Raw genomic sequence first — 57,671 nt, forward strand, 5'->3', positions numbered from 1 at the left:
TTCGTTATAGTCGAAATTGGGTAATTCACCATAAACTTTCATTTCCTGTTCTACGATTTTTTTTACTTTTTCGAAATACTCACTAAACAGTTCGTCGCTGCTGGGATCGTGTAAAACGAAACGTACATTTTTACCATCAATTTCAAAACTTTTCATTCTGAAATCACTAATCTCGGTTGGGCTATCCATAAAGTACTGAAGATTTGGAGCGGTAAAGGTATTTCCTTCAATATGCTTTAACTGGGTTGCGACTTTCCAGTTGGGCATAGCTTCAGTTTGGTAAGTGATTTCTATAGGTCTTTCCTGTAGATCTTCAGCAAACATAAATGTCGCCGGCATATTTAAATGCGCATGAGTGGGATCGATCTGAGCGTAAGTCCCATCGCCGCGATTCGCAAATAAAGTGTATTCAACGTTTACACTTCCATTGTGACCAGTAATTGCCCACGAATATGGGTTTGGTCGAGTAACTTTTAATTCTTTTCCATTGCCGTCTGTAGCTCTAAAGCCGTAAACATTTTTAGCAAATTCGTGGATGGCATAACGACCGGGAGAGGATCTACTCATTCTTACCGTAAAAGTATCGGTTTCTATTTCAGGAAATTCGATGTTGATCTTAGCTTCGTGATGAACAGCATTTTCGAATGAAATACTGTATTTATTTTGCTGAGCAAAACTTATCGTGCTAACGAAAAGAAAAATGAGTAGTAATCGCATGAGGTATATTTTAGTGTTAAAGTTAATTATTTATTGGTGCCGCCAAAGGCTAAAATTACCCGAAGTTTGCCCGAGATTAAAAATTTGTTTCCAACGAATGCCCCCTTGGGCTTGCCAGGAGGTAGTTTACTTTTCATCCAAATATTCAAGAATATCGCCTGGCTGGCAATTTAAAATTTTACAAATCGCTTCTAAAGTAGAGAATCTTATAGCTTTCGCTTTTCCGGTTTTTAAAATAGAAAGGTTGGCGGTGGTAATACCAATTTTTTCGGCGAGTTCATTACTTTTCATGCCTTCACGCTCCAAAATCTTATCTAAATTTATGATTATCCCCATCGTTTAGATCGTAAGTTCGTTTTCTTGCTTTATCAATTCACCCTTTTCTACAATTTTACTGAAAAGAATCAAAACCTTACCTAAAATGTATAATATCAAAAATGAGGGAATAAAACCTAGAACATTAAATGGAGCCATTAGGAAGAATGCGCCAACGCATAATATGAGTAAAAATTTAATTTTCGCGTAAACAATGATAGCGCTGGATATTTTTCTTATTTCTATTGCCTGATGCTGGTAAAATAAATTTTCCTTTGATGTTTCACTAATTAATTTAGGTGTAGTTCTTAGGCCATAAGCAAGGTAAAGAAACAGTAAAGCATTTATGGCATAGAAAATAATTTGCCCGCTTAAAGAATATTCGAAACTCCTTTTTGGGAAGTAGCTTTTAAAATAAAAAGAATCGGCTAGATCGTTGAAAAATTCAAATTGTTGTATTGCGCCGAATATATTTAGTGCAGCTGATAAGATTAATACGATAATTAGAGCTATGCTTATAAGTTTAAGAATGCTGAGATGCCATTTCATAATGATCGATTTTATATGGTTAATTCATTTTCTTGTTTTAATTGGCGTGCGTTCGTAAATACTTTGCTTAGGAAGATTAGGAAAATACCGAAGGCAAGAATGATCCAAAATGAGCTAAAGGAAAATTCTAAACCAAAGTTCAATTCGATACGACTATCCACGATCATTTTTTTAAAAAATTCAGAAACAGCACCAAGAATTACCGATAGGCAAATCAATCTTCCGCTAAGGTTTAAAGAAGCTATTTGCAATTTTGTGTAGAGTTTATTTCCGAAGAAACTTCTAATTAATTTGCGTAGCACGTAGAGACCATATACGAAAGCAAATGTTTTTATTACTTCAATCAGTATTAATCCCCATAAGGCGAAATTATTAAGATCCTCTGGTGGTTTTTCGATAGAAACAAAAAGATCTGTTCCCGTGGAGAAAGTGATTATAAGGCTTATAAGAAAAACCACTAAAGAAAAGGCCGAAAAAATAAAGCAAATATCAAGAATCGTCTTGAGAAGAATTGGTGGTCGCATAGTAGAATTAATTATCGTTTATCGATAACAATATTAAATAAAATTATTGTTTTTCGATAATTTTTTGAGTAATTATTTTTCGCTGTGTTATTAAGAAGACTTCTAAACTACTATATCTCACTAAGAAACATTAAGAAATTGCAAAGTCTGCAGAAGTCCTTATATTTAACGCTTATAATTCGCATAGAACTTAAATAATAACTATTATATTTGCGAGGAACGGATTTTTAGTCAATTATGATATCAGCAATACTTTTAGGATTTTTATTTGCAATACTCTTAGTCTTCGCAGGAAAGTTTTTTAAAGGGAAGTTTGCTGTTTTATCGTCGCTGATCCCTTTGGGATTGTTCGTTTACTTTCTTCAGTTTATTCCTGAAATTATGGAAGGGAATGTTGTGAAGGAAAGTTATAACTGGGTACCTTCTTTTGGGGTGAATCTTGGGTTTACTTTAGACGGACTTTCACTTTTATTCTGCCTTATGATTACCGGGATTGGTTTCCTGGTTTTTGCTTATACTTCTGTTTATTTACATCATCATAAATATTTAGATCGCTTTTATGGATATTTAAGTGTGTTTATGGCAGCAATGCTGGGATTGGTGCTTTCTGATAATGTTATAAGTTTATTTACTTTTTGGGAGCTAACCAGTATTAGTTCGTTCTTCTTGATTGGTTTTAATAATACACAGGAAGCTTCAAGAAAATCGGCTTTAACCGCGCTTGGAATTACAGGTTTAGGCGGAATGTTCCTGTTAGCGGGAGTTATTGTTTTAGGAAATATAACAGGGACTTTTAGTATTGCTGAAATGCTAAATATGTCTCCTGAATTAATAAAAGGTCACGAATATTATACTGTTGCAGTGATCTTACTATTTGGTGCGGCTTTTACTAAATCTGCCCAGTTTCCTTTTCATTTTTGGTTACCGGGAGCGATGAAGGCGCCAACACCAGTTTCTACTTATTTGCATTCTGCAACCATGGTAAAAGCAGGGATTTATCTTGTAATGCGTTTTACTCCGGTTCTTGGAGGTGAAGAAATCTGGAATACAACTCTAATTGTTGTTGGAGCTGTTACCATGCTTTATTCGGCATTTCATTCGCTTTTTAGAACAGATCTTAAAGGAGTGCTGGCGTATTCAACAATATCGGCTTTAGGGATTTTGATGTTCTTAATTGGTATGGGAACTACAGAATCATTTACCGCTGCGGCTGTTTTTATAATAGTACACGCACTTTATAAAGCAACACTTTTCTTAACTACGGGAATCATAGATCATCAAACCGGTACTCGTGATGTAACCGTACTTTCTGGTTTGCGTAAGGTTTTAATGCCGGTGGGTATTGCAGCGATTATTGCGGCAATTTCTAGTGCAGGTATTCCGCCAACCATTGGTTTCTTAGGAAAAGAGTTAACTTACGAAGCTACCATGCATGCGCCAATCATAGCGACCTTATTGGTTGTTGGTATTGTGATCACAAAAATATTATTGCTTTGGGCAGGTTTCGTGGCTGGTATTAAACCATTTCAGGGAAGTTTACCAGAAAGTTTAAAAGATACTAAAATGCCTGGCCCATTTATGTGGGTGCCACCAATACTTTTAGCGGTATTGAGTTTGGTTTTCGGGATAATGCCTTTTATCATAGAAGGCTCTTTAATTAAACCAGTAGTTTCAGCTTTAGGCGGAGAATCTGGTGAAATTCATTTGGCCTTATGGCATGGGTTTAATACGGTGTTTATTTTAAGTTTAGTAACTATAGCTGTAGGGACTACACTTTATTTTGTGCTAAAACCTTCAGCTAAATTAGAAACCGCCGTAGGAAAGTTAGAAGCGGCCAGTCCTAAAAGTTTAATGGAGAAATTTAATGTTGGATTTACTTATCTTTCTTCATTTTGGACCCGAGTTTTTCAGAATGGTTATTTAAGAAATTACGTGTTTATTATCATCTTTTTCTTGATCGGGATGGTTGGTTATACGATGATTGGTAATACGAAATTCAATATCGATCCTTCTATACTATCTAATGTGAGTTTTTACGAGTTGGTAGTATTTATCATTATGTGTATTGCTATATTATTCACGGTATTTACAAGTAGTCGTTTGTCTGCCGTTGTAGCAATGGGTGTTGTAGGTTTAACGATCTGTCTTGTATTCGTATTTTATAGTGCGCCAGATCTGGCGATGACACAGTTTTCTATTGATACCTTAACAGTGATCTTATTTGTATTGGTATTGTATCGTTTACCAAGATATCTTAAGATCCAGGATCATAAAATGCGTATTCGAGATGGTATTTTGTCTTTAATGTTCGGCGGACTTATCGCTGTTTTGGCATTAGAAGTACTTTCTGAACCTGTAAATACCGAGATTGGTGATTTCTACGCAGAAAATTCGTATATCATGGCTCATGGTAAAAATGTAGTGAATGTGATCTTGGTAGATTTCAGAGGGGCAGATACAATGATAGAAATTTCAGTATTAACCATTGCCGCTATTGGAGTATTTGGATTATTGAAATTAAGATTAAAAAGAACAGACAGAGTTCAGTAATTAAGAGTTTATGAAAACCATAATATTAAGAACAGCATCTAATTACCTTTTACCGGTATTATTACTGTTCTCCATTTTTATTCTTTTAAGAGGGCACTACCTTCCGGGAGGCGGTTTTGTTGGTGGATTAATTGCTGCCATTGCTTTCGTGTTTCATTCTTTTGCAAACGGATTAAAAAACACAAAATCACTTTTGAGATTCCATCCGGGCTTTTTAATGCCTGCTGGATTAGCTTTGTCGTTCTTTAGTGGTTTATCACCTATAATTTTTGCGGGCGATCCCTTTATGACCGGACTATGGTATCATGGTCATGTTCCTGTACTGGGCAGTGTTGGTTCTGCATTATTTTTTGATATGGGTGTTTATCTTGTTGTGGTAGGGGTAACGCTAACGATCATTTTTACAATTTCTGAAGCGCCTTAAATTATGGAGATATTATTAGCAATTTTAGTAGGTTTACTATATGCGTCTGGGATCTATATGATTTTACGCCGTAGTTTGGTAAAGCTTATTATCGGAATAATCTTATTAGGAAACGGTGCTAACCTTTTAATTTTTCTGTTGGGAAGAATTACAAAAGGTCTGCCACCTATAATTCCTGAAAATTCTAAAGTTTTTTTAGAAGCATATGCAGATCCTGTTCCGCAGGCGCTTATACTAACTGCTATTGTAATTAGTTTTGGATTGCAGTCTTTTGCCATTATTCTTGTAAAAAGAGCCCATAAGGTGGTAAGAACAGACGATCTGGACGAAATGAACGCAACCGACGAAGATTCATGATGCAACAATTAATCATATATCCATTATTATTTCAATTATTCCTAAGCATCGTGTTGATGTTTTTTTGGAATAAGATTAATGCTCAAAAAGTAATTAGTATTGCCGGAAGTATTATTGCTGTAATACTTTCTAGCTATGTTTTTTATTATGTTTGGGAAAACGGAACTCAAAAAGTAAATGCCGGTAACTGGGATGCACCTTTTGGGATCGTTTTTGTGGCAGATACCTTGGCGGTTACTTTGGTGTTGTTAACGGCGCTTTCAGGGCTGGCGGTTTCAATATTTTCAGCTGGTTCAGTCATAAAAGATCGATTGCGTTTTGGTTATTTTCCGATATTTCACTTTTTACTGCTTGGTTTAACTGGGGCATTTTTAACAGGAGACTTATTCAACCTCTACGTTTGGTTCGAGATCATTATCATTAGTTCGTTTGTATTGATCACTATTGGTGGTGAGAAGGCGCAGTTAGAAGGAGCTGTGAAATATTTTACGCTGAACATTTTAGCTTCAACAATTTTCTTAACCGCTATTGCAGTATTGTACGGTTTAACTGGTTCTTTAAACATGGCCGATCTTGCAGGTAAAGTAGCTGCGGTAGAAAATCGAGGCTTGGTAGAAGTTGCAGCTATTTTATTCCTAATTGGATTTGGTACAAAAGCATCAATATTTCCATTGTATTTCTGGCTGCCTGCTTCATATCATACGCCTCCGGCAGCAGTTTCTGCAATCTTTGGGGGATTACTAACCAAGGTTGGTGTTTATGCTTTAATTAGAGTGTTTACGCTCATTTTTGTAGGAGACGTTTTTCTAGGTGAGATTCTAATGGTGCTGGCGATCCTAACTATTTTTAGTGGTGGAGTTGGTGCATTGGTTCAAAATAATGTTCGTAAGGTATTTTCCTATTTAATTATTTGTCATATAGGATATATGATCGCCGGTTTAGGGATGTTTACTGAAATCGCTATTACCGGAGTGATCTTTTACCTGATTCATGATATCATGGTAAAGACCAATTTATTTATGGTAAGTGGGATTATATTTAAAATAAAGTCGTCTAACAGTATGCGAGCTTTAGGAGGTTTCTATGCAAATTATCCTAAGCTGAGTTTGTTGATTTTTATCCCATTATTTTCTTTAGTTGGAATTCCTCCATTATCAGGATTCTGGCCAAAAATATCATTGATTGGTGAAGGTTTTGCAACCGAAAATTACTGGACGGTTGCAGCCATAATTTTTGCCAGCTTTATTACTTTGGTGATCATTGCGAAATTATGGGCAGAAGTATTCTGGAAAGATGCAAAAGAAATTCCAGAGAAACCTAAATTCGAATATTTTAGTGATATTAGTAAAGCAAGGAAAACGCAGTTTATTCTTCCTATTGTATTTTTAAGTTTAATATCATTATACATTGGTTTTGGAGCCGAGCATATTCAATTGTTATCTTCAAGGATTGCAAACGAGTTAATGAATAGTCAGCAGTATATCGATACAGTTTTAAACAATAGTTAAGCGAGGGAAAATGAAAAACAGGTTTGTATCTAATATTCTTCTAACATTTGTGTGGGTGGTGCTCACAGGAGATTTTCATTTCTCTAACTATTTATTTGGCTTTGTATTAAGTTATGTGATCTTGATGGTAATTACCAAGGGATCCAGAAAAGCAAAGTACTTTACCATTGTTCCTAAACTTATATTTTTTGTGCTATATTTTGTAAAGGAGCTGGTGAAAGCAAATTTAGAAGTAGCCTGGGAAGTTATGACGCCAAAACTAAATATGACGCCGGGAATTGTAAAAGTTCCATTAACGGTGCAGAGTGATGTTGGGATTACGCTATTGGCAAACTTAATCACGCTAACTCCTGGAACATTAAGTTTAGATGTTTCTAACGATAAGAAGGTGCTTTATGTACACGCGATGTATATAAAAGATAAAGAAGAATTCATTGCCGGAATTAAAAACGGTTTTGAAAAACGAATATTAGAGATTTTAAAATAATGACTTTAGTAGAATATTGTAGAATAGTAATCCTGCCAGTTTTGGCATTTTCTGTAATTCTTATTCTAATAAGATTCTTCAGAGGGCCAAGTATTGCAGATCGAATCGTTGCGTTAGATCTTTTAATTACTACCGGAATTGGGATTATTGGTGTTTATACCATTACCTCTGGTAGTTCTACATTGTTAGATACAGGAATGATTTTAGCACTTATTGCCTTTTTAAGTACTGTAGCCCTAAGTTATTATTTAGAACGAAGAAGCAAGAAGAAATGAACATTTTTATAGGCGTTATAATCACATTAGGAACTTTATTCGTTTTATTGGCGGCAGTAGGTCTTATACGTATGCCAGATACGTATTTACGAATATCTGTAAACACTAAAGCAGCAACACTTGGTGTAGGTTTGCTCTTGGGCGGTGTGGCTTTTTATTTCTATGATCTTAGTACCACTTCAAGAACTTTTGTAATTGTACTTTTCTTGTTTTTAACTGCTCCAGTTGGTGCGCATTTAATTGGTAGAGCTTCTTACTTTATTGGGAATAAACTCTGGGATAAATCCAAAATGGACGATTTACAGGGTAAATATCAAAAAAACTCTCACGTACTAAAAAGTGAAATCGACGATACTCCAGAGGATAATGTAGATCACACCAAAATGTAATTCATTTATTGGCACCGCCGAAGGGTATAATATCCCGAGGTATTTTACTTATTTAGAGTTAGGTGCTTTTACAATAATCATAACTTTCTGCTTCAAAACTCAATTTTCGTCAATCTGTAAGGGCATATTCAGGTAAACTTGTAATTTTGCCTGCATGAATAGATTCCCTTCCAAGCTTCAAAAAAGCCTAGATAAACGATCGCAGGATAATTCTTTAAGGGAATTAAAAATTGCTGCGGAAGGTGTCGATTTTTACTCCAATGATTACCTGGGATTTGCGAATTCTGAAGCTATTTTTACTGAAGCACAAAGGCTTTGCGAAAAGTATAATCTGAAGCAGAACGGCGCAACCGGCAGCCGACTCATCTCTGGGAACCACAAATTATACGAAATTGCAGAAGATTTTTTAGCCGAATTTCACAAGGCTGAAGCTGCTTTGCTTTTTAATTCAGGTTATGATGCTAATATTGGTTTCTTCTCTTCAGTGCCGCAAAAGGGTGATCTTATTTTTTATGATGAATTGATTCATGCCAGTGTTCGGGATGGAATTTCAATAAGCAATGCTAAAGCTTATAAATTTCAGCATAACGATATTGGTGATTTACAACATAAAATTTTAAGACAGGAAATTTCAGAAAACACTTCAGTTTATATAGTTACAGAAGCTGTCTTTTCGATGGATGGCAATCTTGCTCCTTTGCAGGATTTGGCTCATTTTTCCGAAGAAAATAATTTCTTTCTCATCGTAGACGAAGCACATAGCACAGGCGTTTTTGGCAAGCATGGAGAAGGTTTAGTTTATGAGCTTGAATTACAAAATAAAGTTTTTGCCCGTATTCATACGTTTGGGAAGGCCATTGGTGCGCATGGAGCCGTGATTTTGGGAAATTCAGCACTTAAAACTTACCTTTTCAACTTTGCACGAAGCTTTATTTATACCACGGGATTGCCGCCGCATGCAGTTGCGACAGTATTGGCGGTTTTTAAAGAATTAGCCCGTGATAATTCAGTTTTAGAGATCCTAAAAGCCAATATTCGATGTTTTAAAAGCGAATTAAAATTGGCTAAAATCAATCATTATTTTATCGAAAGTGAGTCGGCTATTCAATGTGCGATAATTCCTGGAAACGATGTGGTAAAAAAAATTGCTTCAAAATTTCAACAAAATCAATATCTGGTAAAACCAATTCTTTCACCCACGGTTCCCAAGGGAAAAGAAAGACTTCGTTTTTGCCTGCATAGTTTTAATTCCGAAGAAGAAATAAAAGGAATCGTGCAATTACTTGCGCAGCTAATCAATCAAGATCATCATGCATAATAGTTTTAAAATAGTAGCGACTTTTCAGTACCCCGCAGAAGCTCAGATCGTGAAATCTCGGTTAGAAGCAGAGGGTATAAATGTGATCCTTAATAACGAGCATACGATAAATACAGATCCCTTAATTAGCACGGCAATAGGCGGTGTTCAATTAATGGTAAATGTAGAAGATGGGGTAAAAGCCAAGGAGGTTTTAGACGATATTTCAAAATATTCTTTGGATGATAGTGGGCGTGCTATCCATTGCCCTAATTGTAATAGCAAAAAAGTGGCGTATTATACCACGATAACAGATTTTAAATCCTTTATTTACTTTTTTGTAGGTTTTATTTTTTCGGTTTTACCAATGTACACCAAGTATTCTTATCGCTGCGAGAACTGCAAACACAAATTTAATTTAAAATGAAACAATCTTATTTTATCACTGGTATCGATACTGAAGTTGGTAAAACCATGATCTCGGCAATTGTGACCGAGGCCTTGGAAGCCGATTACTGGAAACCGATTCAGGCGGGTGATCTGGATAATTCAGATACACATAAAGTGGAGCGTTTAATTAGTAATAAAAAGACCAAATTCCATAAAAACGCCTTTGCTTTGAAGACGCCTATGAGTCCACATGCAGCGGCAGAAATTGATGGATTTACAGTTTCTTCAAAAACTATAATTCGGCCAGAAACCGATAATGATCTGGTTGTAGAAGGCGCCGGTGGTTTGCTGGTTCCAATAAGCGATTCTGAAACTATTGCCGATTTAATTGCTCCAACCGATAAAGTTATTCTGGTTTCACGTCATTATCTTGGAAGCATTAATCATACGTTGTTAAGCATTGAAGCTTTACGAAGTCGCGGTTTTGGTTGCTTCGGAATTATTTACAGCGGAAATGAGACAAAAACCACTGAAGATATTATCCAAAAAATGAGTGGCGTGCCGGTGATTGGTCGAGTAGAAGAAGAGGAAGAATTTACTGCGGAAGTGATTAAAAAATACGCAGATAAATTTCGTGAGAATCTGAAAAAGTAAGGAATGCAAGAGAATTTAAGTTTAGCTGAAAGAGATAAAAAACATTTATGGCATCCGCTTACGCAACACAAAATTGCGAGTGATGCTCTGGGGATTGTTAAAGCGAATGGAGTAAAGCTGTACGACGAAAACGGCAAAGAATATATCGACGGAATTTCTTCCTGGTATACTTGCGTTTATGGGCATTGTAACGAGTTTATTACAGATCGTGTAGCCACACAAATGAAGAATTTAGATCAGGTGGTTTTTAGCGGATTTACCCACAAACCTGCAGTAGAACTTTCTGAAGCTTTAATGAAGATTTTACCTGAAGGGCAGCAAAAACTGTTCTTTAACGATAATGGTTCTACGGCTACCGAGATCGGGATAAAAATGGCCTTGCAGTATCATCACAATCTTGGGAACGATCGTAAAGTGATGCTAGCTTTTGAGGAAGGTTTTCATGGCGATACTTTTGGAGCGATGTCTGTTTCTGGATTATCGGTTTATAATGGTGCTTTTGAAGATCATTTTATTTCCGTAGAAAGAATTCCGGTGCCAAACGGAGATAATAATCAGGCAGTTTTAGATCAGCTAAAACAACTGATCAAAACGCATAATGTCGCCGGATTTATTTACGAACCTTTAGTTCAGGGAGCAGCTGCGATGAAAATGCACGATGCCGATGGACTGAATGAAATCTTGAAAGTTTGTAAAGAAAATGATATTGTTTGCGTTGCTGACGAGGTGATGACGGGCTTTGGAAAAACCGGGAAATATTTTGCTTCAGATTATATCGAAACCAAACCAGATATTGTTTGTATGTCGAAGGCGCTAACCGCCGGATTGTTGCCAATGGGTTTAACCAGTTGTTCGCAAAAGATCTACGATGCTTTTTATTCTGATGAGATTGCTAAAGGGCTTTTTCACGGGCACACGTATAGCGCAAATCCATTAGCCTGTGCTGCTGCTTTAGCCGGAATAGAATTACTGACTTCAGAAGAGATGCAAAGCAATATTAAGCGAATCGAGAATTTACATCAGGCTTTTGCAGAGAAAATAAAAGATCATCCAAAAGTGATCAATATTAGACATTTAGGGATCATTTTTGCATTCGATCTAAATGTAAAAATGGAGCGCTACGGAAATATTCGGAATCAGCTTTTTAGTTATTTTATGGAAAATGGCGTCTATCTTCGTCCGCTTGGAAGTACCATTTATATCACAGCTCCTTTTATAACTTCAGATGAGGAAATGCAGAAGATCTACGATACGATTGAAGGCGTGTTTGACAAGTTTTAAATTTAGACCGCTTTGCTGTTAGAGTTTAGATGGTAGACAATAGATATTTTGATGTATTGAGTTGATAATTTGAAATTGCTGTTGAAAAAATAAATTAAAAACTTTTCTTACAATCAGTTTCATCAAGCTTTTGCCTTTTAAATTCGTAAACCGTAAACCGTAAACCGTAAACATGAAAAATCCAATTTATATCACTTCCATGGCTTCGGTTTCTCCTTTGGGAGAAGATCCTAAGGCGATTTGGGAGGCTTATAAAAACGATCATCATTTTATACAAAAGCACGATTTTGAAGGTGAAGAAGGTTTTGCTGCTTTTTTACCAGAAAAATTACGGGCAGAAATCGACAATTTAAGAACCGAAAGTTCAAATTATCGTAGGCTCGATCTTTCGGTGTTGTTGGCAATTTATACCTCTCGGCAGGCAATAAAGCGCGCTGGTTGGGAAAATGAAAAGAATATTGGAATTAACATTGGGAGCTCTCGTGGTGCCACTGGATTGTTTGAAAAATTTCATGCTGAATTTATCGAAAATCGACAGGCGTCTACGCAGGCTTCGCCTTCAACAACTTTGGGCAATATTTCTTCCTGGGTTGGGCAGGATCTGGAAAACAACGGAGTCCATTTTTCGCATAGCGTAACCTGTTCTACTGGTTTACATTCGGTTTTAAATGCGGTAGCCTGGTTACAATCTGGTTTGGCTGATAAATTTATCGCCGGCGGAAGTGAAGCAGCGCTTACGCCCTTTACAATTGCCCAGATGAAGGCGATTAAAACCTATGCTTCAGAAGACCTAAAATATCCCTGCCAGGCATTGAATCTTGATAAAATCCGAAATTCGATGGTTTTAGGAGAAGGTGCCGGATTACTGTGTTTAGAGAATTCAGCTTCAGAAAAAGCATTAGCTAAAATTACCGGAATTGGTTATTCCGCAGAAAAATTAAAACATAGCGTATCGATTTCTGAAGACGGAAAGTGTATGCAAAATTCAATGAAAATGGCCATTGGAGATCTGGATCCTGCTGAAATTGATGCGGTTGTGATGCATGCGCCAGGAACAATAAAAGGTGATTTGGGTGAGGTAAATGCGATAAAAGCCGTTTTTGGCGAAAATTTACCGGCAATGACTTCCAATAAGTGGAAAATTGGACATACGTTTGCAACATCGGGAATCCTGAATCTGGAATTAGCGATGTTAATGCTGAAACATCAGGAGTTTATTTCGGTTCCTTTTTCCGATATTAGTAAAAAACCTGCACGATTACAGAATATTTTGGTGAACGCGGTTGGTTTTGGCGGTAATGCCGTTTCTATTTTAATTAATAAAGTTTAATATGTTTTTGCTCTAATGAGCGAAAAAGCCTCGCTGCTCTTTTAGCGAAGTTTTGATTATTTTTGAATAAATCTATTTTCATGGCGACAAGACATAACTGGACCAAAGAAGAAATTTTAGAGATTTACAATAAACCTTTAATGGAACTGCTTTACGAAGCAGCTACGGTTCATAGAAAACATCATGATCCTAATACTGTACAGGTTTCAACTTTACTTTCTATAAAAACAGGCGGTTGCCCGGAAGATTGTGGTTATTGCCCACAGGCAGCTCGTTATCATACCGATATCGAAGGTAACGATCTAATGAGTGTAAATCATGTAAAAGCACAGGCTTTACGTGCAAAATCTGCCGGAAGTTCTCGTGTTTGTATGGGAGCAGCCTGGAGAAACGTAAAAGATGGGCCAGAATTTGACAATGTTTTAGAAATGGTGCGCACCATTAATAAGCTTGATATGGAGGTTTGCTGTACGCTGGGAATGCTTACTGAGAACCAGGCGCAGCGTTTAGCTGAAGCAGGTTTGTATGCATACAACCATAATTTAGATACTTCTGAAGAATATTATAAAGAGGTAATTTCTACTCGTGGTTTTGAAGATCGTTTAGAAACCATTGACAATGTTAGAAAAACCAATGTTACGGTTTGTAGCGGAGGTATTATTGGAATGGGAGAAAAGGAAGAAGATCGTGCCGGGATGTTAGTGGCACTTTCAACTTTAAATCCGCAACCAGAATCTGTGCCTATTAACGCTTTAGTTCCTGTTGAAGGAACACCAATGGAAGAGCAGGCTCCGGTTTCAATTTGGGAGATGGTAAGAATGGTGGCTACAACCAGAATTATAATGCCAGAAACTCAGGTTAGATTATCTGCCGGGCGTACACAAATGAGTAGAGAAGGGCAGGCAATGTGTTTCTTTGCCGGAGCAAATTCAATTTTTGCCGGGGATAAATTGTTAACTACGCCAAATCCAGATGTAAGTGAAGACATGCAAATGTTTAAAGCTTTAGGATTGAATCCACAAAAGCCATTCACTAAAAAGTCGAAACCAGAAACGGTAGAAGCTTCAGAATCTAAATATAATTCGCTTGGTGAAAAGCCAAAATGGTCTAGACCTGGGCATACGATCGAGCGAAATGTAATAACAGAAGAAAAACAAAAAGCTAAAGCGAAAGCTTAAATCTGAATATGCAGCTGGATCTTCAGGAAGTACCAAGAGTTAAAGGAATTTCTAAAGAGGAATTTCAGAGGGAATTTTTTATTCCGCAGCGACCGGTAGTTTTTGAAGATCTTGCTAAAAACTGGCCGGCTTATCAAAATTGGAGTTTTGATTATTTTAAAGAGAAAGCCGGTGATGTTGTAGTGCCACTTTATGATAGTACTCCGGCAAAAGGGAGGCAAAATTCTCATGGTGCTGCCATGAAATTACCAATTAAAGAATATTTTGATATCCTTGAAAAAGGACCTTCAGATTTAAGAATGTTCTTTTTTAATCTTCTGCAAAACTGTCCAGAGCTTTTAAATGATATAGAATATCCAGATTTAGGGGTAAAATTCTTTAAAAAACTGCCGGTTTTATTTGTAGGAGGTGAGGGGTCTAGTGTCGTGATGCATTACGATATGGATCTAGCAAATAATTTTCATTTTAATTTTGCTGGCAAAAAGCGTGTATTGCTATATCCACCAGATCAAACAAAGTATCTGTATAAAGTTCCGCACTCTATTGTGAGCATGGAAATTATAAATATGGATAATCCAGATTTTAAAACCTATCCTGCGCTCGCAAAAGCCAAAGGTTTTGAAGCAAATCTTGGTCACGGGGAAGGTTTATTTATGCCAAGTAAATGGTGGCATTTTATAAAATATGAAACTGCCAGTTTATCACTTACATTAAGATCGTTTCCCAGGTCACCGGGAAAGGTGTTGGAGGTTTTAAATAATCTTTTATTTATGCGGAATTACGATAACCTAATGCGTAAAATAAAAGGGCAGGACTGGATAGATTACAAAAACAAACAAGCTATAAAAAAGACCCATAAATGGGCTAATATCGACTAATGAAGTACGGAGGTTTGCAGTTGGCAGAAATTCCCAGAGTAAAAAGAATTTCGAAAGAAGATTTTGTGAAGAATTATGTGCAGCCACAAAAGCCAGTTGTAATAGAAAATTTGATTGAAGACTGGCCAGCGTTTAAGAAATGGGATCTGGATTATATAAAAGAGCTTGCCGGTGATAAAGTAGTGCCTTTATACGACGACAGGCCAATTACTTCAGAATATAAATTTAATCAGCCGCATGCTGAGATGAAAATGGCAGATTATATCGATCTGCTAAAATCTAAACCTACAGATTACAGGATATTTCTCTATCATTTAATGAAAGAAGTTCCTGCTTTACAAAAGGATTTTAAATTCCCTAAAATTGGATTGCGTATCATAAAGCAGTTGCCAATGTTATTTTTTGGTGGTGAAAACTCTAAAGTTTTTATGCATTATGATATCGATTTTGCAAATATTCTTCATTTTCATTTTCATGGAAAAAAGCAATGTATTATTTATCCACCTTCAGAAAGTAAATATCTTTATAAAGTTCCCCATGCTTTAATTTCCAGAGAAGACATCGATTATAGAAGTCCGGATTTGGAAAAATTTCCGGCTTTAAAGAAAGCTAAAGGTTATGTGACTGAATTAAATCATGGTGAAACCCTTTATATGCCAGAGGGTTATTGGCATCAAATGACCTATCTAACCCCTGGATTCTCTATGAGTTTAAGAGCAACGCCGCGTACAGTTCTTAATTTGTCTAAAGCGGTTTATAATCTTGTGGTTATGCGTAATTTTGACAATTATATGCGTAAATGGCGTGGCCAAAAGTGGATAGATTATAAAAACGCAAAAGCCATAGAGAATACCCAAAAGCATATTTAAAGATATCTGGATATTTGGCAATATTAGAGATTTTTGGGATGTGTTTTTTATAACTCAACTATCCTGGTTAATATTCTTAATTTTAGTTTGAAAAAATTTCGGTTTTGAAAATCCCTCTAAATCATCGAATTTCAACTTCAGAAATCATTTACCTTATAAAATGCGTGTTAGGAACTATCGCCTGCTATGCATTGTATGTTTCGTTTCCAGAATATCCGTTTTATTGGAGTGTTATTTCCTGTTTATTGGTGTTCTCTCAGGAAAACGACCGTGAATTAGCTTTAAATAGGATTAGAGCCAATTTTTTAGGCAGTTTTGTAGGTTTGGCGGTCTATTTTTTGCCAATCTCCCACCTACTTATATTTTGTTTAGGTGTGGCTTTTACTATTTTGCTAGGGATTTTATTAAAAATTGAGCCTACTATACGATCTGCATTAGCAGCAGTGATAATTGTAATTATTAATGAGGATAAAGCAGATACTGCCTGGGTTGTGAGTTTGCATAGGGCAGGTTGTGTGCTGTTAGGTTGTTTAATAGCACTGTTTATTTCGATGTTTTTTAATAGACTTTATAATGCTTTTTTTAATCGGAGGATGTAGCGAGATCGCTAGCTTTTTCGAAGATTAAATGACTTTCCCAACCTCGATATTGTAGATAATCTGCTAGCTTTTTTTTCTTTTTGATTACTGAAGTTTCTGTAATCGACTCCCATTTTTTTTCAGAAATTTCATGAAAAGTTGAAATATAATCGGCTTCAGATATTTCTTTTAGTCCTGTTTGAATATTTCTTGAAGAAATTCCCCGCAATTTTAATTCGTTTGTGATTCTCTTTTTTCCCCATTTTTTAATTCTGAATTTTCCACGAGCAAAACTTTTAGCGAAACGCTCTTCGTTAAGAAAATTTTCCTGCATAAGCTGCATGATAATATGCTGCTGAGCTTCAGGAATCATATTCATGCTTTTTAGTTTTTCTTCAACTTCCTTATGCGTTCTATCGCGATACGCACAAAATTGCATCAGTTTTACGGTAGCTTCTTTAACGGTGAAAGATTTCTTGGTATCCATTGTGAGGCAAGCTAAGCTAAAATTCTATATTTTAGAGACAAAATTAAAGTAAAACTTATGAAGAAAATTTACATTCTACTTCCATTTTTAGTTTTCGGTTTCTCTATGTTTGCTCAAGAAGCAAAGAGAAAAGATTATACAGATGCGCTAAAATTTGTTGAGGTTTGGTTAGATGCGCAAAAAGATTTTGATAATTTACCTGGGATAAGTGCGGTCGTTGTAGATGATCAGGAAATTATTTGGAAAGGCGGATTTGGTGAATCTAATATGGCTGAAGGAATTGGAACAGATCCTGCCACGATTTGCAGTATTTGCTCTATTTCTAAATTGTTTACGTCTATTGCAGTAATGAAGCTTTATGAAGAAGGGAAGCTAAGTTTGGATGATGAAATCCAGGATATTTTACCCTGGTTTAGTCTTAAGCAAAGATATGAAGGAAGCGGTCCAATAACAATTAGAGCTATTTTAACCCATTCTGCCGGGTTGCCAAGAGAAGCAAATGCATCTTATTGGAGTGCGCCAGATTTCGAGTTTCCAGAGGATAAGGATTTTGAAGAAGGTTTAGCAGAATTAGAAACTTTATACCCTTCTTCTACCTATTTTCAGTATAGTAATTTAGGATTAGCACTTTTAGGTAAAGTAGTTGAAGAAGTTTCTGGCAAAGATTACGATACATACATAGAAGAAAATATTCTTGAGCCTTTAAGATTAAAAGATACCCGAAGTTTTCTTCCAAAAGAACTTTATGGTAAAGAAATGGCAATTGGTTATAGTGCTACAAAACGTGATGGAGATCGAGAGGTAATTAATTTTTTTGAAGCCAACGCAATAACCCCAGCGGCCGGATTTTCTTCAAATGTTTTGGATTTAGCAAAGTTTGCTTCCTGGCAGTTTAGGTTATTGAATGAAGACGCCGGATATGAAGTTTTAAAATCTTCAACCCTAAAATATATGCAAAATGTGCAATGGGTAGATCCAGATTTTGATACAATGTGGGGATTAGGTTTTTCGGTTTATAAAGGGCCAGATGGTAGCAAATGGGTAGGCCATGGAGGTAGTTGTCCTGGCTATAGAACAGTGGTAAGCCTAAATACTAAGACCAAAATGGCATTTTCTGTAATGATAAATGCGGGAGGTGAAAGTCCAGAGAAATATGTAAGAGGGATGCATTCCATTTTATCTAAGGGACAGTTAAGTTCAGATAATGATAGTAAGGTGAAATTAGATGATTATGTGGGGTATTTTAATCCGCAACCCTGGTCTAGTGAAATGTATATTGGAAAGTGGGGTGATAAACTGGCGCTTATCTATTTGCCGTCTTCTTCACCCGGTTCTGATTTAACTTTTTTAAAGCACGTTAAGGGTGATGAGTTTAGAAGAGTAAGAGAAAATGGTGAGCTAGGTGAATCCATTTCTTTTATAAGAGATGAAGATGGAAATATTACTAAAATGAAGCGGTATAATAATTTCTACACCAAAATCAATAAGTGAGAAATTTAAAATTGAAGTATAAAAAAACGCCTTGCAAAATTTTTGCAAGGCGTTTTAAGTTTTATCGTATCACTTTCCCGTCTTTATCGTGAAAGTGGTATTCTAAATACGTGTAAGCATCTCTTGGTATAATTTTAACCCATCGTTTATGGTCAAAAAACCATTGCGATCTGGGAGATGGAAAGCCTTTGGTTAAAAAGGCTGAAATAAATGGGTGCGTAGATAGCGTGATCTTTTTATGATTTTTCTTGATCAGGCGATCTAAATCGGCTTTAATTTTTTGTATTAAGATAATTGGTGCCTCAATCTCACCATCGCCGTTAGGATTCTCCTCACGGGTCTTAATATTCATTTCTGGCCGTACGCGTTGTCTTGTAATTTGTATAAGTCCAAATTTACTAGGAGGGAGGATCTTGTGCTTGGCACGATCGTCACTCATTTCCTGTTTAAGGTGATCGAAAAGGGTTTTGCGGTTTTCAGCTTTTCCCATATCGATAAAATCGACTACAATAATGCCGCCCATATCGCGAAGTCTTAACTGGCGCGCAATTTCTGTAGCACTAATTAAATTAACCTCTAAAGCGGTATCTTCCTGGTTTTTGGATTTGTTAGAACGGTTCCCACTGTTCACGTCGATAACGTGCATAGCTTCTGTATGTTCTATAACCAGATAGGCGCCTTTACTCATCGATACAGTGCGCCCAAAGGAAGTTTTTATCTGTCTCTCGATACCGAACTTTTCAAAAATTGGAACATTGGACTGATGTAATTTTACAATTGATTCTTTGCTAGGAGCGATTTCGCTCACATAGTCTTTAATTTGTGTGTAAAGCGTTTCATCATCTACAGTAATAGAAGTAAAAGTGTCGTTAAAAATATCTCTTAATAGAGATGATGCACGATTTAATTCTCCTAGTACTTTAGATGGATAATGAGGCTTATACAATTTTTTACACATTGCTGTCCATCGACCCATCAAATTTTGGAGGTCTTTGTCCAGCTCTGCTACTTTTTTGCCTTCGGCTACAGTTCTTACGATAACGCCAAAACCTTTAGGTTTTATACTTTTTACAAGGCGTTTTAAGCGATCCTTTTCTTCTTTGCTTTCGATCTTTTGTGAAACCGAAATTCTATTAGAGAAAGGAACCAGAACAATATATCTTCCTGGTAAAGATAACTCACTGCTAATGCGGGGACCTTTGGTAGATATTGGTTCTTTTACGATTTGAACCAGTAGCGATTGATTTGACTTTAAGACATCGGTAATACTTCCGTTTTTGTCTATATCTTTTTCAAAAGTAAAATTCTTTAAAGAATAATCTTTTAGTTTACCTGTGCTTACACGTTTTATGAACTTAAGCAAGGATGAAACCTGAGGGCCCAGATCATGATAGTGTAAAAAACCATCTTTAGTATAGCCAACATTTACAAATGCAGCATTTAACCCGGGGACAGCCTTTCTAATCTTGGCGATTAAAATATCGCCAACATTAAAATTGTTGTCGTCTTCATCCTTGTTGAGTTCAATAAGTTTTCCATCTTTTAATAAGGCAAAATCTACAGCAGAGGATTCGGACCGTATAATTAATTCTTTGTCCACTCTATTAGATTTTTAAGCCCGAAAAATTCGGGATGGATTAAACATTATTTTATCACAGGTGTTTGAAGCCTGAAGAAATTTTAAAAAATCCAATATTGGCCAAAAGGCCTGGATGCTTTAAAATTTCGATGTCAAAGAACGTTGTTGTTAAAACAAAATCTTTTAAACAAAAAAAGTAGTATGAAAACTACTTTTTCTTGTGGCGGTTAGCTCTTCTTCTTTTCTTACGCTTGTGCGTAGCTACCTTATGTCTTTTTCTTTTTTTACCACTTGGCATAGTGTTACGTTTTAATTAATAAATTTATTTCATTATTCCAGAAGCTATATCCTGGATAGCTTATTTTACATCTACGTTGCTCTTTACACCCTCTACGAAGATTTTCGCTGGTTTAAATGCTGGGATGTTGTGAGCTGGGATTTTAATAGTTGTGTTCTTAGAAATGTTTCTTCCTGTTTTTTCAGCTCTTGTTTTTACAACAAAGCTTCCAAAACCTCTTAAATAAACATTGTCTCCACTTTCTAAAGAAGATTTAACCTCTTCCATAAAGGTTTCTATTGTAGCTTGTACATCACCTTTTTCCATTCCTAATTTCTCCGAAATATTCGCTACGATATCTGCTTTCGTCATTTTCGTGCTATTTAATATTTATAAATTGGGGTTCTTAATTTTCAAGGGGGCAAATATAAGAATTATATATTCAATATTTCAAACCTAAATCATTAAATAATAACGGAATAAACAATTTATATTGCGCCAAGACATTTTAAATTATGAATTTTTCTAAAACTTTGATTAACTGGTACTTAAAATCGAAGCGTGAGCTGCCCTGGAGAGAAACTAGCAATCCTTATAATATTTGGCTTAGCGAAATTATGCTTCAGCAAACGCGAATAGAGCAGGGATTACCTTATTATAAGAAATTTATAGAAGAATTTCCAAGTGTTTTTGATCTTGCTGATGCATCCCAGGATAAAGTGATGAAGTTATGGCAGGGATTGGGATATTACTCCAGAGCTAGAAATTTGCATGCTACTGCAAAACATGTAGCCTACGAGCTTAATGGCAAGTTTCCTATAGATTATAAAGGACTGCTAAAATTAAAAGGTGTTGGTGATTATACCGCCAGCGCCATAGCATCGATAAGTTATAACGAACCTGTTGCGGTGGTAGATGGAAATGTTTACCGAGTACTTTCGCGATACTTTAATATAGACACTCCTATTAATAGTACTGAAGGTATTAAAGAATTTAAAGCTTTGGCAATGGAGCTTTTGGATAAAAAGCATCCGGCAGATTTCAATCAGGCTTTAATGGAATTTGGTGCGTTGCAGTGCAAGCCTAAAAATCCGCTTTGCGAGAGCTGTCCTTTTAATAATAGTTGTTTGGCGCTTAAAGAATCTAAGATTGGTGAACTTCCGGTAAAAATTAAGAAGGGAAAGATCAAAAATCGATATTTTAATTATCTGGTTTTTTCTTCGGAAGAAAATAAAACTGTACTTCAGCAAAGAAAAGGAAAAGGAATATGGCATGGTTTGTATGAGTTTCCTTTAATTGAAACTAAGACAGATATTCGGGAAGAAAAAATTATTGAAGAAAATAACGAATTTCAGCAATTAACTGAAGCAAAAAATGTTTCAGTAAGTCTTTATAATGATCAGGCGATTGTTCATAAGTTATCACATCAACATATTTTTGCCCGTTTTTGGCTTTTAGAGGCTAAAAAGCTTCCTGAAGAAGGAATTTCAGTAGAAAAAGTAAAAGAATATCCCGTGCCGGTGTTAATTCAGAATTTTCTTAATGAAATTGACATAGAAAACTTGTAATTTTGTCGTTTTTCAATTTTATTAGAAATCAGTTAAAATTAGATTGATTTTTTCTGTATTTTAGGAAGAGAAGTTTTAAACGAATCAAAGACAAATATTTATGACAGGAACGCTAAACAAAGTAATGCTTATAGGACACACCGGGGATGATGTAAAGATGCATTATTTTGAAGGCGGTGGCGCCATTGGTCGTTTTCCGTTAGCAACCAACGAGGTTTATACAAATAGAACAACCGGCGAGCGTGTAAACAATACCGAGTGGCATAATATCGTTGTTCGTAATAAAGCTGCAGAGATTTGTGAGAAATACCTTAAAAAAGGAGATAAGGTTTATATAGAAGGTAGGATTAAAACCCGTAAGTGGACAGATGATAAGGGAATGGAACGTTATTCTACCGAAATACAATGTACCGAGTTTACCTTTTTAACTCCTAAGGGAGAAAGTAATGGAAGTTACGATTCGCAAGGTTCTCAGAATACTCAGAGTAATTCGAATTATCAGGGAAATAGCGTAAATAATAACGCTAACAGTAATTCTGGTTATTCGGGAAATAATAATAATTTTGCCAGTCAGCCATATAATGGTAATGATGAGGAAGAAGATGATTTACCATTTTAAGTCTAACTAAATTTATTGCATTTGGATCCAGAACCCCCCAGTATAATTTTATGGGCCGCGTTTGATTATACCCAGGTAATAAGCTTCATATCTTTATTGCTGCTCTTGTTATGCTCTGCCATGATCTCTGGTGCAGAGGTGGCATTCTTTTCTCTAACTCCGGCAGATTTTATGACCGAAGATGGCCATAAAAGAACAAAATCCCAGGAGATTGTTATTAAGTTACTAGAGAAACCAAAAAAGCTACTGGCTACAATTCTTGTTGCTAATAACTTTATAAATATCGCCATTGTATTATTATTCGATTCGGTTTCAGACGAATTGTTTAGCGGATTAGATGTGGTAATCTTAGGTTTAAATCTAAAGCTGATTTTTGAGGTTGGTGTTGTTACTTTTTTAATTCTCTTATTTGGTGAAATTTTGCCGAAAGTTTATGCCAGCCGTAATAATGTGCGGTTCTCTAATTTAATGGCGCAGCCGGTAAATGTTTTAGATTCTTTGTTTTCTCCTTTAAGTGTGCCTATGCGTGCTGTAACCCTGTTTTTACATGATAAATTAGGTAAGCAAAGGTCTTTTATAAGTATAGACCATCTTTCGCAGGCATTAGAGTTAACCAGTGAAGAAGCTACCACAAAAGAAGAACAGAAGATTTTAAAAGGGATTGTTTCTTTTGGGAATACAGATACCAAACAGGTAATGCGCCCAAGAATGGATGTTTTTGCTTTAAGTGATGAAGATCCTTACGAAGAAATTATTCCTGTACTTATCGAAAATGGATATTCCAGGATCCCGGTTTATAAAGAGAACATAGATAATGTAATTGGTATTTTATACATTAAAGATTTGTTGCCTTATCTTGATAAGACTGATTTTGAATGGACTTCACTTTTAAGAGAGCCTTATTTTGTTCCTGAAAATAAAAAGCTGGACGATTTATTAAATGAATTTAAAGAGAAGAAAAATCACCTGGCAATTGTTGTAGATGAATACGGCGGGACTAGCGGTTTAATTACTCTGGAAGATATTATCGAAGAAATTGTAGGAGATATTAGTGACGAGTTTGATGACGAAGATCTTATTTATTCGAAATTAGATGAATTAAACTTTGTTTTTGAAGGTCGTACACCGCTTAAAGATTTTTATAAAATCATCAAGTTAGAAGATCCTTCTTTATTTGAAGATAATAAAGGAGAAGCTGAAACTTTAGCGGGTTTTTTACTTGAGATTTCTGGTGAATTTCCTCATCAAAACGAGGTGATTAATTTTGGAAATTATAATTTCAAGGTTGAAGCTGTAGACGATAGACGTATAAAGCAAATTAAATTAACCATTTTACCTTTATGAGGTATGTAAGTTATTCAGTAATATTTTTAGTGTTTTGTTTTATGATTTCCTGCGGAAATGAAGTTCAGCCTAAACCCAAAGCAATGCTGGCTTTAAATTATCCAAAGCCAGAGTATCGTCCAATAAATTTAGATTGTCCTTACACTTTCGAAAAAAATCAGCTTGCAGAAGTTGCGCCTTCAAAAAATAGAAAAGACTGCTGGATTAATCTGGATTACCCTCTATTAAAAGCTTCGATATTTATAACATATCAACCAGTTACCAATAACCTAGATTCTTTGTTAAGAGATGCGCAAAAGCTACCTTTAGAGCATACTATAAAAGCCGATGCTATAGAAGGCGATATTTATACCAACGATCTTCATAAAGCCTACGGGATGTTTTACGAATTGCAGGGCGATGCCGCATCGCAGGCTCAATTTTATATTACAGATAGTATAGAGCATTTTTTAACGGGAGCTGTTTATTTTAATACGAGACCTAATTACGATTCTATTTATCCTGCTGCAAATTATATTATGCAGGATATGAGGCGCTTAATGGAAAGCATTCGCTGGCAATAATTTTTTGTTTTTAGTAGTGAGATTCTAATTTAGAATTTTGATTTTTGCCGGAAAATTTAAAAGCTATGGCAGCGGCAAAAATTAAATGGATCTATCTTTTTGTACTCTCTCTAATTTGGGGAAGTTCTTTTATTCTTATTAAAAAAGGTCTGGTAGGTTTGTCTCCGCTTCAGGTTGGTGCTTTTAGAGTTATTTTTGCAGCCTTATTTTTAATCTTTGTAGGTTTTAGAAAACTTATTAAGCTAAAAGCATATCACTGGAAATGGATTATTGTTTCTGGGTTTGTAGGTTCTTTTTTTCCAATTTTTCTCTTTGCTTTTGCTGAAACTAAGATAAGTAGTGGGATAGCTTCTATCTTAAATGCGGTAACTCCGCTTATGACGCTTATTTTGGGTGTTTTGTTCTTTCAGGATAAAATGAATAGCAATAAAGCCATTGGTGTTATGGTAGGATTAATAGGAACCACTGGTTTAATTCTTAGTAATGCCAGTTTTAATGGAAGTGAAAACTATCTATATTCGATAATGGGCGTTTTGGCGGCTGTTTGTTATGCAGTGAATGTAAATCTTTTAAAAAAGTATTTAAGCGGAATTCCGGCTGTTGCGGTAACTTCTGGTTGTTTTGCGGTCTTATTGATTCCAGCATTTGCAATTTTAATCTTCTCTGGATTTTTTACTGAAAATTTATCGAATATCGAGTTACAAAAATCGGTTGGTTTTATAGCGATTTTGGGTGTTTTAGGAACTGGTGTGGCTATGATCTTGTTCAATCGCCTGGTACAAATCACCAATCCTGTTTTTACGAGTTCTGTTACCTACACGATGCCAATCATTGCTCTCGGTTGGGGCGTTTTGGATGATGAGGTTTTTAGCTTAAATCAGTTGTTTTTCGCGATGCTGGTAATTATTGGTGTTTTGATCGTGAATCGCGCGAAAGCTATTTCAATAAAAAGAAAAAAGAAATTAGCGTAAATAAAAAAGCCGACTTATAAAAGCCGGCTTTAATCTAACATTATCTAACAATAACTAAGCGAAATTATTCAAAATCTGAATCTTCAACACCTTCGTTTACTTTTATCTCCTGAACTTTAAGATCAAAAGATTGAGGTCCCAGGCTTTGAGAAATGGTAAATGGCATTTTAACACCTTCAACTTCTTTATAGTCACTATAAGTTGTTGGGATGCTCATGGTTTGTCCCATTTGGGAAACGGTAGTAAGTGTTTTAACTTTTAGTCCGCTTTCTACATCATAATAATTTGTAGTGCTTTCATTTACTTTTACTGCGTAAGCATCACTACCATCGACGTTTTCAATTCCGGTTACTTTAGCATCTTCGCTTACATTAAGTTCTGGAAAAGTATTCGCCTCTACAGCTACGGCTTTCACCTGCTCTTCGTTCATAGGCATTTTTTGTCCCTGTACTTCCATATAGCCAGATTCACCATTGTAAACCTGTTTTTGCATAATATTTCCAGAAACGGCAACAGTTTGATAAAATTTACCAGCACTGCTTTTTCGTTGTTCTAAACTTAATTCCTGTCCTTGGATAGAAGCAGTTGCAGTTAAAGCTATGGTGTTTATCGCTTTTGCAGCTTCTGCGCCACCAATAGCATCTATATAATCTGAATAAACAGTTTCTACAGTAACCGAAGGATCTAAAGCTTTGTTATAATCTGGCTTTTCGATTTCTTCACCGTATTTACTATAATATTTTACAGGGAAAGATTTGCCTTTGTACTGCATGTTTTCCAGTTTATCAGCAACTTCACTTCCTTTACCGGCAATTACAATTCTAGATTGATCTGCAAGGAAATATTTCTTCGCTACTCTTTGAACATCTTCTAAAGTAACATTGTCGATATTTTCAAGGTATTCTTTGTAGAAATCTTCATCTAGATCTTCAGTTTCAATTTCCATAGCAAAACCAGCGATAGTAGAAGGTTGCTCTAAGCTAAGTACAAAATCTCCTGTAAGTTTTGCTTTAGCATTAGCTAATTCAGCTTCAGAAACCTTTTCATTTCTAATTTTATAGATTTCTTCTAAAAATGCAACTACAGAACTATCGGTTACTTCGTTACGAACACTTGCGCTTGCTACGAAAGTTGCTGCGTATTTGTCGTTTCCGGTTCTAGAGTAAGCTCCGTAAGTATATCCTTTGTCTTCTCTTAAGTTAAGGAAAAGACGTGCTTCACCACCGCCACCTAAGATTTTGTTAGCTACCATTACTGGGAAATAATCTTCCTGGTTTTTCTGTAGGTTAATAGTGTTTACCAAAGCGATCTCACTTTGTACTGCATTTGGCATATCTACAAAGTCAATTTCTGTTTGAGCTACATTTTTAACTTCAGGAATATTAACTTCTGGAATTGCTGTTTTTTTCCAATCAGCAAACTCTTTCTTTACTAGGTCTCTTACTTCCTTTTTATCTACATCACCAACGATAACCAAATAAGCATTTGCTGGTGAAAACCAGGTTTGGTAATAATTTTTAACATCTGATAGGCTAAGATTTCCTATTGTTTCCTCGGTTTCAAATTCGCCATAAGGATGATCTTTTCCATAGGCTAAGGCTGAACGTACTCTGCTCGCATTATAAGCTACATCTTTCTCGTTACTTTTTAAATAATCTTTGGTACGAGCGATAGTTTTATCGAATTCTTCTTCAGTAAACTTAGGGTTAATAACGCCGTCTGCCATTAAATGAAGAATCTCTGTGAAGTATTTAGAAAGTGTATTTGCTGAAGCTCCGCCCGAGTAAATACTAAGTCTTGCGCCTAAATAGTCTACTCTTTCATTAAACTCGTCTTTAGGCATATTGGTAGTTCCCTGTCCTAAAAGTTCTCCCATTACGCCACTTACACCGGCTTTTTGACCTTCAGAATGTGGAGGATTATCAAATCTAAGAGACATGGCAACTCTTGGTAGTTTGTGGTTTTCTACCAACATTACGGTTAAGCCGTTTTTTAGTTCGAAAGTCTCTGGTTCTTCTACTTTTACTTTTGGTGCAGGGCCGGGTTCTGGCATGGTACTACGATCAACCTGAGCATTTAGTCCCACAGCTCCCAAAAGAAATACTGCAATTGCTAATATATTTTTATTCATTTTTGTCTAATTTGATGTTATTCCGCTTCCTTTTTCTCTGGTAAGTAATCTACGATTACTCTTTGGTTAGGTTTTAGGTATTTGTTTGCTACCTCTTTAATGTCTTCTCTAGTGATATTTCGGTAAATATCAATTTCTTTATTAATAAGACTCGTATTGTCGTAAAGAAGGTAGTTTCTAGCAAGAGAGTTTGCGATACCTGCAATGCTTGAATTGGAATTTACAAAACTGTTTTCAGCTTTATTTTGAAGTTTTTCGAAGTCACTTTCAGAAATTAATTCATTTCTAAGTTTAGCGATTTCTTCTTCAATTTCTGTATTAATACTATCAAGACTGGTTTCGCCTTGTGGTAAAGAATATACAAGGTACATCCCGTAGTCTTCCTGCTCTAAGTTAAAAGCACCAACCTGTAAAGCGATATTTTGCTCGTCTACAAGTTTTTTGTAAAGTTTAGAACTTTTACCGTCACTAAGGTAGGTAGAGATCATATTAAGAACATAAGAATCTTTGTTCCCAAACTCTGGCGTTCTATATCCTGTGATCGCCATTGGAATCTGGATATTAGAATCGAAGAATTCAGCATGAACAGCTTCAGTAATAGGCTCTTCTTTTGGATAATTTCTGGTAACTTCAGCGCCAGCTTCAATAGGAGCAAAGTAATCTTCGATCATCTCTTTGGTTTCCTTTACATCGATATCTCCGGCTACAACTAGTACAGCGTTGTTAGGAACATAGTATTTTTCAAAATATGCTTGAAATTCATCTAATTTGGCCGCATCAAGATCTTCCATATAGCCTACGTTTGGATCTTTATACGGGTGTTTTTCGAACATGTTTTTTTGTACGGCATAAAGAAGGTTTCCGTAAGGAGAATTGTCGTAACGCATTCTTCTTTCTTCTTTTACCACTTCATTTTGTGTGTCTACACCTTCCTGGCCAATCACAGGATGCATCATTCTTTCAGATTCCATCCATAAGCCTAGTTCTAAATTGTTAGAAGGAAAGGTTTCATAATAATAAGTACGATCTTGTGAAGTGCTTGCATTGTTGTTACCACCGTGCGAACTTACAATCTCGAACCATTTTCCTCTTTCAATGTTCTCGGTTCCTTCAAATAAAAGATGTTCAAAAAAGTGAGCAAATCCAGTACGGCCATCCTCACGATCTTTTCCTCCTACGTGGTACATTACAGATGTTGTTACTACGGGAGCCGAATTGTCTTGATGTAAAATTACATGTAACCCATTATCGAGATCATATTCTGTGTACTCAACTTCCTGGGCAAAACCAACAGCGCTTAGTAGCAGAGCGCCAGCGGCCAGCTTTAGTTTGTTAATCATTGTGTATAGTTTATCGTTATGCAAGTAATTAGTAACTCAAGTTACAATTTTGTTACGTCCTAAAAGAATTTATTTTGGTAATTCTTTAACAGAAAAGCTTTAAATATCCTAATTAACAAGCTGTTAGAATAGTTTTACGTAGTTTTTTGTGAACTTACATTAAAACTTACAATTATGAAAAATATAGGAATCCCCGTAAAATTTGGAGCAATGATTGCCATTGGGCTTATCATTTATTTTTTAGCCTTATCACTGGTAGGGCTTCACACTAATCCGTTATTTAGTTTTGTAAACTGTTTAATAGTTGGGTTTGGATTATGGTCTGCAATTAAAGCGAAACGTAATGATGATTCAGGTTTATTTAAATACGGAGAAGGTTTTACAACAGCACTTATTACAGGTTTTATAGGTACAACATTGTTTACTATTTTCTTCGGAATTTATGCCAGCGAACTAAATCCAGACTTTTTGGATGAGTTTTTAACGATGTGGAGAAGTCAGTATCAGGTTGGTCTTGGTGCAATTCTTTTTACGGTTTATGCTATGGGAGCAGCAACCACTTTTGCACTAACGCTTACGTTTATGCAATTATTTAAGAAAAGCTGGAATACTACTGAAGGCCAGAAACACACGCTTTAAAAAACACTTTATAAAAAATCTAATCTAAAAATATTCAATTTTAGCTGAAGCCTTTGCTAATTAATTATTTAGAAGTATATTTGCACCCGCTTTGTGAAGAAGCGAAACTATATTTAATTAGAAAGTAATTAATTAACAGGACACTATGTACGCAATTGTAGAGATAGCAGGGCAGCAATTTAAGGTTGCAAAAGACCAGAAAGTGTTTGTACACCGTCTACAAGGAGAAGAAGGAGACAGCGTTTCTTTCGATAAAGTTCTTCTTACAGGAGATGGAGACAACATTACTGTTGGCGCCCCGGCTATAGAAGGTGCTCTAGTAGGAGCAAAGATTAATCGTCATCTTAAAGGAGACAAGGTAATTGTTTTCAAAAAGAAAAGACGTAAAGGTTACAAAGTTAAAAATGGTCACCGCCAGTATTTAACTGAAATCGTAATCGAAAGTATCACTGCGAAAGGTGGTAAAAAAGCTTCTGAAAGCAAAGCTGAGAAGAAAGAAGAGAAAAAAGCTGATAGCGATTTAAGTAAGCACACTGTAGCAGAGCTTAAAGAGATGGCTAAAGACAAAGGAATTGAAGGATATTCTTCAATGAAAAAAGCTGAATTAATCGAAGCTTTAAGCTAAATTATTAACTTACTAAAAACCCAATAACATGGCACATAAAAAAGGAGTTGGTAGTTCTAAGAACGGTAGAGAATCAGAATCGAAACGTCTTGGAGTGAAGATTTTTGGAGGTCAGGCTGCGATCGCAGGTAACATCATTGTAAGACAAAGAGGTACTGCTCACAATCCTGGTGAAAATGTTTATGCAGGTAAAGATCACACTTTACATGCTAAAATTGACGGTGTAGTAAAATTCACTAAAAAGAAAGACAACAAGTCTTACGTTTCTATAGTTCCTTTCGAGGCATAAGAAATTTAGTAGAATTACAATATAAAAAAGCCTTTCAGGATTTCCTGAAAGGCTTTTTTATTGGCACCGCGAAAGGGTATAATACTCAGTGGCTTGCACCGTAATAGTTTACTAATATTATATAATTTACGATTCGATTTTAGAAATAGCATTTTGCAGATATTCGTTAAAATCATTCAATGTTTTGGCTAATATCGTCATCTGCTGTTCTGCTTCCTCCCAATTTCGTTGTTCTAAAGCCTCTCGGATTCCGGGTAAGGTTTTAACTCCGTAGCCGGTGTAAAATCCTGGCGCATATAGCTGGTGTTTAAACCATGGCCGTCTAGGTAATCCTTCTTCAGTAATAAATTGTTGCTCTGTTTTCTGCAAGATAGCATTTAATTCTTCCTTCTTATTATCATTTAAGTCCTCAAGTTTTATTGTTGAAAATTCATCTATGGTGGCTTCAAGATTAGTGAGTGCATTTTGTAACGCTGAAAAATCTACGAAAGGAACCATCTCTTTTTTCTTTGGAATAATGATCTCTTTTGTAGGATCTGCCGTCAAATCATAAATATTATTTTCAACTAGATGATTATGTTGTTTAGTTTCCTTGCGCATTTCATCTAGGTTAGTATGAATTTCTTGAACATAATCTTTGATCGTCTTGAACCATGGCTGAAATTTCATTGGTAAAACCTCAGCATTGGCAAATCGTAAAGTGATTCTTCCTGCAGTGTTCGCTAAAGCTGCGCCATATTCAAATTTTGGATCTTTAAAGCGTTTGTAATGCGGATAAGTATCGTAGATCGTATGATATTCTCCGCCTGCGTTTTCGCCACCAAAACCAAGATTTAAAGAAGGAATACCAGCATGCTGAATAAAAGGTGTGTAATCTGAACCAGAACCTAAAGCATAAAGTTCGAATGAATTTTCACCGCCATTCAATACTTTTCTAGCCAAACTACGTTCTGAAACCGATACTTTTGTTTGTGGATCTTCAACCACTTTTGCAACCTGAGCCACCATGCCTTCCAGAGAATGCGAACCACCCACATTTAAAAAACCTCTTCCGTTTCCATCGGTATTAATATAGATAACTGCTTTCTCCTGCAATTCTTTAATGTGATCTTCAACCCATTCTGTAGAGCCAATTAATCCGGGTTCTTCAGCATCCCATGCGCAATAGACAATGCTGCGCTTAGGTTTATTTCCATTTTTAGCTAATTCGCCAACAGCCCTGGCTTCTTCCATTAGAGCAACCAGTCCACTAATAGGATCGTTCGCGCCATGAACCCAGGCATCGTGATGATTTCCTCTAAGAACCCATTCGTCTGGGAATTCATCTCCTTTTAAAGTGGCAATTACATTATATGTAGGTACTAATTTCCAATCAAAGTCTAATTTTAAATGAACTTTCGCCGGCCCAGGGCCAATTTTGTAAGTTATTGGTAGCGCACCTCTCCAGGATTCCGGAGCATTTTTTCCCTCTAGAGCTTCTAGAAGCGGCTGGGCGTCTTCATAAGAAATTGGAAGAACCGGAATTTTGGTGATCGTTTTTGCTTCACTGCGATCTAACCGTTCAGCATTTTTTGTAGCTGCGTAGCCTGGTGTAAGCACATCGCCGGGATAGGTGGGCATATCCATTACAGAACCACGTTGTACACCGGTTTTGTTTTTAAAAGCCCCTTTTGGATAAACGTCACCACGATAATAGCCGTCGTCTTTGGGATCTGAATAAATTATACATCCAATCGCACCTTTTTCAGCGGCAAGTTTTGGTTTTATGCCACGCCAGGATCCATAATATTTTGCGATAACAATTTTACCTTTAACATCGATCCCTAATTTTTCTAATTCTTCATAATCTTTAGGGACACCGTAATTAACAAAAACCAGTTCAGCTTCTACATCTCCATCAGTAGAGAATGCATTGTAACTTGGCAGAAGTTCATCGGCTTGGGAGGTATAAGGATCACCCTCTACAGCTTTAGCTTCTAATTTTGCTTTATAAACTTCTGGAGCAGTCATTTCTAAAAGTCTGACTTTCGGATACGGGAAAAGTATCTGATATTCTTTGATTTTGGTCTTGTAGCCCCAGCTTTTAAATTTATTAGCGATCCAGTCTACATTTTCTTTTCCAAATTCGGTGCCCACCCAATGAGGTCTGGCGGCAAGTTTTTGCATCCATTCGTCCAGATTGGTTGTTTTAAGTTTTGCTTCAAATTTACTTTCTAGTTCTATTTGTTTTTCAGCACTTTCTTTAGAGAATCCTATAATAGATTCTTGTGCGAAACTGAAGATTGAACAAAGCAAGAGGGGTAGAAATAGTGATTTTTTCATGCTTTTATTTTGATGGTTAATAATTAGCTGTACTTAAAGATAAAAGAAAATATGGTATGATGCTGTTTATCAATTATTTTGGAGGCGATATAAGGAAGTTTACAGTTTTATAATAAATAGCTAACTATTACTTTAATTCCAGAACGTAAATTTCAGGTTTTCTAAAGTTGTTTTATGAAAGCTCTTCTCTCACTCTTTTTCCTGTTTATCTCTAATCTAATGTTGAGTCAGAATTCTGCGATTCAGTATAATGATTCTTTATTTTTTGAATATAAAGGAGAGCTTAATAAAGCCTTAGAAGAAGGAGATCAGTCAAAAATCGCTAAAAAATACGTTCAGCTTGGGGATTATTACCAATCGGTAGAAATAAACACACAGGCGATCGAGCAATATAACCAGGCACTTTCAGTAATAAAGGATAATATTCCAGAGTTAGAAGCGCATATTAAGAACAAGATTGGCCTTTCGTATATTAATCTAAAAAATTATGTAAAATCTCGCGAATATCTAAATGAAAGCATTCATATTTCTGAAGAAAAAAAGCTAAAAGAGCCACTTGCCCTGGCGGAGAGTCTTGTGGGGACTACTTACGAAAAGCAGGGCAATTATTTAAAAGCCTTAGAGCATCAAAACAAGAGTTTAGAACTTTATACTGAAGCTAAAGACCGTTTAGGAATAGCTATAGTAAACGAAAATATTGGTAGCGTTTACGAAGATTTAGAGCAGTTTGAAAAAGCGCTTAAATTCTTTACAATATCAAATACTGTTTTTAGCGAGCTTAATCATAAAGCACGTATTAATGTGGTAAATAATCTTGCAGATGTTTACCGAAAAACTGGCGATTACAACAATGCGATGGTCTTTACCAACAGAGCTTTAAAGTTGGCCGAACTTTATGAAGATCATCATCAAATAGAAAGTGCTCATAAAGATTTAGCGAGATTGTATGCTTTGATGGGAGAATTTAAACAAGCTTATGAGCATCGTTTAATTTATGAACAACTACAGGAAGAGGGTTTTTATTCGCAAAACTTTAGGCAGTTGAATACCTTGCAAACCATTTTTGATACTAAACAAAAGGAATCTGAAATTGCTTTATTGAAGCAGGAAAATAAAGTGAGTGAAGCCAATCAAAATATGCTGATATTCGGTGTTTTTCTATTGTTTTTTTTAAGTGGTGTTTCTTTTTTCTTTTACAATAGAAAACGACAAGAGTCGGCAAAACTTCAGGCATACGAACAAAAATTGTTAAAAGTAGAACTAGATCGAAAGGCCATTGAAGAGAAAAAACTTCAGGATGAAATTCGATTAAAAACGGCATCGCTTTCAAAATACAGCCTTAATATGGCGCAAAAGAATAAGATGATTGCTGAAACTTCTTCTACATTACAAAATTTAGCTTCTCGCTCTTCAATGGATCCTGTTCCTAAAATAAAAAGCCTGGCAAAAGAGTTGGATAAAAGCCTTTCTGAAGAACATGAGTGGGAAGAGTTTATGAGTTTCTTTCAGGAAATACATCCGCAGTTTGTAAAACAATTGTCTAAACGTGCAATATCAAAATTGTCTTCAACCGAGTTAAGATTGGCAATGTTACTTCGGCTTAATCTATCTTCAAAAGAAATCGCTGCGATTTTAAGAGTTACTCCAGATAGTGTTCGGGTAGCGCGTTATCGATTAAGAAGAAAATTACCGATAGAACAAAAGCAGGAATTGGTAAATTTTATGCTTCAATTTTAAAGAGAATCACCCTCTTTTTAGTAAAGGTTACTGTAATGTAAAGAAATCTTAATTGTTGCCTTGTTGTAGCTGTTAAAAAATAATTTGTTAACTCTTTGTTGCTGTAGAATTTTAGAGGTAAAGCCTTGTAAAATATAGTTTTGGGGTATTCTTAAAATCAAAATAATGAATCGCAAAAACTACTTTAATTTTTTACTTGTAACGCTTTTTGTAGCTCTAAATTTTAGTTTTACACAAGCACAAACGGGTGCCGTTAGGGGAAACATTGCAGATGAAACCGGAATTTACGTTCCTGGTGCTGCAGTACTAATCCCTGAATTAAACAAAGGAACTACAACCGACTTTGATGGTAATTTTACACTGGTAGAAATCCCAGAGGGAACTTACACTTTGGTGGTAAAATATATGGGATATGAAGATTTAAACGAAGAAGTTAAGGTTGCTGCAAACCAAACTTTGGATGTAGATCTTATATTAAATTCTTCAACTACAACTTTAGAAACCGTACAATTATTAGGCGGTGGTTTAAGCGCACAGGCTCGTGCTTTAAATGCGCAAAAAAACAAAACCAATATCACTAATATCGTCTCTACAGAGCAAATTGGTAAATTTCCAGATGCAAATATTGGTGATGCGGTAAAAAGAATTCCTGGAATTACCATGCAGGTAGACCAGGGAGAAGCCCGTAATATTATTGTGAGAGGTTTGGCGCCACAGCTTAACTCGGTTACTCTTAACGGTAGCCGTATTCCTTCAGCTGAGGGTGATAACCGTAATGTACAGATGGATCTTATTCCTTCTGATATGATCCAGACGATAGAAGTTAGCAAAGCCGTAACTCCAGATATGGATGGTGATGCACTTGGTGGATCGGTAAATCTTGTTACAAGATCTGCTCCAGAAGATTTTAGACTTGCAGCAACTGTAGGGTCTGGTATTAACTTTATTACCGATAAAAGAATTCTTAGTGGTTCTTTTCTTGTAGGGGATCGCACGAAAGATGGGAAATTTGGTTATATGGTTTCAGCATCTATTAACGATAATGATTTTGGATCTGATAACGTTGAGGCTGAATGGTCTGATGAATTTGAGTATAACACCGGTCAGCAGGATTCAGAAGGAGAGGATATTCTGCAGGAAATGGATGTAAATCCTTATACCAGTGCTTTCGAAATTAGAAAGTATTTAGTGCAACGTGTTAGAAGAAGTTTCTCTGCAAACTTAAACTACGATATTAACGATAATAACAGTCTTTATTTTAAATCGATGTATAACTGGCGTGACGATCGTGAAAATCGCTTTGCTTATGCTTCAGAAATTTTAGATGGTGAAGATATTGGTGAGGGAGATTTTACTATCACTAACGGTAATTTAGTACGTTTCCCTGCGGAAGCTGAGAGAGAAACCAAAGGGGGTATTCCTGGAGGAAGAATCCAAAATCGTAGATTAGAAGATCAACGTATGCAAAATTATACTTTAGGAGGAGATCATTTATTCGGAAAATTAAAATTCGATTGGATGGGATCTTACGCAAAAGCTTCTGAAGAGCGTCCTAACGAGCGTTATATTAGCTGGGAAACCGAGTATATGGTGAGTAACGGGACCGATCCTGAAAAACCATTACAAACCCCTGTAAGTGCTGCTTCTCCAGTAGATTTCGAATTAAAAGAAATCACTGAAGAGTATCAATACACCGAAGAAGAAGACATTAATGTTTTTGCTAATTTCGAGCTACCGGTAGACTTTTTTAATCAGGGTTCTGGGATCTTAAAATTTGGTGCCAGAGGGCGTTTTAAAAATAAAAGCAGAGATAATAACTTTTTTGAGTATTCTCCAGCCAATGGATTTAACACTATGGAAGATACCGAAGTTATTAGTCAGAATGGTAGAGAATTCCTTGCTGGAGGCCAGTACCTTCCGGGATTCTTTACATCTGCAGATTATTTAGGAACACTAAATCTTAATAATCAGGATCTTTTTGAAAGTGATAATTTACCAGATGAATACCTTCAGGAAAACTTTGAAGCTGAAGAGAATGTTTACGCAGGTTATGTAATGGCCAACCAAAAACTATCTGAGAATTTCTCGATTTTAGCTGGGGTTCGTTTAGAAGCTACTAATATTAGCAGTTTAGGAAACGAATTAATCTTTAATGAAGATGGAGATTTTGAAGGTGCAACTCCGGTAAGAGATGAGAGTAATTACACTAATATTTTACCAGGTGTTCATTTAAAGTACAATGCTACAGATAATACAGTATTGCGTTTTGCATGGACTAATACTTTGGCGAGACCAAATTATATCGACCTTGTTCCTTATCGTGCAATTAATAATGAAGACGAAGAAATCTCTATAGGAAATACAGATTTAGATCCTTCAACTTCTATGAACTTCGATTTTATGGCAGAGTATTATTTTAGCTCTGTTGGGATTCTTTCAGGAGGTGTTTTTTATAAAGATATCGAAGATTTCGTATACACATACATAAGCGAAGATCAGGCAACTGGTTACGATCTTTTTCAGCCTTTAAATGGAGATAAAGCCAATATCTACGGAGCTGAGGTTTCTTTCCAGAGACAATTAAACTTTTTACCAGGATTTGCCAGAAACTTCGGAGTTTATCTTAACTACACCTATTTGCATTCTGAAGCAAACGGAATTAGAAACGAAGATGGTGATCTAAGGGAGGATGAATTGTCTTTACCAGGTTCTTCACCAAATATGTTCAATGGTTCACTTTCGTATTCAGATAAGCGTTTTAGTGCAAGACTTTCTGCAAATTTCTCTGATGCCTATTTAGATGAATTAGGCGGTAATGCTTTTGAAGATCGTTATTACGACGAGCAGTTGTTTGTAGATTTTAATATGTCGTATTCGATCAATAAGAACCTAAGAATCTTCGCAGATCTTAACAATATCACCAATCAGCCATTACGTTATTATCAGGGCGTTGCTAATCGTACCATGCAAATGGAATATTACAGCCAGCGTTTAACTTTTGGTCTTAAATACGATCTATACTAGAGCGTGAACAATTCCGTAGAAAAAAATATTATTAAAAACATACAATCTTAAGTCGTGGCTTACCAGCCTGTAGATGGTACTTAAAATTTAAAAGAATTAAAATGAATAAAATAAAATCGATCCTAATTTGCCTAATCTTAGCTTCATGTGGTACACAATTACCAGAAATTGCTCCAGATGTGGTTACAGAAAAAACATTGCATGACACCGATGATCCTGCAATTTGGGTAAATAGAGAAAACCCTGAAGAAAGTATCGTTTTTGGAACAGATAAAGATACAGATGGCGCAATTTACGCTTTCGATCTTGATGGAAAGATTATAGAATCTAAAACCATGAGAAACTTTAAACGTCCAAATAATGTGGATGTAGAATATGATGTGAAATTGAATGATAGCACGGTAACCGATATTATGATTTTTACTGAAAGAGAACGTGAGCAGATTAGAATTTTCTCGGTACCAGATATGAAACCTTTAGATAACGGCGGATTTAAAGTTTTTCAGGATACTCGTGAGAATGAAATGAGTTTGCCAATGGGAATTTCAATTTATAAATCACCAAAATCTGGGAAAACCTATGTCATTGTTGGTCGTAAAAATGGTCCTAAAGAAGGTTATTTGCATCAAATAGAATTAGAGCCTGCAGGCGATCATTTAGCACCAAAAGTTGTACGTGAGTTTGGATTGTTTAGCGGAAAGAAAGAAATCGAAGCTATTGCAGTGGACGATGAACTTGGGTTTATTTACTGTGCAGACGAAGGACATGGAATTAGAAAATATTATGCCGAGCCAGATATGGGTAACGAAGAATTGGCATTGTTTGGTGGTGAGCATTTTAAAGACGACATCGAAGGTATTGCCATTTCTATCTATCCAAACGGAAAAGGACAGATTATTGTTTCAGATCAGCAGGAAGGAACTTTTAATTTCTTCAGTAGAGGAGATAATAGTTTTGAGTATGCACTGAATCTAGGAACTACAGAAACTGATGGTTGTGAAGTAACCACCGCAGCTTTGGGTGATAAATTTCCTAATGGGTTGTTTGTTTCTATGAATGATAATGATGAAAAGAATTTCTTTTATCATGATCTAAGCAAATTGAAAGAGCCGGTTAAGGCTGAAGAATAAATGTTTGATTCTGAAGAAAAGTGTCGGTAGGCTTTATGCTTGCCGGCACTTTTTGCTTTTTATTCAGTCGAGGCTAGTCCTTGATTTCTTGATTTGAAGTTTAAAAATTGTACTTTTAAGCGAACTGAAATTCGATAAAAATGAAGACAATTTTTAAAATATGCCTAGGGCTTTTTTTCTGCCTAAATTTTAGCAATATGAAAGCACAGGAAGTAACACCAGAATTCGATAAGAACTTTACCCATGTGGTTTATTTTTGGCTTAATGATCCAGACAGTGAGCAGGATAGAGCCGATTTTCTAAAATCGCTGAATAAATTTATGGAAAACAGTCTTTATGCAAAGACTAAATTTATTGGAGAGCCGGCGGGAACACCAAGAGAAGTTGTTGATGGATCGTTTACCTATTCTTTAATACTTAGTTTTCCTTCAAAAGAGATTCAGGATAAATACCAGAAGGAGAAAGCACATTTAAAATTTATAGAAGAATCAGAGCATTTGTGGAAACGTGTGCAGGTGTATGATTCGGTTGGAATTAAGTAAAGTGCCTCGTGGTATTATATCCTTTGGTAGTATCTATAAAAACAAAAAATCCTCGCATTGCGAGGATTTTTTTATGCTGAAATTATATAAAATTAATCTTCAAAATATACAGCAGAAACTCCGCTTAACATATTGTTGATGGCAGGAGTTGCGTCTCCAGAATCTTCATCTGAAAAAGCAAGAACTCTTCCGCTTCCGTTAGCCAATTCAGCTACGTAGATCATTCCAGAATCTTCATCATAAGAAACATTTACAGGGTTACCAAGCATAGTACTTGCTCCGGCAATTCTTACCTGCTCTCCAACAGCTAAAGTTGCTCCGTCTTCAGTATTGTTGAATTTGTTATCAAAATCCATAATTACGTGTAATGCACCATCAGAATCAGAATCTGCACTACCAATATCAGACATGATCATTGTTCCATCATCATAATCTAATCCGTGGGTTCTTACAATTCCTTCTAATGCGATCATTTTAGTAGCATCCACCATTCCGTCTGCAGAATTCGAAAGGAAATTATCGAAACTTGCCAGCATGTTTGTATTATCTACAACTGCATAAAGAGTGTTGTCTACAAATTCGATTCCCCATACATTAAAATCTACCATCACGGTATTTCTTAGTGTCATCCCATCTGCAGTTCTTGTGTAGATAAAGAAACGTCCGTTTGGAGTATCATCATCGTCACCATTGGTATCGGCATTATCTGCGATTACAACCATGTCGCCTGATACAGCAATATCACGAGGACTTGATACGTCACCAGAACTAGAGAAGTCTGCCGTTGCTCCTTCAGCAGTATCGTCCCACATGCTTACCTCGCTGTAATACTGAATTGCTAAAGGGTCTCTGGAGGCAACAATTAGTGCATCTTCATCGTCGTCGTAAATAATACCTTCAGCGTCATTAGCATCAGAACTGATAGAGTAAGATTCGTTGGTTTCAAGATTATAACCAGCAATGTTACCAGAATGAGTTGTAGCAAATAACATAGGAGAATCTACTTCCATTCCGTCGTCAGTTTCGATCATTCCATCGTCGTCATCACTACAAGAGGCTAAAGAAATTGTGGTTAAGCCTGCTAAAAAAAGGTGTTTAAAATTTTTCATAGAATTTTGTTTAGTTGAACCGCCAAAATACAAATAGGCTTAAGTTGAGATTAAAAAAAAATCTTGTTTAACCTGAGATTATGAAGCTTTAAAACTTTTTAACGCCTTCTGAAGAAATTGAGATTTTTGAAGGAATTTGCATTAACTTTATTACAACATATTATTACTCTTTGGTCTAAATCACGCAACCTTTTGGTGTTTATAGTATCTAGCTAATAAATCCTAAGAAATGAAAAGATTGGTTACGCTTATGTTTTGTGTTTTCTCGTTCATTTTAATCTCTTGCGATAAAGATGAGCTGGTAGCTGAAGAATTTACTGTAGAGCATTTTTCGGCTTCAGATTTTCCTCAGGAATGGGTAATAGTTGGAAGTAGAGCTGCAATGATCCCTAATGCCGAAATTATAAGCATAGAAGATGGTACAGAGTCTTATACATTTAATGAAGATCATACCTTTCAAAAAACAACTAAAATTGAAGATGAATTAGTCACAGCAGAAGGTACTTTTTCTATAGACGAGCGTGATTTTATAATTCTGGAATATTTTGAGGAGCCAGATTTAATCGCAAGCTGTAGTAGGCATTCTAAGACAGAATTCCTACATTTTTCTGAAAATCAATTGGTAAATAGTAGTTGGGTGATTTGTGATGGTCCTTACCTATATTATGAAAAAGTAGAATAAAAATTATTCTGAAAAAGAAAAATCCCGTTCATTTCTGAACGGGATTTTTTTATAATTCTAGTCTCTAGTCTCTAGTCTCTAGTTAGTATCTGTAATATTCAGGTTTAAATGGACCTTCAACTTCAACACCAATATATTTAGCCTGATCTTCATTAAGTTTCGTTAATTCTACACCAATTTTTTCTAAGTGTAGTGCCGCAACTTTTTCATCTAAATGCTTAGGCAGCATATAAACTTTGTTTTCGTACTTATCGGTATTACTCCAAAGTTCGATTTGTGCTAAAGTTTGGTTGGTAAATGAGTTACTCATTACAAAACTTGGGTGACCTGTTGCACAACCAAGGTTTACCAAACGACCTTCAGCAAGAAGAATAATATCGTTACCATCTACAGTATATTTATCTACCTGTGGTTTAATTTCATCTTTAGTTTCACCGTAATTATTGTTTAACCAGGCAACATCAATTTCATTATCAAAGTGCCCAATATTACATACGATGGTTTTATCTTTCATGGCTTTAAAGTGCTCACCACGAACGATATCTTTGTTTCCGGTAGTAGTGATCACGATATCTGCTTTTCCAACTACGGTTTCAAGACGTTTTACTTCAAAACCATCCATTGCAGCTTGTAGTGCACAAATAGGATCAATTTCAGTAACAGTAATAATCGCACCAGTTCCTTTAAAAGAAGCAGCGGTACCTTTACCAACGTCTCCATAACCACAAACAACTACACGTTTACCAGCAAGCATAACATCTGTTGCACGACGAATCGCATCTACAGCACTCTCGCGACATCCGAATTTATTATCGAATTTAGATTTTGTAACCGAGTCGTTTACGTTTATCGCCGGCATAGGAAGTGTTCCGTTTTTCATGCGCTCGTAAAGACGGTGAACTCCTGTAGTAGTTTCTTCAGAAAGTCCTTTAATGTCCTTAGCAAGTTCTGGATACTTGTCTAAAACCATATTGGTAAGATCTCCACCATCATCTAAGATCATGTTAAGGGGTTTGCGATCTTCACCAAAGAAAAGTGTTTGCTCGATACACCAGTCAAATTCCTCTTCATTCATTCCTTTCCATGCGTACACAGGGATTCCAGCTTCAGCGATTGCAGCAGCAGCCTGATCTTGTGTAGAGAAAATATTACAAGAACTCCAGGTAACTTCAGCACCAAGAGCAACTAATGTTTCAATAAGAACAGCAGTTTGAATCGTCATATGTAAACAACCAGCGATGCGAGCACCTTTTAATGGCTGTTCTTCTTTATATTCTTCACGAAGCGCCATTAGTCCCGGCATTTCAGCTTCTGCCAGTTCAATCTCCTTACGTCCCCATGCAGCCAGGGAAATATCTTTTACTTTATACGCCGTATAAGGCACTGTATTCGTAGACATATTATTATATTTGATTATCTGTAATTAAAGCGCAAAAGTAATTAATATTTAATAAACTGGCATGCCTCTTTTCAAAACAATAACACCACGGGAAGGAACTAAAGTCTTCATTTGGAAGGTTGAAGAGTCTTTTGAGTGGCTTTGTGAGGGAATTTCGCTTACAGAACATTGCCGCGCAAGAGTCTCTGGGATGAAATCTGAAATTCATCGAAGAGGTTTTATGAGCATTCGGCATTTAATGGCAGAGGCCGGTTATGTAGATCAGGATCTTTGGTATGATGATTTGGGCAAACCACATCTGCGTGACGAGAAATACATCTCGATCACTCACTCTTTTAATTTTACGGCCATTATTGTAAGTGATCGCCCGGTAGGAATTGATATTGAAAAACAACGCGATAAAATCATCAAAATCGCCAATAAATTTACGCCACTTAAAGAATATCACACGCTGGCAAACGAAGAAGCAATTATCAGGAAATTAACCATTGTTTGGGGAAGTAAAGAATCAATTTATAAAGTGCACGCCCAGCCGGGATTGGGCTTTTTAGAGCATATTTATATTAAAGATTTTGATTTTGAAGATGCCATTACTAGCGGAACTGTTACTTTTGAAGGCGAAAAAACCGAGTATGAACTGGAGTTCCTGGAATTTGAAGGATTTACCTGTGTTTATACGTTTCTGTTAAATTAAAATTGATGCCTACACTTTTAGATGCCATCATCCAAGCATCGAAATCCAATAAAAAACTACTTGCAGTTTTAATTGATCCTGAAAAGTTTTCTGCGGAAAAGTATGTCGATTTTATCGAAAATCTTCCTAAAGCGGTTACTCATATTTTTATTGGTGGTAGCACTGTTACTGCGGAAGAATCTGAAGTTTGCGTAGACTTTGTAAAGGCAAAAACTAATTTGCCGGTGATTTTATTTCCCGGCGATAAAGAGCAGATTACTGAAAAAGCAGACGGTATTTTGTTACTGAGTTTACTATCTGGCAGAAATCCTGAATATCTTATCGAGCAGCACATAAAAGCAGTGCCAAAATTGTTGAATGCTGACCTGGAAATTATTCCTACGGGATATTTATTGTTAGATGGCGGCAATCAAAGTGCCGTGGCCAGAGTGAGTAAAACACAGCCTATAGATCAAAGTGAAATTCAGCTGATCAAAAACACAGCATTGGCCGGACAAATGATGGGAAAGCAATTGATCTATCTTGAAGCAGGAAGCGGAGCAATGATACCGGTTTCTGAACAGATAATCGCTGAGGTAAAAAAGGATTTAAATATTCCGCTTATTGTTGGCGGCGGTATTCGAAATACAAATCAATTAGAAAAAGCCTATAAAGCCGGAGCCGATTTAATAGTGATTGGAACGGCTTTTGAAAATGGGGAATTTGAGACTTAGTATTAAGTAGTGAGTAAAGAGTAGTGAGAAATTAAATGATATATTGTTGATAAGTCTTCAGCTAACGGCTTTCAGTAATAAGCTTTCAGCTTTTTCATCAACACATCAATAAATTAACTCATTAGTAAATTGTCTAAAATCTAATATCTCACTACTTAATACTCAATACTAACTAAGCGTAAACTTCGCCTAAAAACTCTTTTAAAGTCTGGGTTTTTCTGCCAAGTGCTTTTTCGATATCTGTTTTCTCAAAATTAAATTCACCATTAGCAACTCCCTGGCTAAACATGCTTAACATTCCTACGATAGGATCTGGTAGGCCGGCAGCTTTCATTTGAGACTCAAATTCATCTACTTTTGGAGAAACATAAGCGATCTTTTCACCTAAAACTTCGGTTAGTATTTCACTGATCTCTTCAAAAGAAACCTGTTCACTTCCGTTAAATTCGTAGATCTTATTGGTGTAATCTTCAGGAGAAACAAGAATATTTGCTTCAGCTTCAGCAAAATCTTTTCTTGGAACAAATGCTACTTTTCCATTTTCGGTTGGTAAGTAAACAGATTTTGTTTTCAATAATTGCTCTTTATCACGAATAAACATTGGTACTACTTCGCTGTAAAGATTATGTCTTAAAATTGTATAATCTAAGCCAGAATTTAAAATAGCTTCTTCAGTTTGTGCATGTCCGCTTATTACTGGATTTAAAGGAGCGTCTTTACTTTCAGTTTTTCTAACTGAACTGGTATAGAAAATGTGTTTTACGTTTGCAGCTTTAGCAGCTTCAATCACATTTTTGTGTTGCTGTAAACGAGCACCAAGATCGTTACCAGAAATTAAAAATACCTGCTCAATTCCTTCAAAAGCGGCAGTTAGTTTTTCTAAGTTTTCGTAATCAGAAACACGAATATCCAAACCTTGAGATTGGTATTCTTTTACGATGTCTTTTTCAGTATCTCTTACTAAAACAGCAATGTTACTTACTTCAGTTTTACTTTTAAGTGCGTTTACAAGAAGTTGTCCTAAACTTCCGGTTGCACCGGTGATTAATGTCTTTTTCATTTCAATTTTATTTAATTACTAATAGAAATTTAGTTACTTTTGGTAAGTAAAGGTAATATTTGTTCTACTTTTAAACAAGAAGTTTCGGATAAGGAAATAAGTTACCTTGAAGTTATTAATGTTGAAAATCAGTGGTTTAAAATGAAAAAAAATGAAATAAATTTTGCAGAGGCTGAAAGTTGCCCGGTTAGAAATATCTTAGATCGTTTTGGAGATAAATGGTCTACACTGGTTATTTTGATTTTAGGGAATTACGATAAGCTTAGATTTAACGAATTACAGAAAATGATTGGTACGGTGTCTCAAAAAATGCTGGCGGTAACTCTAAAAAAGTTAGAAGCAGATGGTTTAGTAACCAGAAAAGTGTATCCGCAGGTGCCACCAAAAGTAGAATATTCGCTTACCGAACTTGGTTTAAGTTTGTTGCCAAAAATAGAAAGCCTGGTGCAATGGGCTAATGAGAATATGGTTGAAATTACCGAAAATCGATCTTTAAGCGAGGTAAAATAAGTACGTATTTTCTCTCGGGATTAAGGGATGTCGTAGATTTTATTATGCTTATTTTTGAAGAATTTAGAATGATATTCATGCAAGTTTTTTTAAAACATAATCAGTCGGTTTTTGATTTCAATTTTATTCCTATTTTTTATGGGGCCGGGAAATCTTCAATTTCAAGAACTATAAAAAAAGCTTTTAAAATTATCGAATTTCAGCTTACTGTATTTAGCCCATTTTTCATTGAAAGTCTAAATTGTAATGCATTCAGATTATAAGATTATGGAGCAGGTTTCTGATTTTTTTCTGGATTACTACGAGGGAGCAACTACGTTTAATATCATTCTTGAAGCCATCGTATTCATTTTTGGAATTTTAAGTGTCTATTACTCTAAAAAAGAGAATATTCTTGTCTATCCAACAGGCTTAATTGCAACTGTTATTACCGTTTACTTGTTATTTAAGGCCGAATATTACGGAGATATGATGATGAATTTCTATTATTCGGTAATGAGTGTTTATGGCTGGATCAACTGGGCGAGGAAAAAGGATGGTGAACCTGTTGTCCCAATTACCAGAACAAATACAAAGGAGAAATTGGTTGGTTTTGGGATGTTTTTGCTTACCATGATCGTCACTTATGCGGTATATCGTGCTTTCGGTTACGAAATAAAAACAGCTAATTATATCGATATTTTCACTTCAGGAGTGTTTTTTACTGCAATGTGGTATATGGCGATTAAGAAATTAGAAAACTGGACACTCTGGATTTTTGCAGATTTAATCACAGTTCCTTTATACGCTTATAGAGGATTAGGAATGCTTTCTTTGCAATATGTGATTTTTACAGTTTTAGCCATACAAGGTTATATTGTTTGGAAACGAAATTTAGGTAGTCATGTAAATGCTTGATGCTAAAATTCCACTGGAAAAAAAGTTACTATTTATTTCTCTGGCTAAGAATTTGTGTTTCATGTTTTGCACATAAAATATTATGTTAATACTCAATAAGTAGAAGCTATTTTGATTAGGAGTTTTACGGAACTAAAGAACTGTTAAGAAGCTGTTTAATGAACTTTATATAATCTTCAAATTATTAAATATGCGTTAATGAAGCCTGTTATTCTCTATTTTTTAACGTATATTGACATGCCTTAAGCTTCTGTAATTGATGCAGTAAGACTAAGTTAAAGGGAGCGAAGTTCTTCGATTTTCAATGTTCCTTAAAATAATCTTTGAAGACGTATGCGAAATTAAAAAGTGGCTAAAAAGTTAGCCTAAAAAATATATTATCAACAATTAGTCAACTAACTAAAAACTAACAAAACCGTGAATTTTAACGAATCAGACATCCTGCAAATTCAGGATAAGGGATTAAGCACTGAAGAAGTAAATAGACAAATTGAAATTTTTAAACGGGGAAATATTAAAGTAGATATTCAGGAAGCAGCAACTATCGGGAATGGAATTTCGGCTATTTCAGATGAAGAACGCACTGAATATATCAGGTCTTTTGAGCATAAAAAGGAGGATCTGGATCTTTTAAAGTTTGTTCCTGCATCTGGCGCTGCAACTAGAATGTTTAAAGCACTTCATAATTTTGTAGATGAGTTTGATCCTTCAAAGCAGGAATTACGAGAGTATTTAGACGAGAGTGGGGATTCCAGTCTGCGTACATTTTTTAATCATATCGAAAAACTTCCATTTTATACTGAAGCTATTGCAGCTGCGAAAGACGATAAAAGTGATTTTGATGAATTAAGCAGTGACGAGCAAAAGAAGCTTATTGCAGAAAATGTTCTATATTCAAAAGGTCTTGGTTTAAGCGATTTGCCAAAAGGTTTGGTTCCTTTCCATAAATATGATGATGTAGTGGTAACAGCTTTTGAAGAACATCTTTATGAAGCTGCGAAATATGCTGAAAGTAAAGGAGTGGTAAAATCACACTTTACGGTTGCACAAAGTGATAAAGAAAAATTTGAAGCTGAATTCGATAAAGTTAAAGATCGAGTTGAAGAAAAGACAGGTTCTAAATTCGAAATTACCTATTCTTACCAGGATCCAAAAACCGATACTATTGCGGTAGACGACGAGAACGCACCTTTTAGAACAGAGGAAGGTAGTATGTTCTTTCGTCCTGGAGGACATGGAGCCTTAATTGATAATTTAAACCAACAGGATGCCGATGTGATTTTTGTAAAAAACATCGATAATGTGGTAACCTGGTCTAACCTTGGCGATGTTGTAGATTACAAGAAAATGTTGGCGGGTAAACTTTTAGAATTGAAAGCAAAAGCTTTTGGTTTGATCGAGAAACTTCAGTCTAGCCCATCTGATGAGGATGTAAAGGAAGCCTCAACATTTCTGGCAGAAGAACTTTTCGTGAAGTCTTTAACAGGATCTGAAACTGCTTCAGAATTGTTAGAAAAATTAGATCGTCCGCTTAGAATTTGCGGAATGGTTAAAAATGAAGGTGAACCTGGTGGAGGTCCATTTTTAGTAAAAGATGAAGAAGGAGAGGTTTCTTTACAAATTATTGAAGGAGCTCAAATTGATGATGATAACCCAGAACAGGTGAAAATCGTGAAAGAATCTACGCATTTTAATCCTGTAGATTTAGTTTGTAGCCTAAGAAAACCAGATGGAACTACTTACGATCTTGAAAAATATGTAGATCCTAATACAAGCTTTATTGCTAATAAGACAAAAGACGGTAAACCGCTAAAAGCCTTAGAACGTCCTGGTTTATGGAATGGAGCTATGGCAAAGTGGAATACTGTTTTTGTAGAAGTTCCGGTTACAACTTTTAATCCGGTAAAAACCGTGGCAGATCTTTTAAAAGAGAGTCACCAGCCTTTAAATGATTAATCAGGAAGAATTAATAAAAGAACTCGACTTTAGAGCTGTAAAAAGTAGCGGGCCAGGAGGACAGCATGTAAATAAAACAGCTTCTAAAGTCGAGTTATATTTTGATATAGCAGCATCTTCAGTACTTTCCGAAATTCAAAAAGAGCGCTTGCTAAAAACATTTTCTACAAGAATTACCAAAGACCAGGTTCTTATTCTTCAAAACGGTAATTCTAGAAGTCAGCATAAAAATAAAGAAGCTGTGATTAATCAGTTTTTGAATATGGTTAAATCTGGCACGAAAACTCCAAAGGTTAGAAAGAAAACGAAGCCTGGGAAAATGGCGAAGTTAAAAAGACTGAGGGAGAAGAAGATTAATGCTGAGAAAAAACAAAATCGCAAAAACCCATTAAAATAAAACTGTGTAAAATTTCCACATGTGTAGAATTTCAAATTGTGGAATTCTACAATTTTTGTTTTTCAAGATTGAGGCTCGAAAACCTCAAATAGTTTAATTGTAGGAGATTAACTAAGTTTTTACCCCAAAAGCGTTATGGCACGATTTTGCCTTATAATAAAGGAGTTAGGGTTATTGAAGGATTTTGAATAACTAACACAGCAGTAAACAGCTGTTGTATAATTTAGATTTTCGGATTAAAAGAGGCTGTGGTGGCCTCTTTTTTTAGAAAAACCATTCATTGCTTCTTTTTGAATCTATGCAAAGCGGTTTCGCATGAGATTCGTTATTATTCGTGTTAATTTTTAAAACCATTATTTTGAAGTGCTATAAAATGAAAAAGCTATTTAGGCTTTCACACATTTCAAAATTGCGTGCTGCGAATCATTTCTACATAATGATTTCTTAAAACCTCATAATTTCTACAGAATAGATCAGGTTTAAATTTCGCTTCTTGTTTTTAATATGCTGTTAGTTAGTGTTTTGGCTGTTTTTGATGAGCTTGGGTACAGTTTTTCCTTTATAATTATCAACCAACAAGATTTATAAACTAACAAACAGAATTATCACTAAAACCTACTAATTATGAAAAAGTCAGTTTTCTCAGTAATGGCAGTGGCAGGATTGTTTTTTGCCACACAAACAATGCAGGCACAGGAAGAACCAGTAGAAGAAACCACAGAAGAAGTTGAAGCTGAAGTTGCTCCAGAAATGGCCGGTTTCGAAATGATCGATGTGCTGGCATTACCACAGCCCGTTAAAGATGCTACAATGACAGAGTTTAATGCAGTGGCGTCTGAAGCTTGGGTAAAGTTAGAAAATGATGAAAAAATCTATAAACTAAACGTAGCCACTGATGGCGAAGTTAAAACTGTTTATGCTACTGCCAATGGAGAATGGCTTAAAGAGGATGAAGTTATCGATGCCAACTAACACCAAAGCACTGAAAAGGTAATTTTATTACGAAGTTAAAGTGATGCCGGTAAACAAAGATTCCAACTTTGCGGCAGCGGATTAGAATTGGTTAGTGAGTATTTTTCAGGGCAATCTTAATACTACTAACTAACACAAATAGGAAGGTCTGGAAAAGTACAAATTAAATTTGGCGATTTTTTCTAACCAATTCCCCGTTTAAAATGGGAGTAAACTTTTAGGTTATATTCTAATTTAGATTTAAGAAGAGGTCTTTTAAGACCTCTTTTTTTATATTTTCTTTTTAAAAATTTGGGTATTTGTTTGCTAAATTTGTGAACTCTCTATTAAAATTAGATTATGCCAAAGATTCTCATAGTAGAAGACGACGTTCCTTTCGGTACCATGCTTAAAACATTTCTATCAAAAAGAGGATACGAAGCAGAGCTTTGTTTTTCGGGTGGTGATGCGCTAAAATTAATAACTAAAACTGAATTTAATCTTGTACTAACAGATGTTAGGCTTCCAGATAATGATGGTTTAGACATTCTTAAAGAGGTAAAATCTAAAAATCCTTCTACTCAGGTTATTGTAATGACAAGCTATGCCGAAATTAGTATGGCTGTACAGGCAATGAAAGATGGTGCTTTTGATTATGTGAGCAAACCCTTTAGGCCAGAATCGATTTTGCAAACAATAGAGAACGCTTTAAATACCGAGGTGGTAGAGCAAAAGAAACCTGGTAATAAAAGTAAAGCCAAAATCGATAAAGTAGATGCCAGTTCCCAATATATAAAAGGAGTTAGTGATGCTTCTCGTAAGCTTAATGATTATATCGAGCTAGTGGCGCCAACAAACATGTCGGTGTTGATAACTGGTGAAAGTGGTACGGGTAAAGAAAATGTAGCAAAGAGCATTCATCACCAAAGTAAACGAAAAGACGCTCCGTTTATCGCGGTAGATTGTGGTGCTATTCCAAAAGAAATTGCTTCAAGTGAATTTTTTGGGCATATAAAAGGATCTTTCACCGGTGCAATTAATGACAAAACAGGACATTTTAAAGCGGCCAATGGAGGAACTTTATTTCTTGATGAAATAGGGAATCTAAGTTACGAACTGCAGGTGCAATTATTAAGAGCATTGCAGGAACGCCGAATTAAACCTGTTGGAAGCAATAAAGAAATAGAGGTTGATATTCGCGTTGTGACTGCGACGAATGAAGATCTTTCCCAAGCCGTAAAAGATGGCGAGTTTAGAGAAGATCTTTATCATCGTTTAAATGAATTCTCGATAAAAGTTCCTTCTCTAAAAGATCGAAAAGAAGACCTTATGCTTTTTGCAGATCACTTTTTAGAAGAGGCGAATACCGAATTAGAAAAAGAAGTGGTTGGTTTTACAGATGATGCCGTAGAAGCTTTTAAAAATTACTCCTGGCCAGGGAATCTTCGTGAATTAAAGAATATGGTAAAACGTGCCGTGTTACTTACTCAGGATAAATTAATCCCAATGAAAGTTTTACCTCACGAAATTGCTACAGCAGAAAAAAGTGAAGAGGATTACGGACTTTTTAAAAACAAGAACGAAGAGAAACTAATTCTGGAAGCTTTAGAAAAAACTGGTGGTAATAAAAGTAAAGCGGCAAGAATGCTATCGATAGATCGTAAAACACTATACAATAAATTAAAGCAGTACGATATTAAACTGTAACCTCGGTTTCTAATTCTCTTAATACCCTTTGTAATTGCTGGATTAATTGATCAATTTCACTTTCAGAGACTTCAGCTTTCTTTTCCAGTCGTTCTAAAACAGGGATCACCGGTGTGATTTTCATTTGTTTTAGCATCGGTAACATTTTGTGTGCTATCTGGCCAATAGCTTCAAAATTACCTTCGTTTTTGTGGAATCTTATCTTTTCAATATTTTCTTCTGAACTTTCTAGAAAAGCTTTAATGATTATGTACATAGCTTCTTTATCTTCTCCTGAAAAAAGATAAATATCTTCAAGATTATAAAATTCAGATTGCTGAGGCACAAAATCGTCTTTAGGAACAAGTTGATTTTCTTCGATTTCTGGCTTAATATTAAAAACCTCGCTTATTTTAAATAAAAGATCCTTTGATTTAAAAGGTTTGGTAAGCTTTGCCGTAAAACCAGTAAGCGTATACACTTCGTCTTTCATATCGGTGCGGCCAGATAAAGCAATAACCGGAGTTTTATTGAGGTTTTCATTTTTTTTAATCGCATTCATTAGTTGAAAACCATCCATGATAGGCATTTGAATATCGGTAAGGATTAAATCATATCGATTTTTATCCAAAAGCGCCATCGCTTTTTTACCATTTTCAGCAGTATCGAACTTCAGGTTTTGGCTTTTTAGAAATTCTAAGGTAAGTGCCAATTGCGCCGGCTCATCATCAACCACCAAAACTTTTTTATTTCCGAAGTCGATATTCGATGTTTTTTGAGTCAGTTTTTTTTCTTCCTCTGCAAGTGGTTTCTTTTTAATTTTAGATTCCTGCACCGGGATAACAATTGTAAATTCACTTCCTTTTCCCTGTTCACTTTGCAGGCTAATTTCACCTTTTAGTAAAGAGGTAAGACTTTTTGTAATCGTGAGTCCAAGCCCTGTACCACCATATTTTTTTTCAATACCACTATTTTCCTGGCTAAATTCTTCAAATATGATCTCTTGTTTTTCTTTAGAAATACCAATCCCGGTATCTTTTACCTTAATGATTAGTTCTTGAGATTCTTTTATTTTTTGCTGAATTTCAGCAGTGACGATAATTTTTCCTTTTTCAGTAAACTTAAAAGCATTGGTTACCAGGTTGGCGATAATCTGTTTTATTCTGAATGGATCACTTAAATATTGCGCATCGGCTTCTTCAGAAATATCAATAATCACCTCCAAATCCTTGTTTAAACTGGCAGGAACATTATTTTGTACGGTATCAGTAATTAGTTTTTTAGGATTGAAAGGTAAATTTTCAACCGACATTTTTCCGGCTTCAAGTTTCGATAAATCCAGAAGATCATTTACCAGATGAAGAATAAAATCTGACGATTTATTGATCTGGCTTAGGTAGTGACGCTGCTTATTGCCAAGTTGAGTTTTGTTCATCAATTCAGAATAGCCAATCACCGTATTTAAGGGAGATCTAAGATCGTGAGTGATCGCCGCCATAAGTTGTTCCCTTCTTTTTAGTAAGGTTTCGGCAAAATTTTTGGCCTCTTCTAATTCGATTCGGTATTGCTGGCTGCGCCCAACATCTCGAATAATAAGCATTAAAAATAACAGAATCACGATTACACAAACAATCCCCGAAACCATGATTATTGATACGGTATCCTCTAAAGTTTGTTGTGCTTTTTCAGTCCTTTCTAAAGAAGCTTCCCGCTCATCCTGTTCAATATTGGCTAAGATTTTTCGTAGTTGCTGGTTAAGCACCATATCGTTATCCAGTAGATCATTTTCCTTTTCAATGATCGTATTTCTAAACCTAAGATTAGCTTTTTGAAAATCGTTTAAAACCTTTTTTACTGAATTCACCAGTGAATCTGCTGTTTGGTTGGTTAAGGATTGAGCATTATCTGCACGTGCATATTCCAGCCATTTAACCAAGACTCTTTTTTGGTAAGGTTCTAAGTCGTTAAAGCGATCGTCGTAGCCCTGGTTAGATTCAAAGCTTTCGTTTACGCGATTAAGCTCTTCCATCACCTGTTTATAGTAATTGGTATTGCGCTCTTGTTCTCGCAGGTCTATTAAAGCTTCAAGGTTTTCGGTTTTAAGATCAAGTAGTTTGTAGATACTGTCTAACTCTGTATGTAATTTGTTTTCGCCATAATCTTCATCTAATTCAACTAAATTCATCTTTATAGAATCCAGTTGCGCCTGGTATAAAACAATATCTTCTTTGGTGCCGGTTTGGATAAGGCGACGGCTAACATTTTCAGTTTCATAAAGATCGCTGGTAATTTCACTAACCAAAAATAGCTGGGCGTTATTACTACTATTGCTCTGCGCCATATTGCTAAAAATCACCACCCGATTATAAATAAACCAAACGGCAACAACAACCAAAGCAGCGGTAAGCAGATAACCGGCAACAACTTTTAGGGTAATCGATCTTTTTGTGTTTTGCATAGCTTTTTTCGCGATTCTCAAAAATACGCCATTTAAATCAATTGCAATAATTGTGCATAATCAAAAAAAGCTTTCTACATTTGCAGCAAATCTCATAAGGGGTGCCCTTCGGGCTGAGATTATACCCAATGAACCTGGGCAGGTAATGCTGCCAAGGGATAAAGTGCAAAGCGCACTACAGCACTCCTGAATATGCTCCAAAATTGAAATTGGAGAAATTCAGGATTTATTTTTTTAACCAAATTTTTAATGGAATAATGGCCCCTTTTATTCGTAAACATTTTTACGAATGAAAAACGTATTATTCAGTTTTCTAATCATGCTCTGTGGGTTTGCAGCGGTGGCGCAGCAACATCAGTTAACAGGGAAAGTTACGCGAGAAGGTGAACCTTTAAGCGGAGTCTCGGTTTACACAACCACTAAACGCTCTGGGACATTGACCGATGATTCCGGAAATTACAAACTAACTTTAGAAGAAGGAACGCACACGATTCAGTTCGTGTACGGAAATCGAAAATCTTTTGAGATCGATCTTACGTCAGATATGGTTTTGGATGTAGATCTTAGCGGTTTAGAGGAAGCTTTAAGTGAAGTCTTTTTACAATCTATACGCGTAGATGCAGATTCGCCAATTACCTACAGTAATTTAACCAATGAAGAGATTGGGGAAAGAAATCTTGGGCAGGATATCCCAGTTTTGATGAATTACCTGCCTTCTGTAGTTACTACCACAGATGCTGGTAACGGAATTGGTTATACCGGGATTAGAGTTCGTGGTAGTGATGCAACCCGAACTAATGTAACCATTAATGGTGTGCCGTATAACGATGCTGAAAGTCAGGGGACTTTCTGGGTGAACCTGGGCGATTTTGCTTCGTCCACAGAGAATATCCAGTTGCAACGTGGTGTAGGAACTTCTACGAATGGAGCTGGAGCTTTTGGAGCAAGTATTAATATTTTAACCGATAAATACAACGAAGAAGCTTCAGCTGAGGTTGCTAACAGTTATGGTTCTTATAATACGCATAAACATACTGCGAAATTCAGTACAGGATTGTTTAACAATCACTGGGAATTTTCTGGGAGAGCTTCTTTAATTAAAAGTGATGGGTATATCGATCGAGCCGAATCTGAGCTTAAATCGTATTTCCTTCAGGGAAGTTATATTGATGGAGGGACTTTAGTGAAGGCCTTGATGTTTGGCGGAACCGAAAAAACGTATCAGGCCTGGTATGGGATCGATGCTTCAACTTTAGAAAGTGATAGAACGTATAATCCGGCAGGAGAATATACAGATGAGGATGGGAATGTGAGGTATTACGACAATCAAACCGATAATTACCAACAGGATCATTATCAGTTGCTATGGAATCAAACGTTCAATCAAAACTGGTCGTCTAATCTTGCTTTGCATTATACCTACGGAAGAGGTTATTACGAGGAGTACGAGGAAGATGCAAGTCTTAATGCATTTGGATTGCCAAATTTTATGGCAGATGGGGCTGAAGTTACCACATCAGATCTTGTAAATACCAGCTGGTTAGATAATCATTTCTACGGAACCACTTTTAGTTTAAATTATCAGAACAGTACGGTAGATGCTATCTTTGGTGGTGGTTGGAACCGTTACGACGGTGATCATTTTGGAGAAGTAATCTATACAAGATTTGCCAGAAACAACGATCCATACGAGCCGTTTTATGAAAATAATGCGGTAAAAACAGATTTTAATATCTATACAAAAGCGACCGTTTCTATCACAGATAAGTTTGCTGTTTATGGAGATTTGCAATTAAGAACTATTAATTACGAAGGTAACGGCCCAACACAAGAAGTTGCCAATTTTCCTATCGATGCAAATTTCGATTTCTTTAATCCAAAGGGAGGTTTTACTTATCAATTCAATGAGCAAAATCAGTTATATGGATCTGTAGCCGTGGCGCATCGCGAACCTTCACGCTCTGATTATGAAGATGCTTTTGAAAATGATGAGGTTGCTCCAACTGAAGAGCAGTTAGTTGATTATGAATTGGGATGGCGTTTTAATGCTGGGAAAACCCAGGTGAACACCAATCTTTATTTTATGAATTATAAGGATCAACTAGTACTTACCGGAGAAATTGATGAAGAAGGTGCAGCTATTCGAAAAAACAGTGGCGAAAGTTATCGATTAGGTTTAGAAATCGATGCTACGATTTGGGTGAATAAATGGTTGAGTTTACGCCCAAATATTGCAGTAAGCCGAAATAGAAATAGAGATTTTGTAGCGGTTTTTGATGGTGCTCAGCAAAACTTTGGAGATACCGAGATTTCATTTTCTCCTAATGTCGTAGCCGGAAACATGATACGAGTTTCCCCTATTAAAAATCTTCAGCTAAACTTTTTGAGTAAATATGTTGGCGAGCAATATATGAGTAATTTAGAGTTAGAGGGATCTAAACTGGATTCTTATTTCGTGAACGATTTTAATATCCAATATGTTTGGGAAAATGCACCTTTATTCAAAGAGGTGGTTTTTACAGGTTTGGTAAATAATATTTTTGGTGAAGAGTATGTATCTAATGGATATTTCTATACCTACGATGTAGAAAATCCAGATATGCCAAACGGCGTACAAACTTTAGGCGGAGCAGGATACTATCCACAAGCAACGACAAACTTTTTAGCCGGAGTTACTCTAAGATTTTAAATTTGTTTGTTTTATTTTAGTTATGAATGCCTGAAATTTGAAAAAATCTTCAGGCATTTTTTATTGGTGCCGCCAAAGGCTATAATGCCCCAAGGTAGTTTACTGTTTGAATTTTACCATTTTTGGTTTGATAGCTTCTAAAATTCGGTGTATAACTTGTCTAATTTTGTCATTGAATTTAAAAACCAAAAATGATGAGCACAGGGAGAAAAATTGCATTGATCACAGGAGGAAGTCGAGGTCTAGGAAAGGATATGGCTTTAAAAACTGCCGCAAAAGGACTGGATATTGTGATCACTTATCACAGTAAAAAGGAAGAAGCAGAAAAAGTTGTTGCTCAAATTAAAGAATCTGGGCAAAATGCTGCGGCACTTCAGTTAGATACCGCAAATGTTTCAGGTTTCGATGAATTTAAAAATAATCTTCAGCAAATTTTAAAATCTGAATTTAATGCTGAACACATCGATTTTCTGGTAAATAATGCCGGGATCGGGATAAACGAACCACTCGCTGAAACTTCCGAAGAAACCTTTGATCTTTTAACGAATATTCATCTTAAAGGTGTATTCTTTTTGACGCAAAAATTGCTGGATGTTATCAATGATGGTGGCGGAATCGTAAATATAAGTTCTGGTTTAGCAAGATTTACTATGCCTGGTTACGGTATTTATGGCGCGCTAAAAGCAGGAATAGAATCTTTAACCAGATACGAGGCAAAAGAATTTGGTAAACGCGGGATTAGAGCGAATACAATAGCTCCGGGCGCAATCGAAACCGATTTTGGTGGTGGATTGGTGCGTGATAATAAACAGGTAAACGATCATGTAAAACAATCTATCGTATTAGAACGTGTTGGGCAGGCCAGCGATATTGGTGGTGTAGTTGCCTTTTTGTGTACTGAAGATGCAAAATGGGTAAATGCGCAGCGTATCGAAGTTTCTGGAGGTCAAAATATCTAATCCAAACTATGGTGTAATTTACCAAGATACTTGATTTAATCATAATTTTTAGAAAAAGGATTCCGTAGTCTTTACTGCGGAATTCTTTTTTCAAATCGCTATCTTTAAGATGATGGAAAAGACAATGAGTTTAGAGGATTTTTACCGAAAAAAATTAGGCGAGCTCCCAAGCGATATTCTACAAAAAACGGGACAATTTAATGTTTTTCGGTTAGGCGATTATTTTGGGACAAGCAAAGCAATGCCGTATAGCCGGAAGGATTATTATAAAATTAGCCTGATT

55 protein-coding genes (2 of these 55 running past the window's edge) are annotated in these 57,671 nt (G+C 35.9%); 41 read left to right on the top strand and 14 right to left on the bottom strand.

Annotated features, from left to right (window positions below):
- The 4 genes from IIF7_RS08015 to IIF7_RS08030 form a co-directional block, all read right to left on the bottom strand.
- A protein-coding gene (locus IIF7_RS08015) for a M61 family metallopeptidase (protein ID WP_084841163.1) crosses the window boundary here: on the bottom strand, positions 1 to 717 show its beginning. The gene continues 1,056 nt to the left of window position 1, outside the view; 717 of the gene's 1,773 nt are visible here — the first part of the coding sequence; the start codon lies at positions 715 to 717; the stop codon falls past the left edge of the window.
- 126 nt (positions 718 to 843) lie between these two features.
- Positions 844 to 1,053, bottom strand: coding sequence for a helix-turn-helix domain-containing protein (locus IIF7_RS08020; protein WP_084841164.1), 210 nt, complete (start codon positions 1,051 to 1,053; stop codon positions 844 to 846).
- A gap of 3 nt (positions 1,054 to 1,056) precedes the next feature.
- Complete coding sequence (locus tag IIF7_RS08025; protein WP_084841165.1) at positions 1,057 to 1,581, bottom strand: DUF2975 domain-containing protein; 525 nt, start codon at positions 1,579 to 1,581, stop codon at positions 1,057 to 1,059.
- 11 nt (positions 1,582 to 1,592) lie between these two features.
- Positions 1,593 to 2,105, bottom strand: a complete 513-nt coding sequence (locus IIF7_RS08030; RefSeq protein ID WP_084841166.1) for a DUF2975 domain-containing protein — start codon at positions 2,103 to 2,105, stop codon at positions 1,593 to 1,595.
- A 237-nt stretch (positions 2,106 to 2,342) separates the two neighbouring features.
- On the opposite strand from IIF7_RS08030, the gene IIF7_RS08035 reads away from it, so the two are divergent.
- The 16 genes from IIF7_RS08035 to IIF7_RS08110 all read left to right on the top strand — a co-directional run bounded on the left by IIF7_RS08035 (position 2,343) and on the right by IIF7_RS08110 (position 16,571).
- The gene (locus tag IIF7_RS08035) at positions 2,343 to 4,655 is read left to right on the top strand and encodes a putative monovalent cation/H+ antiporter subunit A (RefSeq protein WP_084841167.1); all 2,313 of its coding nucleotides are present in this window, start codon (positions 2,343 to 2,345) and stop codon (positions 4,653 to 4,655) included.
- A 10-nt stretch (positions 4,656 to 4,665) separates the two neighbouring features.
- Positions 4,666 to 5,079 carry a Na+/H+ antiporter subunit B gene (locus tag IIF7_RS08040; RefSeq protein ID WP_084841168.1) on the top strand — a complete coding sequence of 138 codons (414 nt, stop codon included), beginning with the start codon at positions 4,666 to 4,668 and terminating at the stop codon, positions 5,077 to 5,079.
- A gap of 3 nt (positions 5,080 to 5,082) precedes the next feature.
- Positions 5,083 to 5,436, top strand: coding sequence for a Na+/H+ antiporter subunit C (locus IIF7_RS08045; RefSeq protein WP_084841169.1), 354 nt, complete (start codon positions 5,083 to 5,085; stop codon positions 5,434 to 5,436).
- A complete protein-coding gene (locus IIF7_RS08050) occupies positions 5,433 to 6,944 on the top strand; it encodes a proton-conducting transporter transmembrane domain-containing protein (RefSeq protein WP_084841170.1) in 1,512 nt (503 codons plus the stop codon). The genes IIF7_RS08045 and IIF7_RS08050 overlap by 4 nt, the downstream gene beginning before the upstream one ends.
- Before the next feature lie 10 nt (positions 6,945 to 6,954).
- On the top strand, positions 6,955 to 7,431 hold the full coding sequence (locus IIF7_RS08055) for a Na+/H+ antiporter subunit E (RefSeq protein WP_084841171.1): 477 nt from the start codon (positions 6,955 to 6,957) through the stop codon (positions 7,429 to 7,431).
- The gene (locus tag IIF7_RS08060) at positions 7,431 to 7,706 is read left to right on the top strand and encodes a cation:proton antiporter (RefSeq protein ID WP_084841172.1); all 276 of its coding nucleotides are present in this window, start codon (positions 7,431 to 7,433) and stop codon (positions 7,704 to 7,706) included. Before IIF7_RS08055 ends, IIF7_RS08060 begins: the two co-directional genes overlap by 1 nt.
- Entirely contained in the window at positions 7,703 to 8,095 is a 393-nt protein-coding gene (gene mnhG / locus IIF7_RS08065; protein ID WP_084841173.1) for a monovalent cation/H(+) antiporter subunit G, read from the top strand. Before IIF7_RS08060 ends, mnhG begins: the two co-directional genes overlap by 4 nt.
- A 154-nt stretch (positions 8,096 to 8,249) precedes the next feature.
- The gene (locus IIF7_RS08070; RefSeq protein ID WP_084841174.1) at positions 8,250 to 9,413 is read left to right on the top strand and encodes an aminotransferase class I/II-fold pyridoxal phosphate-dependent enzyme; all 1,164 of its coding nucleotides are present in this window, start codon (positions 8,250 to 8,252) and stop codon (positions 9,411 to 9,413) included.
- A complete protein-coding gene (locus IIF7_RS08075) occupies positions 9,406 to 9,819 on the top strand; it encodes a putative signal transducing protein (RefSeq protein ID WP_084841175.1) in 414 nt (137 codons plus the stop codon). Before IIF7_RS08070 ends, IIF7_RS08075 begins: the two co-directional genes overlap by 8 nt.
- Positions 9,816 to 10,436 carry a dethiobiotin synthase gene (gene bioD / locus IIF7_RS08080; RefSeq protein ID WP_084841176.1) on the top strand — a complete coding sequence of 207 codons (621 nt, stop codon included), beginning with the start codon at positions 9,816 to 9,818 and terminating at the stop codon, positions 10,434 to 10,436. Before IIF7_RS08075 ends, bioD begins: the two co-directional genes overlap by 4 nt.
- Before the next feature lie 3 nt (positions 10,437 to 10,439).
- Positions 10,440 to 11,717, top strand: a complete 1,278-nt coding sequence (bioA, locus tag IIF7_RS08085; RefSeq protein ID WP_084841177.1) for an adenosylmethionine--8-amino-7-oxononanoate transaminase — start codon at positions 10,440 to 10,442, stop codon at positions 11,715 to 11,717.
- A gap of 172 nt (positions 11,718 to 11,889) precedes the next feature.
- Positions 11,890 to 13,047: a beta-ketoacyl synthase N-terminal-like domain-containing protein gene (locus tag IIF7_RS08090; protein ID WP_084841178.1), complete on the top strand. Its 1,158-nt coding sequence runs from the start codon at positions 11,890 to 11,892 to the stop codon at positions 13,045 to 13,047.
- Between the two features lie 80 nt (positions 13,048 to 13,127).
- On the top strand, positions 13,128 to 14,225 hold the full coding sequence (gene bioB / locus IIF7_RS08095; protein ID WP_084841179.1) for a biotin synthase BioB: 1,098 nt from the start codon (positions 13,128 to 13,130) through the stop codon (positions 14,223 to 14,225).
- Positions 14,226 to 14,233: 8 nt separating this feature from the next.
- A complete protein-coding gene (locus IIF7_RS08100) occupies positions 14,234 to 15,103 on the top strand; it encodes a cupin-like domain-containing protein (RefSeq protein WP_084841180.1) in 870 nt (289 codons plus the stop codon).
- The gene (locus tag IIF7_RS08105; protein WP_084841181.1) at positions 15,103 to 15,972 is read left to right on the top strand and encodes a cupin-like domain-containing protein; all 870 of its coding nucleotides are present in this window, start codon (positions 15,103 to 15,105) and stop codon (positions 15,970 to 15,972) included. The genes IIF7_RS08100 and IIF7_RS08105 overlap by 1 nt, the downstream gene beginning before the upstream one ends.
- A 104-nt stretch (positions 15,973 to 16,076) precedes the next feature.
- Positions 16,077 to 16,571, top strand: a complete 495-nt coding sequence (locus tag IIF7_RS08110; RefSeq protein ID WP_176218923.1) for an FUSC family protein — start codon at positions 16,077 to 16,079, stop codon at positions 16,569 to 16,571.
- Here IIF7_RS08110 and IIF7_RS08115 read toward each other — a convergent pair.
- Positions 16,555 to 17,037 (bottom strand): regulatory protein RecX, encoded by a 483-nt coding sequence (locus tag IIF7_RS08115; protein WP_084841183.1) that lies wholly within the window; start codon positions 17,035 to 17,037, stop codon positions 16,555 to 16,557. The genes IIF7_RS08110 and IIF7_RS08115 overlap by 17 nt on opposite strands.
- A 57-nt stretch (positions 17,038 to 17,094) precedes the next feature.
- Here IIF7_RS08115 and IIF7_RS08120 point away from each other — a divergent pair, with 57 nt between their 5' ends.
- Positions 17,095 to 18,528 (top strand): serine hydrolase, encoded by a 1,434-nt coding sequence (locus IIF7_RS08120; RefSeq protein ID WP_084841184.1) that lies wholly within the window; start codon positions 17,095 to 17,097, stop codon positions 18,526 to 18,528.
- A gap of 61 nt (positions 18,529 to 18,589) precedes the next feature.
- Here the strand turns inward: IIF7_RS08120 and IIF7_RS08125 are convergent, their stop codons facing one another.
- Positions 18,590 to 20,128, bottom strand: coding sequence for an Rne/Rng family ribonuclease (locus tag IIF7_RS08125; RefSeq protein ID WP_084841185.1), 1,539 nt, complete (start codon positions 20,126 to 20,128; stop codon positions 18,590 to 18,592).
- Positions 20,129 to 20,465: 337 nt separating this feature from the next.
- On the bottom strand, positions 20,466 to 20,756 hold the full coding sequence (locus tag IIF7_RS08130) for an HU family DNA-binding protein (protein WP_013073853.1): 291 nt from the start codon (positions 20,754 to 20,756) through the stop codon (positions 20,466 to 20,468).
- 143 nt (positions 20,757 to 20,899) lie between these two features.
- On the opposite strand from IIF7_RS08130, the gene mutY reads away from it, so the two are divergent.
- The 5 genes from mutY (at position 20,900) to IIF7_RS08155 (ending at position 25,449) form a co-directional block, all read left to right on the top strand.
- On the top strand, positions 20,900 to 21,952 hold the full coding sequence (gene mutY, locus IIF7_RS08135) for an A/G-specific adenine glycosylase (protein ID WP_084841186.1): 1,053 nt from the start codon (positions 20,900 to 20,902) through the stop codon (positions 21,950 to 21,952).
- A 100-nt stretch (positions 21,953 to 22,052) separates the two neighbouring features.
- Positions 22,053 to 22,571: a single-stranded DNA-binding protein gene (locus IIF7_RS08140; protein WP_084841187.1), complete on the top strand. Its 519-nt coding sequence runs from the start codon at positions 22,053 to 22,055 to the stop codon at positions 22,569 to 22,571.
- 21 nt (positions 22,572 to 22,592) lie between these two features.
- Positions 22,593 to 23,915, top strand: coding sequence for a gliding motility-associated protein GldE (locus IIF7_RS08145; protein ID WP_084841188.1), 1,323 nt, complete (start codon positions 22,593 to 22,595; stop codon positions 23,913 to 23,915).
- A complete protein-coding gene (gene gldD, locus IIF7_RS08150) occupies positions 23,912 to 24,478 on the top strand; it encodes a gliding motility lipoprotein GldD (RefSeq protein WP_084841189.1) in 567 nt (188 codons plus the stop codon). The genes IIF7_RS08145 and gldD overlap by 4 nt, the downstream gene beginning before the upstream one ends.
- A gap of 65 nt (positions 24,479 to 24,543) precedes the next feature.
- Positions 24,544 to 25,449, top strand: a complete 906-nt coding sequence (locus tag IIF7_RS08155; RefSeq protein WP_084841190.1) for a DMT family transporter — start codon at positions 24,544 to 24,546, stop codon at positions 25,447 to 25,449.
- A gap of 64 nt (positions 25,450 to 25,513) precedes the next feature.
- On the opposite strand, the gene IIF7_RS08160 is transcribed toward IIF7_RS08155, so the two are convergent.
- A complete protein-coding gene (locus tag IIF7_RS08160; RefSeq protein WP_084841191.1) occupies positions 25,514 to 27,580 on the bottom strand; it encodes a M16 family metallopeptidase in 2,067 nt (688 codons plus the stop codon).
- A 17-nt stretch (positions 27,581 to 27,597) separates the two neighbouring features.
- On the bottom strand, positions 27,598 to 28,920 hold the full coding sequence (locus tag IIF7_RS08165; RefSeq protein WP_084841192.1) for a M16 family metallopeptidase: 1,323 nt from the start codon (positions 28,918 to 28,920) through the stop codon (positions 27,598 to 27,600).
- Positions 28,921 to 29,094: 174 nt separating this feature from the next.
- Here IIF7_RS08165 and IIF7_RS08170 point away from each other — a divergent pair, with 174 nt between their 5' ends.
- The 3 genes from IIF7_RS08170 to rpmA all read left to right on the top strand — a co-directional run bounded on the left by IIF7_RS08170 (position 29,095) and on the right by rpmA (position 30,473).
- Positions 29,095 to 29,559, top strand: coding sequence for a DUF4199 domain-containing protein (locus tag IIF7_RS08170; RefSeq protein WP_084841193.1), 465 nt, complete (start codon positions 29,095 to 29,097; stop codon positions 29,557 to 29,559).
- A 145-nt stretch (positions 29,560 to 29,704) separates the two neighbouring features.
- Positions 29,705 to 30,184 carry a 50S ribosomal protein L21 gene (gene rplU, locus IIF7_RS08175; protein WP_084841194.1) on the top strand — a complete coding sequence of 160 codons (480 nt, stop codon included), beginning with the start codon at positions 29,705 to 29,707 and terminating at the stop codon, positions 30,182 to 30,184.
- Positions 30,185 to 30,212: 28 nt separating this feature from the next.
- Positions 30,213 to 30,473, top strand: a complete 261-nt coding sequence (gene rpmA / locus IIF7_RS08180; protein WP_013073843.1) for a 50S ribosomal protein L27 — start codon at positions 30,213 to 30,215, stop codon at positions 30,471 to 30,473.
- A gap of 126 nt (positions 30,474 to 30,599) precedes the next feature.
- Here rpmA and IIF7_RS08185 read toward each other — a convergent pair whose 3' ends face one another.
- The gene (locus IIF7_RS08185) at positions 30,600 to 32,795 is read right to left on the bottom strand and encodes a M28 family metallopeptidase (protein ID WP_084841195.1); all 2,196 of its coding nucleotides are present in this window, start codon (positions 32,793 to 32,795) and stop codon (positions 30,600 to 30,602) included.
- Between the two features lie 174 nt (positions 32,796 to 32,969).
- Here IIF7_RS08185 and IIF7_RS08190 point away from each other — a divergent pair, with 174 nt between their 5' ends.
- The 4 genes from IIF7_RS08190 (at position 32,970) to IIF7_RS08205 (ending at position 39,228) form a co-directional block, all read left to right on the top strand.
- The gene (locus tag IIF7_RS08190) at positions 32,970 to 34,532 is read left to right on the top strand and encodes a tetratricopeptide repeat protein (RefSeq protein WP_084841196.1); all 1,563 of its coding nucleotides are present in this window, start codon (positions 32,970 to 32,972) and stop codon (positions 34,530 to 34,532) included.
- Between the two features lie 165 nt (positions 34,533 to 34,697).
- Positions 34,698 to 37,556, top strand: a complete 2,859-nt coding sequence (locus IIF7_RS08195; protein WP_084841197.1) for a TonB-dependent receptor — start codon at positions 34,698 to 34,700, stop codon at positions 37,554 to 37,556.
- A 101-nt stretch (positions 37,557 to 37,657) separates the two neighbouring features.
- Positions 37,658 to 38,686, top strand: a complete 1,029-nt coding sequence (locus IIF7_RS08200) for a phytase (protein ID WP_084841198.1) — start codon at positions 37,658 to 37,660, stop codon at positions 38,684 to 38,686.
- A 197-nt stretch (positions 38,687 to 38,883) separates the two neighbouring features.
- The gene (locus IIF7_RS08205) at positions 38,884 to 39,228 is read left to right on the top strand and encodes a Dabb family protein (protein WP_084841199.1); all 345 of its coding nucleotides are present in this window, start codon (positions 38,884 to 38,886) and stop codon (positions 39,226 to 39,228) included.
- Positions 39,229 to 39,320: 92 nt separating this feature from the next.
- Here the strand turns inward: IIF7_RS08205 and IIF7_RS08210 are convergent, their stop codons facing one another.
- The gene (locus IIF7_RS08210) at positions 39,321 to 40,337 is read right to left on the bottom strand and encodes a hypothetical protein (protein ID WP_084841246.1); all 1,017 of its coding nucleotides are present in this window, start codon (positions 40,335 to 40,337) and stop codon (positions 39,321 to 39,323) included.
- A 229-nt stretch (positions 40,338 to 40,566) separates the two neighbouring features.
- On the opposite strand from IIF7_RS08210, the gene IIF7_RS08215 reads away from it, so the two are divergent.
- Entirely contained in the window at positions 40,567 to 41,019 is a 453-nt protein-coding gene (locus IIF7_RS08215; RefSeq protein WP_084841200.1) for a hypothetical protein, read from the top strand.
- Positions 41,020 to 41,101: 82 nt separating this feature from the next.
- Here the strand turns inward: IIF7_RS08215 and ahcY are convergent, their stop codons facing one another.
- Positions 41,102 to 42,418 carry an adenosylhomocysteinase gene (ahcY, locus tag IIF7_RS08220; RefSeq protein ID WP_084841201.1) on the bottom strand — a complete coding sequence of 439 codons (1,317 nt, stop codon included), beginning with the start codon at positions 42,416 to 42,418 and terminating at the stop codon, positions 41,102 to 41,104.
- Between the two features lie 61 nt (positions 42,419 to 42,479).
- Here ahcY and IIF7_RS08225 point away from each other — a divergent pair, with 61 nt between their 5' ends.
- Entirely contained in the window at positions 42,480 to 43,112 is a 633-nt protein-coding gene (locus tag IIF7_RS08225; protein ID WP_084841202.1) for a 4'-phosphopantetheinyl transferase family protein, read from the top strand.
- 5 nt (positions 43,113 to 43,117) lie between these two features.
- Positions 43,118 to 43,825, top strand: a complete 708-nt coding sequence (locus tag IIF7_RS08230; RefSeq protein ID WP_084841203.1) for a geranylgeranylglyceryl/heptaprenylglyceryl phosphate synthase — start codon at positions 43,118 to 43,120, stop codon at positions 43,823 to 43,825.
- Between the two features lie 172 nt (positions 43,826 to 43,997).
- On the opposite strand, the gene IIF7_RS08235 is transcribed toward IIF7_RS08230, so the two are convergent.
- Complete coding sequence (locus IIF7_RS08235; RefSeq protein WP_084841204.1) at positions 43,998 to 44,885, bottom strand: SDR family oxidoreductase; 888 nt, start codon at positions 44,883 to 44,885, stop codon at positions 43,998 to 44,000.
- A 141-nt stretch (positions 44,886 to 45,026) separates the two neighbouring features.
- Between IIF7_RS08235 and IIF7_RS08240 the strand changes: the two genes are divergently transcribed.
- The 6 genes from IIF7_RS08240 (at position 45,027) to IIF7_RS08270 (ending at position 51,303) form a co-directional block, all read left to right on the top strand.
- Positions 45,027 to 45,395, top strand: a complete 369-nt coding sequence (locus IIF7_RS08240) for a winged helix-turn-helix transcriptional regulator (RefSeq protein WP_084841247.1) — start codon at positions 45,027 to 45,029, stop codon at positions 45,393 to 45,395.
- A 267-nt stretch (positions 45,396 to 45,662) separates the two neighbouring features.
- Positions 45,663 to 46,292 (top strand): nicotinamide riboside transporter PnuC, encoded by a 630-nt coding sequence (pnuC, locus tag IIF7_RS08250; RefSeq protein WP_084841248.1) that lies wholly within the window; start codon positions 45,663 to 45,665, stop codon positions 46,290 to 46,292.
- 417 nt (positions 46,293 to 46,709) lie between these two features.
- Positions 46,710 to 48,248, top strand: coding sequence for a DUF4301 family protein (locus IIF7_RS08255; RefSeq protein WP_084841206.1), 1,539 nt, complete (start codon positions 46,710 to 46,712; stop codon positions 48,246 to 48,248).
- Positions 48,241 to 48,645: an alternative ribosome rescue aminoacyl-tRNA hydrolase ArfB gene (arfB, locus tag IIF7_RS08260; protein ID WP_084841207.1), complete on the top strand. Its 405-nt coding sequence runs from the start codon at positions 48,241 to 48,243 to the stop codon at positions 48,643 to 48,645. Before IIF7_RS08255 ends, arfB begins: the two co-directional genes overlap by 8 nt.
- Positions 48,646 to 49,269: 624 nt before the next feature.
- Positions 49,270 to 49,617 (top strand): hypothetical protein, encoded by a 348-nt coding sequence (locus tag IIF7_RS08265; RefSeq protein WP_084841208.1) that lies wholly within the window; start codon positions 49,270 to 49,272, stop codon positions 49,615 to 49,617.
- A 339-nt stretch (positions 49,618 to 49,956) separates the two neighbouring features.
- Positions 49,957 to 51,303 carry a sigma-54-dependent transcriptional regulator gene (locus tag IIF7_RS08270; RefSeq protein ID WP_084841209.1) on the top strand — a complete coding sequence of 449 codons (1,347 nt, stop codon included), beginning with the start codon at positions 49,957 to 49,959 and terminating at the stop codon, positions 51,301 to 51,303.
- On the opposite strand, the gene IIF7_RS08275 is transcribed toward IIF7_RS08270, so the two are convergent.
- The gene (locus IIF7_RS08275) at positions 51,293 to 53,740 is read right to left on the bottom strand and encodes an ATP-binding protein (RefSeq protein ID WP_084841249.1); all 2,448 of its coding nucleotides are present in this window, start codon (positions 53,738 to 53,740) and stop codon (positions 51,293 to 51,295) included. The genes IIF7_RS08270 and IIF7_RS08275 overlap by 11 nt on opposite strands.
- A gap of 289 nt (positions 53,741 to 54,029) precedes the next feature.
- Between IIF7_RS08275 and IIF7_RS08280 the strand changes: the two genes are divergently transcribed.
- The 3 genes from IIF7_RS08280 to IIF7_RS08290 all read left to right on the top strand — a co-directional run.
- Positions 54,030 to 56,429, top strand: a complete 2,400-nt coding sequence (locus IIF7_RS08280) for a TonB-dependent receptor (protein WP_084841210.1) — start codon at positions 54,030 to 54,032, stop codon at positions 56,427 to 56,429.
- 194 nt (positions 56,430 to 56,623) lie between these two features.
- Positions 56,624 to 57,388, top strand: coding sequence for an SDR family NAD(P)-dependent oxidoreductase (locus IIF7_RS08285; protein WP_084841211.1), 765 nt, complete (start codon positions 56,624 to 56,626; stop codon positions 57,386 to 57,388).
- 109 nt (positions 57,389 to 57,497) lie between these two features.
- Positions 57,498 to 57,671: the start of a helix-turn-helix domain-containing protein gene (locus tag IIF7_RS08290; RefSeq protein WP_084841212.1), read on the top strand. Its footprint extends 726 nt past the window's final position; 174 of the gene's 900 nt are visible here — the first part of the coding sequence; it begins with the start codon at positions 57,498 to 57,500; the stop codon falls past the right edge of the window.

Origin of the sequence: Zunongwangia atlantica 22II14-10F7, assembly GCF_002094855.1 — a bacterium.
Lineage (GTDB): Bacteria > Bacteroidota > Bacteroidia > Flavobacteriales > Flavobacteriaceae > Zunongwangia > Zunongwangia atlantica.

Excerpts from the sequence above, each read along its gene's own strand:
- IIF7_RS08185 (WP_084841195.1), bottom strand. The coding sequence starts at position 32,795 with ATGAAAAAATCACTATTTCTACCCCTCTTGCTTTGTTCAATCTTCAGT.
- IIF7_RS08155 (WP_084841190.1), top strand. The coding sequence starts at position 24,544 with ATGGCAGCGGCAAAAATTAAATGGATCTATCTTTTTGTACTCTCTCTA.
- IIF7_RS08265 (WP_084841208.1), top strand. The coding sequence starts at position 49,270 with ATGAAAAAGTCAGTTTTCTCAGTAATGGCAGTGGCAGGATTGTTTTTT.
- IIF7_RS08060 (WP_084841172.1), top strand. The coding sequence starts at position 7,431 with ATGACTTTAGTAGAATATTGTAGAATAGTAATCCTGCCAGTTTTGGCA.
- IIF7_RS08275 (WP_084841249.1), bottom strand. The coding sequence starts at position 53,740 with ATGCAAAACACAAAAAGATCGATTACCCTAAAAGTTGTTGCCGGTTAT.
- IIF7_RS08045 (WP_084841169.1), top strand. The coding sequence starts at position 5,083 with ATGGAGATATTATTAGCAATTTTAGTAGGTTTACTATATGCGTCTGGG.
- IIF7_RS08025 (WP_084841165.1), bottom strand. The coding sequence starts at position 1,581 with ATGAAATGGCATCTCAGCATTCTTAAACTTATAAGCATAGCTCTAATT.
- IIF7_RS08055 (WP_084841171.1), top strand. The coding sequence starts at position 6,955 with ATGAAAAACAGGTTTGTATCTAATATTCTTCTAACATTTGTGTGGGTG.
- IIF7_RS08195 (WP_084841197.1), top strand. The coding sequence starts at position 34,698 with ATGAATCGCAAAAACTACTTTAATTTTTTACTTGTAACGCTTTTTGTA.
- IIF7_RS08050 (WP_084841170.1), top strand. The coding sequence starts at position 5,433 with ATGATGCAACAATTAATCATATATCCATTATTATTTCAATTATTCCTA.
- bioA (WP_084841177.1), top strand. The coding sequence starts at position 10,440 with ATGCAAGAGAATTTAAGTTTAGCTGAAAGAGATAAAAAACATTTATGG.
- IIF7_RS08240 (WP_084841247.1), top strand. The coding sequence starts at position 45,027 with ATGAAAAAAAATGAAATAAATTTTGCAGAGGCTGAAAGTTGCCCGGTT.
- IIF7_RS08230 (WP_084841203.1), top strand. The coding sequence starts at position 43,118 with ATGCCTACACTTTTAGATGCCATCATCCAAGCATCGAAATCCAATAAA.
- IIF7_RS08070 (WP_084841174.1), top strand. The coding sequence starts at position 8,250 with ATGAATAGATTCCCTTCCAAGCTTCAAAAAAGCCTAGATAAACGATCG.
- IIF7_RS08120 (WP_084841184.1), top strand. The coding sequence starts at position 17,095 with ATGAAGAAAATTTACATTCTACTTCCATTTTTAGTTTTCGGTTTCTCT.
- bioB (WP_084841179.1), top strand. The coding sequence starts at position 13,128 with ATGGCGACAAGACATAACTGGACCAAAGAAGAAATTTTAGAGATTTAC.
- rpmA (WP_013073843.1), top strand. The coding sequence starts at position 30,213 with ATGGCACATAAAAAAGGAGTTGGTAGTTCTAAGAACGGTAGAGAATCA.
- IIF7_RS08035 (WP_084841167.1), top strand. The coding sequence starts at position 2,343 with ATGATATCAGCAATACTTTTAGGATTTTTATTTGCAATACTCTTAGTC.
- mnhG (WP_084841173.1), top strand. The coding sequence starts at position 7,703 with ATGAACATTTTTATAGGCGTTATAATCACATTAGGAACTTTATTCGTT.
- arfB (WP_084841207.1), top strand. The coding sequence starts at position 48,241 with ATGATTAATCAGGAAGAATTAATAAAAGAACTCGACTTTAGAGCTGTA.
- IIF7_RS08020 (WP_084841164.1), bottom strand. The coding sequence starts at position 1,053 with ATGGGGATAATCATAAATTTAGATAAGATTTTGGAGCGTGAAGGCATG.
- ahcY (WP_084841201.1), bottom strand. The coding sequence starts at position 42,418 with ATGTCTACGAATACAGTGCCTTATACGGCGTATAAAGTAAAAGATATT.
- rplU (WP_084841194.1), top strand. The coding sequence starts at position 29,705 with ATGTACGCAATTGTAGAGATAGCAGGGCAGCAATTTAAGGTTGCAAAA.
- mutY (WP_084841186.1), top strand. The coding sequence starts at position 20,900 with ATGAATTTTTCTAAAACTTTGATTAACTGGTACTTAAAATCGAAGCGT.
- IIF7_RS08170 (WP_084841193.1), top strand. The coding sequence starts at position 29,095 with ATGAAAAATATAGGAATCCCCGTAAAATTTGGAGCAATGATTGCCATT.
- IIF7_RS08270 (WP_084841209.1), top strand. The coding sequence starts at position 49,957 with ATGCCAAAGATTCTCATAGTAGAAGACGACGTTCCTTTCGGTACCATG.
- IIF7_RS08090 (WP_084841178.1), top strand. The coding sequence starts at position 11,890 with ATGAAAAATCCAATTTATATCACTTCCATGGCTTCGGTTTCTCCTTTG.
- IIF7_RS08165 (WP_084841192.1), bottom strand. The coding sequence starts at position 28,920 with ATGATTAACAAACTAAAGCTGGCCGCTGGCGCTCTGCTACTAAGCGCT.
- bioD (WP_084841176.1), top strand. The coding sequence starts at position 9,816 with ATGAAACAATCTTATTTTATCACTGGTATCGATACTGAAGTTGGTAAA.
- IIF7_RS08235 (WP_084841204.1), bottom strand. The coding sequence starts at position 44,885 with ATGAAAAAGACATTAATCACCGGTGCAACCGGAAGTTTAGGACAACTT.
- IIF7_RS08215 (WP_084841200.1), top strand. The coding sequence starts at position 40,567 with ATGAAAAGATTGGTTACGCTTATGTTTTGTGTTTTCTCGTTCATTTTA.
- pnuC (WP_084841248.1), top strand. The coding sequence starts at position 45,663 with ATGGAGCAGGTTTCTGATTTTTTTCTGGATTACTACGAGGGAGCAACT.
- IIF7_RS08040 (WP_084841168.1), top strand. The coding sequence starts at position 4,666 with ATGAAAACCATAATATTAAGAACAGCATCTAATTACCTTTTACCGGTA.
- IIF7_RS08140 (WP_084841187.1), top strand. The coding sequence starts at position 22,053 with ATGACAGGAACGCTAAACAAAGTAATGCTTATAGGACACACCGGGGAT.
- IIF7_RS08190 (WP_084841196.1), top strand. The coding sequence starts at position 32,970 with ATGAAAGCTCTTCTCTCACTCTTTTTCCTGTTTATCTCTAATCTAATG.
- IIF7_RS08130 (WP_013073853.1), bottom strand. The coding sequence starts at position 20,756 with ATGACGAAAGCAGATATCGTAGCGAATATTTCGGAGAAATTAGGAATG.
- IIF7_RS08200 (WP_084841198.1), top strand. The coding sequence starts at position 37,658 with ATGAATAAAATAAAATCGATCCTAATTTGCCTAATCTTAGCTTCATGT.
- IIF7_RS08105 (WP_084841181.1), top strand. The coding sequence starts at position 15,103 with ATGAAGTACGGAGGTTTGCAGTTGGCAGAAATTCCCAGAGTAAAAAGA.
- IIF7_RS08075 (WP_084841175.1), top strand. The coding sequence starts at position 9,406 with ATGCATAATAGTTTTAAAATAGTAGCGACTTTTCAGTACCCCGCAGAA.
- gldD (WP_084841189.1), top strand. The coding sequence starts at position 23,912 with ATGAGGTATGTAAGTTATTCAGTAATATTTTTAGTGTTTTGTTTTATG.
- IIF7_RS08030 (WP_084841166.1), bottom strand. The coding sequence starts at position 2,105 with ATGCGACCACCAATTCTTCTCAAGACGATTCTTGATATTTGCTTTATT.
- IIF7_RS08100 (WP_084841180.1), top strand. The coding sequence starts at position 14,234 with ATGCAGCTGGATCTTCAGGAAGTACCAAGAGTTAAAGGAATTTCTAAA.
- IIF7_RS08280 (WP_084841210.1), top strand. The coding sequence starts at position 54,030 with ATGAAAAACGTATTATTCAGTTTTCTAATCATGCTCTGTGGGTTTGCA.
- IIF7_RS08205 (WP_084841199.1), top strand. The coding sequence starts at position 38,884 with ATGAAAGCACAGGAAGTAACACCAGAATTCGATAAGAACTTTACCCAT.
- IIF7_RS08160 (WP_084841191.1), bottom strand. The coding sequence starts at position 27,580 with ATGAATAAAAATATATTAGCAATTGCAGTATTTCTTTTGGGAGCTGTG.
- IIF7_RS08225 (WP_084841202.1), top strand. The coding sequence starts at position 42,480 with ATGCCTCTTTTCAAAACAATAACACCACGGGAAGGAACTAAAGTCTTC.
- IIF7_RS08115 (WP_084841183.1), bottom strand. The coding sequence starts at position 17,037 with ATGGATACCAAGAAATCTTTCACCGTTAAAGAAGCTACCGTAAAACTG.
- IIF7_RS08210 (WP_084841246.1), bottom strand. The coding sequence starts at position 40,337 with ATGAAAAATTTTAAACACCTTTTTTTAGCAGGCTTAACCACAATTTCT.
- IIF7_RS08285 (WP_084841211.1), top strand. The coding sequence starts at position 56,624 with ATGAGCACAGGGAGAAAAATTGCATTGATCACAGGAGGAAGTCGAGGT.